The 47823-nt window shown below is 62.5% G+C and carries 43 protein-coding genes; 28 read left to right on the top strand and 15 right to left on the bottom strand.

The window, feature by feature from the left end:
* The first annotated feature begins 273 nt into the window (after positions 1 to 273).
* From ACILRC_RS13515 to ACILRC_RS13495, 5 genes are all read left to right on the top strand, one after another.
* Positions 274 to 1830 (top strand): YifB family Mg chelatase-like AAA ATPase, encoded by a 1557-nt coding sequence (locus ACILRC_RS13515; RefSeq protein WP_395669900.1) that lies wholly within the window; start codon positions 274 to 276, stop codon positions 1828 to 1830.
* A gap of 116 nt (positions 1831 to 1946) precedes the next feature.
* Complete coding sequence (gene recQ, locus ACILRC_RS13510) at positions 1947 to 3815, top strand: DNA helicase RecQ (RefSeq protein WP_395669899.1); 1869 nt, start codon at positions 1947 to 1949, stop codon at positions 3813 to 3815.
* A gap of 110 nt (positions 3816 to 3925) precedes the next feature.
* Entirely contained in the window at positions 3926 to 4066 is a 141-nt protein-coding gene (locus ACILRC_RS13505; protein ID WP_395669898.1) for a hypothetical protein, read from the top strand.
* 98 nt (positions 4067 to 4164) lie between these two features.
* Positions 4165 to 4719 carry a glutathione peroxidase gene (locus ACILRC_RS13500; protein ID WP_395669902.1) on the top strand — a complete coding sequence of 185 codons (555 nt, stop codon included), beginning with the start codon at positions 4165 to 4167 and terminating at the stop codon, positions 4717 to 4719.
* A 171-nt stretch (positions 4720 to 4890) separates the two neighbouring features.
* Entirely contained in the window at positions 4891 to 6804 is a 1914-nt protein-coding gene (locus tag ACILRC_RS13495; RefSeq protein ID WP_395669897.1) for a phosphoenolpyruvate carboxykinase (GTP), read from the top strand.
* Here ACILRC_RS13495 and ACILRC_RS13490 read toward each other — a convergent pair.
* Positions 6793 to 7200 carry a hypothetical protein gene (locus tag ACILRC_RS13490; RefSeq protein ID WP_395669896.1) on the bottom strand — a complete coding sequence of 136 codons (408 nt, stop codon included), beginning with the start codon at positions 7198 to 7200 and terminating at the stop codon, positions 6793 to 6795. The genes ACILRC_RS13495 and ACILRC_RS13490 overlap by 12 nt on opposite strands.
* A gap of 116 nt (positions 7201 to 7316) precedes the next feature.
* On the opposite strand from ACILRC_RS13490, the gene ACILRC_RS13485 reads away from it, so the two are divergent.
* From ACILRC_RS13485 to ACILRC_RS13475, 3 genes are all read left to right on the top strand, one after another.
* A complete protein-coding gene (locus ACILRC_RS13485) occupies positions 7317 to 8294 on the top strand; it encodes a LysR family transcriptional regulator (protein ID WP_395669895.1) in 978 nt (325 codons plus the stop codon).
* A complete protein-coding gene (locus ACILRC_RS13480; RefSeq protein ID WP_395669894.1) occupies positions 8291 to 9115 on the top strand; it encodes a metallophosphoesterase in 825 nt (274 codons plus the stop codon). Before ACILRC_RS13485 ends, ACILRC_RS13480 begins: the two co-directional genes overlap by 4 nt.
* Positions 9116 to 9208: 93 nt before the next feature.
* Positions 9209 to 9631, top strand: coding sequence for a universal stress protein (locus tag ACILRC_RS13475; protein WP_395669893.1), 423 nt, complete (start codon positions 9209 to 9211; stop codon positions 9629 to 9631).
* Positions 9632 to 9653: 22 nt separating this feature from the next.
* Here the strand turns inward: ACILRC_RS13475 and ACILRC_RS13470 are convergent, their stop codons facing one another.
* Positions 9654 to 10271, bottom strand: coding sequence for a TetR/AcrR family transcriptional regulator (locus ACILRC_RS13470; protein ID WP_395669892.1), 618 nt, complete (start codon positions 10269 to 10271; stop codon positions 9654 to 9656).
* Positions 10272 to 10333: 62 nt separating this feature from the next.
* Entirely contained in the window at positions 10334 to 11248 is a 915-nt protein-coding gene (locus ACILRC_RS13465) for a LysR family transcriptional regulator ArgP (protein ID WP_395669891.1), read from the bottom strand.
* An 84-nt stretch (positions 11249 to 11332) separates the two neighbouring features.
* On the opposite strand from ACILRC_RS13465, the gene ACILRC_RS13460 reads away from it, so the two are divergent.
* Complete coding sequence (locus ACILRC_RS13460; RefSeq protein ID WP_395669890.1) at positions 11333 to 12634, top strand: D-amino acid dehydrogenase; 1302 nt, start codon at positions 11333 to 11335, stop codon at positions 12632 to 12634.
* Positions 12635 to 12653: 19 nt separating this feature from the next.
* Here ACILRC_RS13460 and ACILRC_RS13455 read toward each other — a convergent pair whose 3' ends face one another.
* Positions 12654 to 13625 carry a LysR family transcriptional regulator gene (locus tag ACILRC_RS13455; RefSeq protein WP_395669889.1) on the bottom strand — a complete coding sequence of 324 codons (972 nt, stop codon included), beginning with the start codon at positions 13623 to 13625 and terminating at the stop codon, positions 12654 to 12656.
* 193 nt (positions 13626 to 13818) lie between these two features.
* Here ACILRC_RS13455 and ACILRC_RS13450 point away from each other — a divergent pair, with 193 nt between their 5' ends.
* The 5 genes from ACILRC_RS13450 to ACILRC_RS13430 all read left to right on the top strand — a co-directional run bounded on the left by ACILRC_RS13450 (position 13819) and on the right by ACILRC_RS13430 (position 20810).
* Positions 13819 to 15114, top strand: a complete 1296-nt coding sequence (locus ACILRC_RS13450) for an aspartate aminotransferase family protein (RefSeq protein ID WP_395669901.1) — start codon at positions 13819 to 13821, stop codon at positions 15112 to 15114.
* Positions 15115 to 15138: 24 nt separating this feature from the next.
* The gene (locus tag ACILRC_RS13445; protein ID WP_395669888.1) at positions 15139 to 16644 is read left to right on the top strand and encodes a CoA-acylating methylmalonate-semialdehyde dehydrogenase; all 1506 of its coding nucleotides are present in this window, start codon (positions 15139 to 15141) and stop codon (positions 16642 to 16644) included.
* 67 nt (positions 16645 to 16711) lie between these two features.
* Complete coding sequence (locus ACILRC_RS13440) at positions 16712 to 18691, top strand: ATP-binding cassette domain-containing protein (RefSeq protein ID WP_395669887.1); 1980 nt, start codon at positions 16712 to 16714, stop codon at positions 18689 to 18691.
* A gap of 77 nt (positions 18692 to 18768) precedes the next feature.
* Positions 18769 to 20331 (top strand): diguanylate cyclase, encoded by a 1563-nt coding sequence (locus tag ACILRC_RS13435; protein ID WP_395669886.1) that lies wholly within the window; start codon positions 18769 to 18771, stop codon positions 20329 to 20331.
* Positions 20332 to 20504: 173 nt separating this feature from the next.
* A complete protein-coding gene (locus ACILRC_RS13430) occupies positions 20505 to 20810 on the top strand; it encodes a high-potential iron-sulfur protein (RefSeq protein ID WP_395669885.1) in 306 nt (101 codons plus the stop codon).
* A gap of 38 nt (positions 20811 to 20848) precedes the next feature.
* Here the strand turns inward: ACILRC_RS13430 and rsmI are convergent, their stop codons facing one another.
* Positions 20849 to 21793, bottom strand: a complete 945-nt coding sequence (gene rsmI, locus ACILRC_RS13425) for a 16S rRNA (cytidine(1402)-2'-O)-methyltransferase (protein ID WP_395669884.1) — start codon at positions 21791 to 21793, stop codon at positions 20849 to 20851.
* Between the two features lies 1 nt (position 21794).
* On the opposite strand from rsmI, the gene ACILRC_RS13420 reads away from it, so the two are divergent.
* From ACILRC_RS13420 to ACILRC_RS13410, 3 genes are read left to right on the top strand one after another with little or no spacing between them, the layout of a single operon-like run.
* Positions 21795 to 22184, top strand: a complete 390-nt coding sequence (locus ACILRC_RS13420) for a YraN family protein (protein WP_395669883.1) — start codon at positions 21795 to 21797, stop codon at positions 22182 to 22184.
* Positions 22185 to 22221: 37 nt separating this feature from the next.
* Positions 22222 to 22821: a phosphoheptose isomerase gene (locus ACILRC_RS13415; RefSeq protein ID WP_395669882.1), complete on the top strand. Its 600-nt coding sequence runs from the start codon at positions 22222 to 22224 to the stop codon at positions 22819 to 22821.
* Positions 22818 to 23456 carry a BON domain-containing protein gene (locus ACILRC_RS13410; RefSeq protein WP_395669881.1) on the top strand — a complete coding sequence of 213 codons (639 nt, stop codon included), beginning with the start codon at positions 22818 to 22820 and terminating at the stop codon, positions 23454 to 23456. The genes ACILRC_RS13415 and ACILRC_RS13410 overlap by 4 nt, the downstream gene beginning before the upstream one ends.
* A gap of 39 nt (positions 23457 to 23495) precedes the next feature.
* On the opposite strand, the gene ACILRC_RS13405 is transcribed toward ACILRC_RS13410, so the two are convergent.
* From ACILRC_RS13405 to ACILRC_RS13395, 3 genes are read right to left on the bottom strand one after another with little or no spacing between them, the layout of a single operon-like run.
* Positions 23496 to 24422: an NAD(P)-dependent oxidoreductase gene (locus ACILRC_RS13405; protein ID WP_395669880.1), complete on the bottom strand. Its 927-nt coding sequence runs from the start codon at positions 24420 to 24422 to the stop codon at positions 23496 to 23498.
* A gap of 2 nt (positions 24423 to 24424) precedes the next feature.
* Positions 24425 to 25561 (bottom strand): PilT/PilU family type 4a pilus ATPase, encoded by a 1137-nt coding sequence (locus tag ACILRC_RS13400; RefSeq protein WP_395669879.1) that lies wholly within the window; start codon positions 25559 to 25561, stop codon positions 24425 to 24427.
* Between the two features lie 13 nt (positions 25562 to 25574).
* Positions 25575 to 26618, bottom strand: a complete 1044-nt coding sequence (locus ACILRC_RS13395; protein ID WP_395669878.1) for a type IV pilus twitching motility protein PilT — start codon at positions 26616 to 26618, stop codon at positions 25575 to 25577.
* Between the two features lie 43 nt (positions 26619 to 26661).
* On the opposite strand from ACILRC_RS13395, the gene ACILRC_RS13390 reads away from it, so the two are divergent.
* Entirely contained in the window at positions 26662 to 27375 is a 714-nt protein-coding gene (locus tag ACILRC_RS13390; RefSeq protein WP_395669877.1) for a YggS family pyridoxal phosphate-dependent enzyme, read from the top strand.
* On the opposite strand, the gene ACILRC_RS13385 is transcribed toward ACILRC_RS13390, so the two are convergent.
* Positions 27361 to 27846 (bottom strand): Lrp/AsnC ligand binding domain-containing protein, encoded by a 486-nt coding sequence (locus tag ACILRC_RS13385; RefSeq protein ID WP_395669876.1) that lies wholly within the window; start codon positions 27844 to 27846, stop codon positions 27361 to 27363. The two genes, ACILRC_RS13390 and ACILRC_RS13385, sit on opposite strands and share 15 nt — an antisense overlap.
* 2 nt (positions 27847 to 27848) lie before the next feature.
* Positions 27849 to 29792, bottom strand: a complete 1944-nt coding sequence (locus ACILRC_RS13380; protein WP_395669875.1) for a putative bifunctional diguanylate cyclase/phosphodiesterase — start codon at positions 29790 to 29792, stop codon at positions 27849 to 27851.
* A gap of 175 nt (positions 29793 to 29967) precedes the next feature.
* On the opposite strand from ACILRC_RS13380, the gene putA reads away from it, so the two are divergent.
* Positions 29968 to 33081, top strand: a complete 3114-nt coding sequence (gene putA, locus ACILRC_RS13375) for a bifunctional proline dehydrogenase/L-glutamate gamma-semialdehyde dehydrogenase PutA (protein WP_395669874.1) — start codon at positions 29968 to 29970, stop codon at positions 33079 to 33081.
* Between the two features lie 146 nt (positions 33082 to 33227).
* Positions 33228 to 34748, top strand: a complete 1521-nt coding sequence (gene betC, locus ACILRC_RS13370) for a choline-sulfatase (protein ID WP_395669873.1) — start codon at positions 33228 to 33230, stop codon at positions 34746 to 34748.
* A 10-nt stretch (positions 34749 to 34758) separates the two neighbouring features.
* Here betC and ACILRC_RS13365 read toward each other — a convergent pair whose 3' ends face one another.
* On the bottom strand, positions 34759 to 35106 hold the full coding sequence (locus ACILRC_RS13365) for a BON domain-containing protein (protein WP_395669872.1): 348 nt from the start codon (positions 35104 to 35106) through the stop codon (positions 34759 to 34761).
* A 186-nt stretch (positions 35107 to 35292) separates the two neighbouring features.
* On the opposite strand from ACILRC_RS13365, the gene ACILRC_RS13360 reads away from it, so the two are divergent.
* The 5 genes from ACILRC_RS13360 (at position 35293) to ACILRC_RS13340 (ending at position 40835) form a co-directional block, all read left to right on the top strand.
* Positions 35293 to 36861 carry an ABC transporter substrate-binding protein gene (locus ACILRC_RS13360; protein WP_395669871.1) on the top strand — a complete coding sequence of 523 codons (1569 nt, stop codon included), beginning with the start codon at positions 35293 to 35295 and terminating at the stop codon, positions 36859 to 36861.
* A gap of 63 nt (positions 36862 to 36924) precedes the next feature.
* Positions 36925 to 37905, top strand: a complete 981-nt coding sequence (locus ACILRC_RS13355; RefSeq protein ID WP_395669870.1) for an ABC transporter permease — start codon at positions 36925 to 36927, stop codon at positions 37903 to 37905.
* Between the two features lie 9 nt (positions 37906 to 37914).
* On the top strand, positions 37915 to 38826 hold the full coding sequence (locus ACILRC_RS13350) for an ABC transporter permease (RefSeq protein ID WP_395669869.1): 912 nt from the start codon (positions 37915 to 37917) through the stop codon (positions 38824 to 38826).
* Between the two features lie 18 nt (positions 38827 to 38844).
* On the top strand, positions 38845 to 39825 hold the full coding sequence (locus tag ACILRC_RS13345; protein WP_395669868.1) for an ABC transporter ATP-binding protein: 981 nt from the start codon (positions 38845 to 38847) through the stop codon (positions 39823 to 39825).
* Positions 39822 to 40835: an ABC transporter ATP-binding protein gene (locus tag ACILRC_RS13340; protein WP_395669867.1), complete on the top strand. Its 1014-nt coding sequence runs from the start codon at positions 39822 to 39824 to the stop codon at positions 40833 to 40835. The genes ACILRC_RS13345 and ACILRC_RS13340 overlap by 4 nt, the downstream gene beginning before the upstream one ends.
* 19 nt (positions 40836 to 40854) lie before the next feature.
* Here ACILRC_RS13340 and rocF read toward each other — a convergent pair whose 3' ends face one another.
* Both rocF and ACILRC_RS13330 read right to left on the bottom strand, forming a co-directional pair.
* Positions 40855 to 41769, bottom strand: a complete 915-nt coding sequence (gene rocF, locus ACILRC_RS13335) for an arginase (protein ID WP_395669866.1) — start codon at positions 41767 to 41769, stop codon at positions 40855 to 40857.
* A gap of 7 nt (positions 41770 to 41776) precedes the next feature.
* On the bottom strand, positions 41777 to 42784 hold the full coding sequence (locus ACILRC_RS13330; protein WP_395669865.1) for an asparaginase: 1008 nt from the start codon (positions 42782 to 42784) through the stop codon (positions 41777 to 41779).
* A gap of 141 nt (positions 42785 to 42925) precedes the next feature.
* Between ACILRC_RS13330 and ACILRC_RS13325 the strand changes: the two genes are divergently transcribed.
* Positions 42926 to 43765, top strand: a complete 840-nt coding sequence (locus ACILRC_RS13325; RefSeq protein ID WP_395669864.1) for a phytanoyl-CoA dioxygenase family protein — start codon at positions 42926 to 42928, stop codon at positions 43763 to 43765.
* Positions 43766 to 43880: 115 nt separating this feature from the next.
* Complete coding sequence (locus ACILRC_RS13320) at positions 43881 to 45035, top strand: alanine--glyoxylate aminotransferase family protein (protein ID WP_395669863.1); 1155 nt, start codon at positions 43881 to 43883, stop codon at positions 45033 to 45035.
* Positions 45036 to 45363: 328 nt separating this feature from the next.
* On the opposite strand, the gene ACILRC_RS13315 is transcribed toward ACILRC_RS13320, so the two are convergent.
* On the bottom strand, positions 45364 to 46179 hold the full coding sequence (locus tag ACILRC_RS13315) for a DUF2145 domain-containing protein (protein ID WP_395669862.1): 816 nt from the start codon (positions 46177 to 46179) through the stop codon (positions 45364 to 45366).
* A gap of 2 nt (positions 46180 to 46181) precedes the next feature.
* Positions 46182 to 46613, bottom strand: a complete 432-nt coding sequence (locus ACILRC_RS13310) for a hypothetical protein (protein WP_395669861.1) — start codon at positions 46611 to 46613, stop codon at positions 46182 to 46184.
* Between the two features lie 525 nt (positions 46614 to 47138).
* Here ACILRC_RS13310 and ACILRC_RS13305 point away from each other — a divergent pair.
* Complete coding sequence (locus ACILRC_RS13305) at positions 47139 to 47468, top strand: DHCW motif cupin fold protein (protein WP_395669860.1); 330 nt, start codon at positions 47139 to 47141, stop codon at positions 47466 to 47468.
* Positions 47469 to 47823 lie beyond the last annotated feature (355 nt).

Below are 47823 nucleotides of genomic sequence, written 5' to 3'. Positions count from 1 at the left end.
TTGATGATTGCCGTTACGAGTTTCATGTGTTTACCTCAGCTTGATTACAGTAATTTGCAGACATCGGACTGGGCAGTCCGCCTCTCCGCAGCCCGGGAGATAGCGCAATAAAGCAGGGTCCGTGCCAGCCGATGTGTCACGGTGCGGTCAATGGGCCCTTCGCTCGGGCGCAGCGACCCGCTATGGTGCTGTGTTTATTCACAGATACCGCAGGTTGCGCCCCTACTTGGTGCGCTGTTTCCCTTGCGGTGCACTTTTTTGGAGAACACCGCCATGGGCCTTTCTTTGGTGCAAAGTCGCGCTTTGCTGGGCTTGGAGGCGGCCAAGATCACCGTGGAGGTGCATTTGGCCAACGGGCTGCCCAGCTTCACCCTGGTCGGGCTGGCCGATGTGGAGGTCAAAGAGGCGCGCGAGCGGGTGCGCTGCGCCATCCAAAACGCTGGGCTGGAGTTTCCCAACAACAAGCGCATCACCGTCAACCTGGCACCGGCCGACCTGCCCAAAGACTCGGGCCGGTTGGACTTGCCCATCGCACTGGGCATCCTGGCAGCCAGCGGCCAAGTCGACGCCGCCAAGCTGGTGGGCCACGAGTTTGCTGGCGAACTCTCACTCTCGGGCGAACTGCGGCCGGTGCGCGGCGCGCTGGCCATGGCGCTGACCACGCTGCGCACCTCTGAGCCCGCGCCCACGCTGGTGCTGCCACCGGGCAGCGCCGAGGAGGCCGCGCTGGTGCCGAACGCGCGCGTCTACCGCGCCCGCCACCTGCTTGATGTGGTGCACGCCTTTGCACCCGAGGGTGGCGGCGTAGCCGGTGCACCGCAGGACGGGTCCACACCCGGCGACGGTTGGGTGCGGGTGCTTCCCACGCCGCCCAGCGCCCGCGCGGCGCACCCCGACATGGCCGACGTCAAAGGCCAGGCCGGCCCCAAGCGGGCGCTCGAGATTGCAGCTGCCGGTGGACACAGCCTGCTGCTGGTGGGGCCGCCCGGTGCAGGCAAGTCCATGCTGGCGCAACGCTTTGCAGGGCTGTTGCCCCAGATGGACAGCGAAGAGGCCTTGCAATCCGCCGCCATTGCCTCGCTGGCCGGGCGATTCACGCTGGCGCAGTGGGGCCAGCGACCCACGCGCAGCCCGCACCATTCGGCCAGCGCGGTGGCCTTGGTGGGCGGTGGTGTGCCGCCCCGGCCCGGCGAAATCTCTTTGGCCCACAACGGCGTGCTCTTCCTTGATGAGTTCCCCGAGTTCCAGCGCTCCGCCTTGGAGGCACTTCGCGAGCCCTTGGAGAGCGGCACCATCACCATTGCGCGCGCCGCGCAGCGCGCTGAGTTTCCTGCGCGCTTTCAGTTGGTGGCGGCCATGAACCCCTGCCCCTGCGGTTACCTGGGGTCGCCTTCGCAGCGCTGCGCGTGCTCGCCCGAGCAGGTGCGCCGCTACCAGTCCAAGCTCAGCGGGCCTTTGATGGACCGCATTGATGTGCATGTAGAGGTGGCAGCGCTGCCGGCCGATACGCTGTTGCAGGCGCCCCCTGGCGAAGCCACCGAGGTGGTACGCCCACGCTGCACCGAAGCACGCGAGCGCGCGCTGCGCAGACAGGGCTGCAGCAACCAGGCGCTGCAGGGGCAGGCCATCGATGTGCATGTGTGCGCCCAGCCGGATGCGCTGCGCTTTTTGCAATCGGCCGCGCTGCAGCTGGGGTGGTCGGCGCGTTCCACGCACCGCACCCTCAAGATCGCCCGCACCATCGCCGACTTGGCAGGCAGCGAGCGCACCCAGCTGGGGCATGTTGCCGAGGCCATGCAGTACCGGCGGGTGCTGCGCGCTGCGGCCTAAGCGCTGGCCATTACCTGCGGACCTGTCCTGCGCAGTGCCAGCTTGGTATAGCAGCCCGCCCCAACTGCGTACCCTTGTGGCACACCCCGACAATCACGGGACAATCACCCCACTACATGCCGCAAACCGCCACCCTTCCGTCCCCCGCGCTGCTGCTGCGCGAGATCTTTGGTTACGACCAGTTTCGCGGACCGCAAGCGGCCATCGTCGACCATGTCAGCGCTGGAGGCGATGCGCTGGTCTTGATGCCCACGGGCGGCGGCAAAAGCCTGTGCTACCAAATTCCGGCGATCGCGCGCCACCGCGCGGGCTTGGGAATCACCGTGGTGGTCTCGCCCCTGATCGCACTGATGCACGACCAGGTGGGCGCGCTGCACGAGGCCGGGGTGAGCGCGGCTTTTTTGAACTCGACCCTGAGCAGCGACGCTGCCTACCAAGTCGAGCAGCGCCTGTTGCGCGGCGAAATCACACTGCTGTATGCCGCGCCGGAGCGCATCACCGCACCGCGCTTTCTGGCGCAGCTGGACGCACTGTTTTCCCAAGGCAAGCTGGGGCTGTTTGCCATCGACGAAGCGCACTGCGTCAGCCAGTGGGGCCACGACTTTCGTCCGGAGTACCGGGCGTTGACCGTGCTGTACGAGCGATTTCCGGGGGTGCCGCGCATGGCCCTCACCGCCACCGCCGACGACCTGACCCGCGAAGACATTCTGGAGCGCTTGCAGCTGCAAGACGCGCGCGCGTTTGTCAGCAGTTTCGATCGGCCCAACATCCGCTACACCATTGTTGAAAAGCGCGACAGCAGCGCACAGCTTTTGCGCTTTATCGAGCGCGAGCACAGCGGCGAGGCCGGCATCGTCTACTGCCAGTCGCGCCGCAAGGTGGAAGACACTGCGCAGAACCTGGTGGACGCGGGCGTGCGCGCACTGCCCTACCACGCCGGCCTGGACAGCGCAGTGCGGCAGGCCCACCAAGACCGCTTTTTGCGCGAGGACGGCATCGTCATGGTGGCCACCATCGCTTTTGGCATGGGCATCGACAAGCCCGATGTGCGCTTCGTGGCGCACTTGGACATGCCCAAAAACATCGAGGGCTATTACCAAGAAACCGGACGCGCAGGCCGCGACGGTTTGGCCGCACACGCGTGGATGGCCTACGGCCTGCAAGATGTGGTCAACCAGCGCCGCATGATTGACGAGAGCCCAGCGGGGGAGGCCTTCAAGCAAGTCATGCGCGGCAAGCTCGACGCCCTGCTCGGTCTGGCCGAGGCCACCGACTGCCGCCGGGTGCGCCTTCTGGCCTACTTTGGCGAGGACAGCGCGCCCTGCGGCAACTGCGACAACTGCCTGACCCCGCCCCAGATCTGGGACGGCACCGACGCAGCGCGCAAGCTCTTGAGCACCATCTACCGCATTGGGCAATTGAACGGCATGCACTTTGGCGCCGGCCACCTGATGGATGTTCTGCGCGGCAAAGTGACCGACAAAGTCACCCAGTACGGCCACGAAGCGCTCAGCACCTTTGGCATAGGCCGCGACCTGAGCGAGCACCAACTGCGCGGCGTGCTGCGCCAGCTCATTGCGGTTGGCGCAGTGGCGGTCGATGGTGGTGCATTCAACACCTTGCACCTCACACCCTTGTCCCGCTCGGTGCTGCGCGGCGAGCGCTCGGTGGCGCTGCGCCAACCCAGCACTGCCGCAAGCGAACCCCGGGCCAAACGCAACCCGCGCGCCGACGCCGTGGTGAAAGCCCCCATCCAACTCGACAGCGAAGGTTTACTGCGCTACAGCGCGCTCAAAGCCTGGCGCGCCGAGGTGGCGCGCGCCCACAACCTGCCCGCCTACGTGATTTTTCATGACGCCACCCTGGCCGCGATTGCGCAGCGCGCGCCGCAATCCTTGGCCGATTTGCAGGGCATCAGCGGCATCGGCAGCAAAAAACTCGACGCCTACGCCGAAGACGTGCTGCGGGTCGTGTGCTTGGCGTGAGCAACGGGCTGTGCCGCCGTGCGGACACCATGGCCCCAAGCCGTCAACTGCCACCCAGAGGCGATAAACTCGCGTCCAGTCTCTACCAGCCTCAACTCTAGGAAATCTTTATGTCCACGCCCTCTCACGACACGCACGACGCCCCCGCTGACCCGGTGGAAGCGGTGGTTCCCATGATGCCCATCGTGCTGCCCATCGTCGGCGCGGTGTTGATGTTCTTGTTGGCCTTCATCGCCGTCTCCATGGCCTAAGCCGCCGGCGCTAGGCACTTTTGTTAGTTTCCAGCGCCGTGCCGTACCGGGCTTTGCAAGCTTTACGCATCACCGGCGCTGCCACCCTGTTCTGGGCAATGTGGATGCCGGCCAACACGCTGGCAGCACCGGCGCAACCCAGCGCAGCAAGCTGCCCACCCTTGTTGCAGCACACCTTCCCCCGGCTGCAAGATGGCGCGCCACAAAACCTGTGCCAATTCCAAGGCAAGGTACTGCTCATAGTGAACACCGCCAGTTACTGCGGCTTCACCACGCAGTACCAAGGGCTCGAAGCGCTGCACGCCCAGTACGCACCGCGCGGGCTGGTGGTGCTGGGATTTCCCTCCAATGATTTTGGGCAGCAAGAACCCGGCAACAGCAAGCAGATTGCTGACGTCTGCTTCAACACTTACGGCGTGAAGTTCCCAATGTTTGAAAAGTCGGTGGTGGTGGGCAACGCTGCCAGCCCGCTGTACAAAGCGCTGCGCGGCGCCAGCGGCACATCGCCAAAGTGGAACTTCCACAAATACCTAGTGGGCCGCAACGGCCAGGTGCTGGCCAGCTACCCCAGCAATACCGAGCCATTGGCGCCAGCACTGTTGTCCGACGTGCAGCGCGCGCTCAAAACACCCAGACTTGCGGCCATTGATTGACGCATAAAGTCATGCGTCTTTTGCATGGGTTTCCCATGTAACGGCTTGGTAACTCCGGTACCGGTTCCTAGAATAGGCGCCCGCGGTGCAGCTTGCACCCCGGGCGCCGTTGTTTTTTCAAAGCCAGGGCGGTGGGCTTTGAAAAGGCAATTTTCAAACTTGGAGCTTTTCATGAACGCACCCCGTATGCAGGGAATCCAGCCCGCCCCGCCCAGCTTTGTCAAAAATGCGGCCCTGATCGCCTGGGTCGCCGAGATGGCGGCGCTGTGCAAACCGGCAGCCATCCACTGGTGCGACGGCTCCGAAGAGGAGTACCAGCGCCTGTGCCAGCAATTGGTAGACGCCGGTACCTTCACGCGGCTCAACCCGGCCAAGCGGCCCAACAGCTTTTTGGCCTGCTCTGACCCCAGCGATGTGGCCCGCGTCGAAGATCGCACCTTTATTTGCAGCGCCACCAAAGTGGACGCCGGCCCCACCAACCACTGGATGGCACCGGCCGACATGCGCGAGCGCCTGCAGTACGGCACGGCCACACAAAAAGCCTTGTTTGACGGCTGCATGGCCGGGCGCACCATGTACGTGGTGCCCTTCTCCATGGGCCCCCTGGGCTCGCCGATTGCGCACATTGGCGTCGAACTCAGCGACAGCGCCTATGTGGCGGTCAACCAGCGCATCATGACCCGCATGGGCAAGGCGGTGTACGACGTGCTGGGTGTGGGCGGCAGCTTCGTGCCCTGCGTGCACTCGGTGGGGGCGCCGCTGATGCCGGGACAGGCCGACGTCAAATGGCCCTGCAACGCCACCAAATACATCGTGCACTACCCCGAAACCCGGGAGATCTGGTCCTACGGTTCGGGCTACGGCGGCAACGCTCTCTTGGGCAAAAAGTGCTTCGCGCTGCGCATTGCCTCCACCATGGGGCGCGCGGCCGCCCAAAAGAATGACGGCGACGCTGGCTGGTTGGCCGAACACATGCTGATCCTGGGCGTGACCAACCCGCAAGGCAAGAAGTACCACGTGGCGGCGGCGTTCCCCAGTGCCTGCGGCAAAACCAATTTCTCGATGCTGGTGCCGCCCGCCGGATTTGCGGGCTGGAAGGTCACCACCATCGGTGACGACATCGCCTGGCTCAAGCCCGGCCCCGACGGCCGGCTGGTCGCGATCAACCCGGAGGCAGGTTACTTCGGCGTGGCGCCCGGCACCAACTTCCACACCAACCCCAACTGCATGGCCAGCTTGGACCGCAATGTGATCTTCACCAACGTGGCGCTGACCGATGACGGCGATGTGTGGTGGGAGGGCATGGAGAAAGACGGCGGCGGCTTGCCCGCGCACCTGATCGATTGGCAAGGCCGCGACTGGACGCCCGCACTGGCCAAAGAAACCGGCGCCAAAGCCGCGCACCCCAACGCGCGCTTTACCGTGGCTGCCACCAACAACCCTGCACTGGACAGCCAGTGGGATGATGCGAGCGGCGTGCCGATTGACGCCTTCATCTTTGGCGGTCGCCGCTCTACCACCGTGCCCCTGGTCACCGAAGCGCGCGACTGGGTCGAAGGTGTGTACATGGCCGCAACCATGGGCTCCGAGACCACTGCTGCCGCCGTCGGCCAAGCTGGCGTGGTGCGCCGCGACCCCTTTGCCATGCTGCCCTTCATTGGCTACAACATGAGCGACTACTTTGCGCACTGGATTCAAATGGGCAAGGCGTTGGCCAAGAGCGGTGCCACACCGCCGAAAATTTTCACCACCAATTGGTTCCGCAAAGGCGCCGACGGCAGCTTTGTGTGGCCCGGCTACGGCGAGAACATGCGGGTGCTGAAGTGGATGATCGATCGGCTGGAGGGCACGGTGCCCGGCCAAGACAACGGCTTGGGGCTTGCGCCCAAGTTAGAGGAGATGCACTGGGACGGGCTGGACTTCAGCCCTGCGCAGTTCGACACGGTCACCCGCATGGACCAAGCGGCGTGGCAGGAGGAACTGGGGCTGCATGCTGCCCTGTTCGAGCAGCTCGCCTACCACCTGCCCCAGGAGCTGGAAGCTACGCGGCTGCGGCTGGCGCAGCGCTTGAAGTCAATCCACTAGACTGCGTTGAATCGCGGCCTGTAGCTCTGCTGCCAGACGCGGGTCTTGGCGGGCGAATTCCAGCATCTCGCGGTGCTGGCGCCGAAGCTGCGTGGCCTGCCATTGCGCAGCCAGCGCCAAGGAGGCGAGGCTGGCAAGTCGGCGCATCGGGCGCGCCAAAAAAGCCAATACACCAAAGGCTACCGCCCACAAGGCAACCCAGCCCACCAGCAAGTGGCCGTCGGACCAGGTGCTGATGACCTGGTCTGCAACCACCAGCACAGCGGCCAAAGCCGCAGCCAGCAGCAGGCCGGCGAGCGTTTTAGAGCCTTCCACCGGCAGATGGTTGGATGGCATGTAAGCAGGGACGCGGGCAGGTGCGGCGTCCAGGTACTCAACAGTGGCGATTCGGGCCATACAAAACTCCTTGCATCAAAAAAAGCACCCACACCGTGGGCCAATAGGTGCCAGCATAGGGTTAACCCGAACAAATCTCCACTTTATGTTAGTGATGCAATATATTCACAGCATTTATGAGTCGCCGCCCACCCCCCTCCCAGCCCTTCAACCTGCGCACTTTCGACCTCAACTTGCTCAAAGCCTTCGACGCGGTGATGTCTGAGCGCAGCCTGACACGCGCCGCCCAGGAGCTGGCTATCACCCAACCCGCAGCCAGCAACGCGGTGCGGCGCTTGCGTGAGGCCCTGGGCGACGAACTTTTGGTGCGCAAGGGGCGCGGCCTGGAACCCACCGCCCGGGCACTCGAACTTTGGCCCCTGGTGCGCGAGGCTCTGCGAGGACTGCAAGCGGCCTTGGCACCGACGGACTTTGACCCCGCTACCGCCGACAACGCGTTCGTGCTGACCATGGCAGACGCCACCGCCGCTGAGCTGATGCCAGGACTGGTGCACGTGCTGCAGCGCGAGGCTCCCGGCATCACGTTGCGGGCGGTGCCACTGACAACACGTGACCCGCGGCGTTTGCTCGACGCCGGTGAGGCCGACCTGGCCGTCGGGCACTTTCCCTCCGTGTGGGCCGACCTGACCGCCAAGGCCCAGGCGGGAGAGGCTGTGGCTTTTCTGCACCACCGCCTGTTCAGTGGCGACTATGTGTGTGTGATGCGACAAGACCACCCCATCGCACATCTGCCTCTGACGCTTGACCGGTTTTGCAGCGCGCGCCATATGCTGGTGAGTTTTTCAGGGCGGGCATTCGGCTTCATCGACGCAGCGTTGGAACGCATTGACCGAAGTCGGTCGGTGGTGCTCACGGTGAACCAGTTCTTTACCGCTGGGCGGGTGGTGGCCCAATCGGATTTGCTGACCGTGCTGCCACGCCACTTCGTCAGCGTGACCGGGTTCTCGGAACAGTTGGTGCAACGCGAGTTGCCCTTTGCAGTGCCCGCAATCGAAGTCGACGCGCTGTGGCACCAGCGCCAAGACAACGCTAGTGCCCACATCTGGTTGCGCCAGACAGTGCAGGCCGTGGCGTCCGAGGTTTTCCCAGCGTGAACATCCAACTACTCTCTGACCTGCACCTGGAGGCCCACCCACATTGGCGCGCAGAGCCAGCGCTGGGTGCGGATGCGCTGGTGCTTGCGGGTGATGTGGGCTCGTACCAGAAGGGCTCATTGCTGACGGATGACGCATTCGGTTTGGCGCAGTTTTCTCCCCTCGCTGGCTGGCCTACGCCAGTTTTTTTTGTGCCGGGAAACCACGAGTACGACGGCTTGGATTTCGATGCCGCCCACCTGCGGCTGCAGGCCACCTGCCAAGCACTTGGCATCACTTGGTTGGAGCGCGCGGTGGTGCACACGCCTTGGAAAGACAAGCGCGGTGCGCCGGTGCGTTTGGTTGGCACCACCCTGTGGAGCGACTTTGACGGGCTGGCGGCGCTGGAAGATTCCGCAGCGCAGGCTTTGTTGCAGCGGGAGAAAGCCTTTCGCGCTGCCAACCACTACCTCTCAAAAACCGGCACCACGCGTGACGGAGCCCCCTTTTTGGCGGCGCAATGGCGCACGCAAGCGCTACTGTGCCAAGACTGGTTACGGGCCCAACTGGACGCCCCATTTGACGGCAGCACCGTCGTGGTCACCCACTTCGCCCCCAGCCTGCGCAGCGCCGACCCGCGCTATGGCCAAACGCCCGGGACGGCAGCGTTCTGTAACCGCTTGGACCCGCTGTTCGCGCAGGCCGACCTGTGGGTGCACGGGCACTTGCATGCGCCCAGCGACTACGTGCAAGCAGGCTGCCGGGTGGTGGCCAACCCCTTGGGCTACGTCCGAAAAAACGAACAGGCTAGGTTTGCGCCCACCCTGTTGCTATCGGTGTGAGCCCATGTGCCGGGCGTATGATGAAGCGAGGTCCAGCCGCCGACAGCCCTAGGTTTGACGGCCAACGGCTTGAACCCTACTACAAGGATCGCGATGAAAATTCTTCTGGCAATTGACGGCAGCGAGTTCAGCAAGCGCCTGCTGGTTTATGTGTGCAACCACGCAAGCTTGTTTGGCAAAGACCACCAATACACACTGCTCAATGTGCAAACGGCCTTGCCCTCGCGAGCGCGTTCTGCCTTGGGCAAAGAGGTCGTGGAGGGCTATTACGCCGAGGAATCAGGAAAAGTCATTTCCGCAGCCGACAAGTTTTTACTGCGCCATGGCATTGGCTCCAAAGGGCTTGCCAAAGTTGGTCCGGCCGCATCCACGATTGCCAAGGTTGCAAGCCAGGGCCGGTACGACTTACTGGTCATGGGTTCGCACGGCCACGGTGCCTTGGCCACGCTGGTCATGGGCTCAGTGGCCACCCAAGTGGTGGCGCAGTGCAAGGTGCCTGTGTTGCTAGTTCGCTAACCCCGCAGGCACAACCGGTCGGCTAGCGGGCACTGATGCCGTTGAAGCAGGTAGACATCACCACATCCACGATCTGCGCGTCGTCGTACTGGCCGCCCATTTGCAAGAATTCCAGCACCGGATCACACGCTCGCGCGTACAGCGTGTACAAAATGGCAATGGCCGGAAGCTTTTTGTCCAAGGCACCTGCGGCTTGGGCCTGTTCAATCCAAGCACCGAGCACATCGCTGACGGCCACCAAGACCTCAAGATAGTCTGCAGTACCAATCAGGGTGGCGCGCAAGCTGGAGTTCTGGCTGGGCAACGAAGGCATCTCACCTGCCAACTTACGCTCCATAGTCCAACGCACCACCGCGCGCAGGTTGTCCAGCGGCAGCGCATCCACTGGCAGCGTCGCAATAAACGCTTGTGCGCTGCGCATCACTCGCACCATGGCGGCGGCGGCGAGGTCCTCTTTGCTGGGGAAATGTTTGTACAGGCTGGCTTTGGCAATACCAACGCTGGCAGCCACCTCGTCCACCGTCATCGCCTCGAAGCCTTTTTGCGACAACAAGCCGTTGACGGTTCGGATGATCGCGTCCTCCCGCGCCTGCAGCATTTGCTCTTTGAACGACACTTTGACCACGTTGCTGGATTTCATGTCCGAAGTTTAGCCGCTGTCGTCGGTTCGCGAAGCCGTCGATTACTTTGTGACCGGTCAGTTTATTTGTCAGTCCCCAGAGCCAGCTTCGCGCCCTCGGTCAAAGCCCGCGTGAGCTGGTCAATCACCGCCGAGTCCAGGTTCCAACAATGCCAGTACAAGCGCACCGACAAGCTGTGGTGTGGCGTGAGGTTGACCAAGGCTCCGCTGGCCAGCAGGCCCTGCACTTGTAGATACGGCACCACACTGGCGCCCCAGCCGGCCAGAACCGCCCGCACCTGGCCTTCCGAGCTGGGCACAAAGCGCTGGCGCAATGTGACACGACGCAGGCCCAAGGACCGGGCGACGAAATCGGATTGCAAGTCGTCCTTGCGGTTGAACGCAATGAATGGCACCTGGCGGAAGTTGTGCGCTGAGAGCCCCTGTGCGCAGCGCGTCCGCGCATAGTCCTTGGCCGCCACAGCAACATAGCGCATGTCGCCCAAGGGCTGCACTTTGCAGCCCCGCAGCGCCTGCTTGAGACTGGTTACACAACCCAGAACTTGCCCCTCGCGCAACCATTCGTGGGTGAAGTCTTGGTCGTCGGTGATGATTTCAAGCGGCAGGCCAGCATCGACCAATGGTCCCAGAGCGGGCAGTGCCCAGGTGGCGATGCTGTCGGCGTTGATGGCGATCGATATGCGGTCTTCCTCGCGCAGCACGCTAGCGCTGGGGGTGAGGTCCTGTAGATCATTGTCCAGATCGGCGCGCAACAGCCGCATTTGCACCGCGTGCTTGATGAGCAAACGGCCCGCTGCGGTGGGTTTGAGCGGGCGGCTGCGCACCAACAACACCGCTCCCACCTGGGCTTCGAGTGCGCGCAATCGCTGCGACACCGCAGACTGCGTGACCGACAGGCGCACTGCAGCACGCTCGAAGCTGCCCTCTTCGACGATGGCGGCCAGGCATTCCAGTGCATCGGTGTCAAAGGTGCGCATGCATTAATTATTAGTAAATCTAATGATTTCTGAATTTAATTCATTTTGCTGTTCGGCTACTCGCCATTGCACGACACTGTCACCATGAAAATCACCGTACTTGGCGCTGGCATCATTGGCATCAGCACCGCGTGGCACTTGGCACAGCGCGGGCACAGCGTGACCGTGGTGGACCGCCAGAGCGACGCCGCCTTGGAAACCAGTTTTGCCAATGCAGCGCAGATTTCTGTGAGCTACTGCGAGCCCTGGGCCAACAAGGACGCCCCTTGGAAAGCCCTTAAGTGGATGTTCAGCAAAGAAGCACCGCTGCTGTTTCGGCCACAGTTTCCGGTGGGCGCGGGCTGGCCCCAGTACCGCTGGGGGCTGGAGTTCTTGGCCAACTGCAACGATCGCGCGTTCGAGCGCAACGTGCAGCAACTCGTGGCTCTGGGCTCTTACAGCCACACGGCACTCAAAGACATCGTCGCCGCCACCGGCATCGAGTTCAACCGGCTGCAAAAAGGCATCGCGCACTATTACTTGGACCAACAGGCCTTCGACGCCGCGGCCGACTCAGCCGCTCTGATGGCCAAGTACGGCGTCAACCGCCGGGTGGTGAGTACCGCCGAGTTGCTGCGCATCGAGCCCGCGTTCCGGCAGTTTGGCCAGCACATCGTGGGCGGGACTTACACCGAAAGCGACGAGAGCGGCGACGCCCGCGTGTTCACCCAGGCCCTGGCCCAGCGCTGCGCTGCGCTGGGGGTTGGGTTTTTGTGGAACCACGATGTGCTGTCGCTCGACCTCCGCGATGGGTCGGTGGAGTCGGTACGCGTGCGCAACCAGGTGAACGGTAGCACCCAAGCACTGCAGAGCGACGCGTTCGTGGTGGCCATGGGCTCGTATACCGCGCCGTTGCTGCGCAGCGTCGGGCTGAACCTGCCGATCTATCCGGGCAAGGGATACAGCGCCACCTTCAAGATTCTCAAGCCCGAGCTTGCTCCCACCGTGAGTTTTATCGACGACTCGGTGAAATGCGCCATGAGCCGACTCGGCGACGAACTGCGCATTGCCGGCACGATCGAGGTGGGCGGCTACGACACACGGCTCGACACCGCCCTGGCGCGCGCCCGCTGCCACATGCTGGCGCGCCGCGTGGAAACGGTGTTCCCCGGCGTGTGCGACACCCGCTTGGAGGAGCAAGGTGGCAACCCGCGCTTTTGGACCGGCCTGCGCCCGGCCACGCCCACCAATATTCCGTACATCGGCAAGTCCCGCGTGGGCAAGCTGTGGGTCAACGCCGGCCACGGCACGCTGGGCTGGACGCACGGCGCGGGCTCGGGCAAGGCGATCGCGGAATTGCTGTGCGGCCAGCGGCCTGAGATGAACTTCCGGTTCTACGGCTTCTAGCGCGGCTTTTCTAAGGCGGCTAGCGCGCGGCGGTTGCAGCCACGGCGCTTGGCGCGTGCGCAGCCTCTAAACAAGCCTGGAACGCACGGGTCGCGCGAGAAGGTTGCGGCGAACGGCGGGTAATGCCGAAAAAGTCGCATGCGTAATGGAACAGCGCCGGTTGGATGGCTTGCATCTTTCCATCTGCCACAAAGCTTTGGGCGTAGTGGATAGGCAAAAAACCCAGAAAGCGCCCCGACAAAATCAGCGTCGCAATCGACTCCTGGTCGAAGCCGGTGGCTTTGCGCGGCATGCGCCGCTGCTGGCTGATTTCCATATTGGGCGAGTGGTAGCCCAAGCCAGCAAACGCATGGCTGCGCAAGCTGCTCCAGTCCAGCGCCTGCGCCTCGGCTGTGGGCAGTGGCCCATCCGAAAACAGCGGGTGGCCTGTACCGCAATACAGCAGCATGGCCTCATCAAACAGCCGGGTGTACTCCAGCATGTCCGAGCTGCGGTGGCCCGGAATCACACCAATATGAAACTGGCCGTCGAGTACACCGCGCTCGATCCCGTTGAGCGTGGAGACATGCAGGTTCAAAGCAACGTCGGGTGCTCGCTCGGCGAACAGCGCAATCGCTTGCGCGATGTGACACGCAGGGTTGCTGGCGGTTTTGTCAAACACCGCCACATGCAACTGCCCGCCCATGCGCTGGTGGATTTCGTCCACGCCGGCGCGAAACGCGTCGGTAGCCGACAGCAGCTGACCGGCTTGCGCATAGATCTGCTCGCCCTCGGCGGTGAGCGCAAAGCCGGCGCGGCCCCGGCGGCACAGCACCAGCCCCAAACGCGTCTCCAGGTCTTTGATGTGGCGGCTCACCGTGCTGGTGCCGATGTTGAGCTCCAGCTCTGCCGCCGCCATGCCGCCGCAATCGACCACGGTGCGAAACACCCGCAGCAGCCGCAAATCCATGTCGCTGATTTGGCCCAGGACGGCGCGGCCTTTTAGTTTCATAAACCCGCAAGCAGATAGTGATAAACCTCACTATATCGAAGTATCAACAGAGCGCAGAATCGCACTTTGCGCCTGCTAACACCCATCTGCAGTCAACCCCTTGGCCTGGAGACACCCCATGAAGCCCAACGACTCCCACAGCACCCAGCACGCCGTCACCACCACCACGCCCTACCCGCAGGATCCCGCGTGGATGGACGCGCACTGGATGCCCTACACCGGCAACCGCAACTTCAAGGCCAACCCGCGCATGATGGTCAGCGCCCAAGGCGCCTACTACACCGACGCCAGCGGGCGCAAAATTTTTGATGGACTCTCCGGCCTGTGGACCTGCGGACTGGGCCACTGCCGCCCCGAAATCACTGAAGCAGTGTCCAAGCAAATTGGCACCATGGACTACTCGCCTGCGTTCCAGTTCGGCCACCCACTCTCTTTTGAGCTGGCCAACAAAATCAGCGCGCTCATGCCCCAAGGCCTCAACCGGGTGATGTTCACCGGCTCGGGCTCCGAGTCGGCCGACACCGCTTTGAAGATGGCTCGTGCTTACTGGCGCGCCAAAGGCCAGGGCACCAAAACCCGCCTGATCGGCCGCGAAAAGGGCTACCACGGCGTCAACTTCGGCGGCATCTCGGTGGGCGGCATCGGCGCCAACCGCAAGCATTTTGGCCAAGGCGTAGAAGCCGACCACCTGCCCCACACCCAGTTGGCCAGCAATGTGTTTTCCAAAGGCATGCCGCCCAACGGCGCCGAACTGGCTGACGAGTTGCTGCGCCTCATTACCCTGCACGACGCCAGCAACATTGCCGCCGTCATCGTCGAACCCATGTCGGGTTCGGGCGGCGTGGTGGTGCCGCCGGTAGGCTACCTGCCGCGCCTGCGCGAGATCTGCACCGCCCACAATATCCTGCTGATTTTTGATGAGGTGATTACCGGCTTTGGCCGCATGGGCGCTTACACCGGCGCAGCGGCGTTTGGCGTCACGCCCGACATCCTCAACGTGGCAAAGCAGGTCACCAACGGCACGCAGCCTATGGGTGCGGTGATTGCCAAGACCGAGATTTACGACACCTTCATGGCCGCCGGCGGCCCGGAGTACATGCTGGAGTTTCCGCACGGCTACACCTACTCGGCCCACCCGGTGGCCTGCGCTGCCGGGATCGCCGCACTGGACGTGCTGGTGAAAGAACACATGGTCGAACGCGTGGCGGCGCTGGCGCCGCACTTCGAAAACGCGGTGCACAGCCTCAAGGGCACCAAGCACGTGACCGACATCCGCAACTGCGGCTTGGCAGCGGGCTTCACCATCGCAGCGGTCCCCGGCGAACCCGCCAAGCGGCCGTATGAGATCGCGATGAAGTGCCTGGAAAAAGGCTTTTACGTGCGCTACGGCGGCGACACCATCCAGCTCGCGCCGCCCTTCATTGCCGAGAAGGCAGAGATCGACAGCCTGATCAACGCGCTGGGCGAGGCGATCCACGCCACCGCCTAGGCACCCAGCCAGAGACACCGAACCATGACCCAAGTTCCCACCGTTGGCCACCTGATTGGCGGCCAGATCACCACCACCGGCAGCCGCGCGCAAGATGTATTCAACCCCGCCACCGGGAAGGCCGAAAAGCGCGTGCTGCTGGCCGACAAGGCCACGGTAGAGCAGGCCATCGCCAACGCGCAGGCCGCGTTCCCTGCATGGCGCAACACGCCGCCGCTCAAGCGCGCCCGCGTGATGGCCAACCTCAAGGTGCTATTGGAGCAACATGCCGACGAACTCTGCGCCTTGATCACCGCCGAACATGGCAAGGTGCTGGCCGACTCCCTGGGCGAGTTGCAGCGCGGCATTGAAAACGTCGAGTACGCCAGCTACGCACCCGAGTTGCTCAAGGGCGAGCACAGCAAAAACGTGGGGCCGGCGATTGACTCGTGGAGCGAGTTCCAGGCACTGGGTGTGACGGCCGGCATCACCCCGTTCAACTTTCCCGCCATGGTGCCTTTGTGGATGTGGCCCATGGCCGTGGCCTGCGGCAACTGCTTCATTCTCAAGCCCTCAGAACGCGACCCATCGAGCACCTTGCGCATCGCCCAACTTGCGCTGGAAGCGGGCTTGCCACCGGGCGTGCTCAATGTGGTCAACGGCGACAAAGAGGCCGTGGATACCCTGTTGATTGACCCTCGCATCAAGGCAGTGAGCTTTGTCGGCTCCACCCCGATTGCGGAGTACATCTACGCCACCGGCTGCGCCCACGGCAAGCGGGTGCAGGCCCTAGGTGGCGCCAAGAACCACGCGGTGGTCATGCCCGATGCCGATGTGCCCAACGCGGTCAACGCGCTGATGGGCGCAGCATTTGGCTCGTGCGGCGAGCGCTGCATGGCGATTCCGCTGGTGGTAGCCGTGGGCGACGGTACCGCCGAGGCCGTCATTGCCGGTCTGAAAGTGGAGATGGCAAAAATGAAAGTTGGCTCCGGCTTCGATGCCAAGAGCGACATGGGCCCGCTGGTCACCAAACCGCATTTTGAGAAGGTCAAGGGCTATGTGGACCAAGGCGTGGCCGAAGGTGCCACCTTGCTGGTAGATGGCCGTGGCGTCCAGGTCGAAGGCCACGAGGAGGGCTACTTTCTCGGCCCCTGCCTGTTTGACCACGTCAAGCCCGGCATGAAGATTTACCAGGAAGAAATTTTCGGACCGGTGTTGGGCGTGGTGCGCGTCAAAACCCTGCAAGAGGCGATGGACCTGATCGACGCGCACGAGTACGGCAACGGCACCTGCATCTTCACCCGCGACGGCGAGGCGGCGCGCTACTTCACCGACAACATCCAGGTCGGCATGGTGGGCGTGAATGTGCCGCTGCCGGTGCCGGTGGCCTACCACTCGTTTGGTGGCTGGAAGCGTTCGCTGTTTGGCGACCTGCACGCCTACGGCCCGGACGCGGTGCGCTTCTACACCAAGCGCAAAACCATCACCCAGCGCTGGCCCTCGGCCGGAGTGCGCGAAGGTACGGTCTTTAGTTTCCCCAGCTCACGCTGATGCGCCCGCGCAAGGTGGCCTTGCGCCACCCTGCGTGCACCGTGCCACAAGGGATAATCCGACCCCTATGGCACTGATCACCCTTCTCGACGCCCAACTTGCCTTTGGGCACGTTCCCCTGCTGGACCACACGGACTTTTCTTTGGAGGCGAACGAGCGGGTCGGGTTGATTGGGCGCAATGGGGCGGGCAAGTCGTCCATGCTCAAGATCTTGGGCGGCATGGAAAAACCTGACGACGGCAGCTTGCAAGTGCAAAGCGGCACCCGTATTGCCTACGTGGCTCAGGAGCCGGTACTGGACGCCGATGCTTCGGTGTTCACCGCGGTCAGCGTGGGGCTGGCCCGCACCATCGACCTGATCGAAACCTACTGCCAAGGCCAGGGCGACCTCGACGCGATGCAGGCCGAGATCGAATCGGTCGACGGATGGAACTGGGAGCAGCGTGTGCGCGAAACCCTGCAGCGCTTGCACCTCGATCCCGACGCCATAGTGCGCACCTTGTCGGGTGGGACCAAAAAGCGCGTCGCGCTCGCCCAGGCGCTGGTGGCCCAGCCCGAGGTGCTTTTGCTGGACGAGCCCACCAACCACCTCGACCTTGACTCGATTGAGTGGCTCGAGGGCCTGCTCACCGATTTCCGCGGCAGCATCATCACCATCACCCACGACCGCTCATTCCTGGACAACGTGGCCACCCGCATCGTCGAGCTCGATCGCGGCAAGCTGCTCTCCTACCCAGGCAACTTTGCAGCCTACCTGCTGCAAAAAGAAGAGCAGCTGGCGCAAGAGGCGGTCATCAACGCACGCGCCGACAAACTGCTGGCCCAAGAAGAAGTGTGGATCCGCAAAGGGGTGGAAGCCCGCCGCACCCGCGCCCAAGCCCGCATCGTGCGCCTTAACGAGTTGCGCGCCAAACATGCCGCCCGCCGCGAAGTGCTGGGCAGCGTCAACATGGATCTCAACAGCGGCGCAGCCAGCGGCAAGCTGGTGGCGGAGCTAACCCATGTGTCCAAAAGCTTTGGCGATCGGACCATCGTGCGGGACTTTTCCGCCACCATTTTGCGGGGCGACAAAATCGGCCTGCTGGGCCCCAACGGCGCGGGCAAAACGACCTTGCTCAAGCTCATCTTGGGCGAACTCAGAAGCGACCCCGCGCCCGCCCACGCACCGCCACCCGAGCCCGGTCACAGCCCCTGGGGCACGGTGCGCCAGGGCGCCAACATCTCGGTGGCCTACTTCGACCAGATGCGCAACGCGCTGGACCTGGACGCCACGCTGGAAGACTTCATCAGCCCGGGCAGCGAGTGGATCGAGATTGGCAACAAACGCCAGCACGTCAAAAGTTACCTGGGCGACTTCCTGTTTTCGCCCGCCCGCGCCAACTCGCCGGTGCGCTCCCTCTCCGGTGGCGAGCGTAACCGCCTGTTACTGGCGCGGCTTTTTGCGCGACCGGCCAATGTGCTGGTGCTCGACGAGCCCACCAACGATTTGGACATTGACACCCTCGAGTTGCTGGAAGACTTGTTGCAGAACTACGACGGCACCGTGTTCTTGGTCAGCCACGACAGGACGTTTTTGGACAACGTGGTCACCAGCACGATTGCCTTCGAAGGCGACGGCCGCTGGCGCGAGTTCGAAGGCGGCGTGACCGACTGGCTCACCCAAAGCAGCCGCGCCAATGCCATCGCCCAGGCCAAAGGGAGCAAAGGGGCAACGCCGTTTCACTACGGGCGCGACCAGCCCAACCCAGCGCCCAAGCCTGCCACGGCCGCCACTGCGGGTGCGACTCCGGCTGCGAGCAATGCTGGCGCTACCGCACCGCTTAAGGCCCGCAAGCTCAGCTTCAAAGAGCAACGCGAACTCGACAGCCTGCCCGACACCATTGCCACTCTGGAGGCAGAGCAGGCACGCATCGCGCAGGCCCTGGCGGACGGAAGCCTGTTTGCCAAGGACAACGCCCAAGCCCTGACCCTGGCGGCGCGCAACGCAGAGATTGATGATGCGCTGCTGGCGGCGCTGGAGCGCTGGGAAGCACTGGGCGGCGGGTGACGTTGACGACCGCGCGCATTGCGGCTACCGTGCGCCTTCGCCGCTCTGGCGCCTCCTTTTCGTCTAAGTAAACCCCCATGGGACTTCGCCGCAGTATTGCCCTTTCGCTGCTGGGCATCCTTGCCTTGCTGGCAGCGCTGACCTTGGCGGTGCTGCGCTGGGACACCCAGTCCAATGCCACCCGCATGGAGCGGCTCGAAGCAAGCGGCGACCTGCGCCGATTGGTAGCGTCTTTGGACGCCCGTGCCCTGCAAGTGCAGGGCATATTGATGTCTTGGTCCAACTGGACCGCGTTGCACGGCTATCTGATCCAACCGAGCGCTGCCTTTCGCGCCGAGGAACTCACGCCACAAACGGTGGCAGTGGCCGGTGCCGATTGGCTATCGCTGTTTAATGCAGACGGAAAACTGGTGGACATCGTAGAAGTACCGCAGGCTGACGGTTCCCAGCCTGCAACCTTGGAAACGCGGCGCCACGCAGCGGCCTATGCCGCTTACTTCAAAGCCCACCCCGGCGCCCACGGATGCGGAGCGGTGCAAGCCCGCGAGCGTTTGGCATTCGCCTGCTTCAGCCCGGTGCTCAAAAGCGATGGCCGCGGCGAACCCGCTGGAACCGCTGTCTTGGGCAGTTGGATCCATCCCAACACAGTACAACTCGTCTCCGACCAGACCGGTCTGGCCTTCGAGCTGGTGGCCATGCCAGTCGGCTCCACGGACTACAGCGTGCCGGTGATGCCGGTGCCAGCGAGCGGCTTTCGGCCTGAGGCAGTGTCGATGGAGATGTTTAGCGATCGGCTGGAACTGCGCTATCCCATATGGAGCATCTTTGCCAAACCGATTGGCGAGCTGCGCATGCAGTGGCCCAGGCGCGATACCGCCGCGCTCCAAAAGGGCTTGGCCACCACGCAGTGGGTGGTGGTGGCGCTGATAGGCGTGTGTGGGCTCTTGATCGTGGTGCTGCTGGACTCGCTGGTGGTGCGCAGGCTCAACCGCCTGCGCCAGGAGTTGGGGCACATCGTGCAATCGAAGGACTGGAGTGGCGCGCTCACAGTCCATGGGCGCGACGAGATCACCGCCTTGGCGCGCAACATCGACGCGGTGATCGGCATCGTGCGCAACCAAGTGGCCGAACTCAAAAACCTTTCCAACACCGACACGCTCACGGGACTGCCCAACCGGCGCGCCTTCAACCACCGGCTTTCGCACCTGCTCGCGCAACGGGGTCGCAAGGATGTGGCGACGTCATTGCTCTTGGTCGATATCGACTACTTCAAGCGCTACAACGACACCTACGGACACCCAGCAGGCGATGCGGCGCTGCAGCGCTTGGCCGATTGCTTTCGGGCCACGCTGCGCCGGGAGCTGGACATGCCAGCGCGCCTGGGTGGTGAGGAATTCGGCGCTTTGCTGGAGCAAACCGATGCCAGCCAGGCCTTGGCCACCGCCGAAAAACTCCGCACTGCCGTCTTGGACATGGGCCTGGAGCACCGCGCCGGTTTGCCCCTCGAATGCATGACCATCAGTTGCGCCGTGGCAGAAATGCGCGCCGGCGATACCGCCAGCAGCCTTTACCAACGCGCCGACAAGGCCTTGTACCTGGCCAAAGCCGCCGGTCGCAACCGGGTAGTGGTGGCCGAGTAGCACGCGACAAAGGTGGTTTATCCTGGGTTCATAATGGCGAGCGCGTTGGGGCAATTTCCGTACCGACAAACCAAGGGCCACGAATCGCCAACAATGCACATGGGCGGCGGCCAACCGCAGGTTGGAACCACGAGGTGCGCCGCTCCTTTACTTAACCCACAGGACTTACCGTTATGTCAAATCGTCGTGAATTCATTGTTCAAGTCAGCCTGGGCGGCGGCGCGCTGCTCGCAGGTTCAGCCTTCGCACAAGGCACCATGCTTTCGGAGACCGATAAGCAGGCTGTGACTCTGGGTTACAAGGCCGATACAACCAAAGTCGACAAAACAAAGTTTCCCAAGCACACCGTCGACCAAAAGTGCTCCAACTGCGTCCTGTATCAAGGTAAAGCCAGCGACAAGGCGGGCGGCTGCGGCGCATTCCCCGGCAAGCAAGTGGCGGGCAATGGTTGGTGCAGCGCCTGGGCCAAGAAGGCCTAAGCTGGTTGGCTATGTTGCGCCTTCGCGGGCGCAACACCTCACCCGATCGGTGATTCAGGTACCTCAGCGACTGCGCTGCGGGTGAGCTCAAGTGCCTGCGCATACACCGCATTGCGTGGCGCGCCCGTGATGGCAGAAGCCAGCCGCACTGCAGTTTTCAGCGGCAGCTCTTCGAGCAATAAACCCAGCACGCGCACTTCGGTGTGCGTGCTCTTTTGTACCTGCGCGGGGTGCAGCACCAATGTGAATTCACCACGCAAGCGTTTTGCGTCTTCTTGCAGCCACGACATCAAGCCAGAGGCTGGCACGGTGGCAATCTCTTCAAACTGTTTGGTGAGTTCCCTGCCCAGGGTCACTGGCCGCTCACCCAACACCGCCAACGCACCCGCCAAGGCCTCGATGCGGTGGGGCGCCTCCAACACCACAGCCGCGCGCGCCTCCAGCGCCAGCGCGTTGACCGCTTGGGCACGCTCGGTCGCTTTACTCGGCAGAAAACCGACAAACACGAACCCTGCTGATGGCATGCCGTCGGCCACTACACCGCTGACCGATAGCAAGGCTGTCACGCTGCTGGCACCGGGCAGCGGAATCGCGCGCAAGCCCTGAGCGCACACACACGCTGCCAAGCGAGCGCCAGGGTCGCTCACACCAGGCGTACCTGCGTCGCTAACGTAGGCCACACGTTGGCCTTGGCGCAGCCGCTCGATCACGCGGTTCGCCACCTGTTCCTCGTTGTGCTGGTGCAGAGCCAGCAGTTGGCCACCCGTCTTGTGGATGCCATAGGCACGCAGTAGATGCTGGGTGTGGCGGGTGTCCTCACAAGCCACGGTATCTGCCAAATGCAGAACATACAACGCCCGCAGCGTGATGTCGGCCAAGTTACCAATGGGCGTGGCTACCATGTAAAGCGCGCCTTGCGGGTGGCTCTGCCCTTCGGCAGCCTGCGTGGCAGCCGCCAGAGCAGAAGTTAAGGACGCACTCACTATGGGTTTCCTTCCATCAAGACCACCGCCCGAACGCACCACCAAACAAATCGGGGATGCTGCGGAAGACGCTGCCTTGGCACACTTGCAGCGTCAGGGTTTGCGGCTGGTCGCGCGCAATTATCGGACGCCCGGTCGCGGCGGCGGCGAAGTCGACCTGATTGTGCAAACCCCGAATGGAACCATCGTGTTCGTCGAGGTGCGCAGCCGCGCCGATGCGCGCCATGGTGGCGCGGCCGCCAGTGTAGGTTTTGCCAAACAACGCCGCATTGTGTTCGCCGCACGCCACTACCTGATGCGCCAAAGACAGGTGCCCCCATGCCGGTTTGATGTGGTCGTGATTGAACCCGAAGGCATCACCTGGTTGCAAGCCGCGTTCGATGCCCCATGAGCCGTGGGCTTGGGCTAGGCGGTTATCATCCCGCACTATGCTGGAACAACGAATTCACCAACACTTCATCGACAGCGCCGACCTGAAGTACCAGGCGGCAGATGTCCTTTGCAAGCCAATTGCGGCAGCGGTGCAAGCGGTGCTGGCGTGCCTGACTGGGGGCGGTAAGGTGCTGGTGTGTGGCAACGGGGGTTCCGCGGCCGATGCGCAACATTTCTCCGCCGAATTCATAGGCCGTTTTGAACGCGACCGTCCCGAGCTGGCGGCCATCGCACTCACCACCGACACCTCAGCCATCACCGCGATTGCAAACGATTACGATTTCAGCGTCATATTTTCACGCCAGGTGCGCGCACTGGGCCAACCCGGTGACGTGCTAGTAGCGATCTCCACCAGCGGCAATTCAGGCAATGTGCTCGCAGCGATCGAGGCAGCACACGAGCGCGACATGGTCGTCGTCGGCCTGAGCGGTCGCGGCGGCGGCAAGATGAACCACGCACTCAAGGACACCGACGTGCACATCTGTGTGCCGCACGATCGCACTGCGCGGGTCCAGGAAGTGCACATCCTTAGCTTGCACTGCATTTGCGATGCGGTGGATGCCCAACTTTTGGGCGACCAGGAAACCCAGAAATGAAAACCCAAAACCTTGCCCGGCCCCTGGCCTACTTGCTTTTGCTTGGCGCAAGCGTCGCCGGCCTGACTGCCTGCTTTCCACTTGTCATGGGCGGCGCGGTGGTGTCGGGCACCATGGTTGCCACTGACCGGCGCACCTCGGGCACCGTAGTCGAAGACAATGCCATTGAAATCAAAGCCAACCGGCGTATCTCGGTCAACGTCGGTGACCGGGTTCACGTGAATGTCACCAGCTACAACCGCCAGGTCCTGCTCACTGGAGAAGTGCCCAATTTGCAAGACAAGCAACTGGTGGAAAAACTCGTGACCGAAGTCGAGAACGTGCGCAACATCGTCAACGAGCTTACGGTCATGGGCAACTCCACCTTGACCCAGCGCGCCTCCGACACCTTGGTGACCAGCCGCGTTAAGGCGAACCTAGTCGATGCGCGGGACCTGATCGCCAGCGCCTTCAAAGTCACCACCGAGCGCGGCACGGTCTATGTGATGGGGCGCGTCACTCAGCGTGAAGCCAACCGTGCCACCGAAGTCATTACAAGCACCTCGGGTGTACAGCGCTTGGTCCGCGTATTTGAAATCATCAGCGAGGACGAGCTGGCCCGCACTTTGCCAACGCCTGCGCCTGCCAAAAAGTAAGCTGCTCCCGGGTTGCGGGGCAGCATACGCGTAACCCGCTTACTTGAGCCGCTTGATCAGGCTCGACGTATCCCAGCGGTTGCCGCCAAGCTGCTGAACATCGGCGTAAAACTGGTCTACCAAGGCAGTGACTGGTAGCCGCGCGCCGTTGCGCTTGGCTTCGTCAAGTACCAGTCCCAGATCCTTACGCATCCAGTCCACCGCGAATCCGAAATCGAAGCGGTCGGCCACCATGGTTTTGCCACGGTTGTCGAGCTGCCAACTTTGCGCTGCGCCTTTGCCAATGACATCGAGCACCTGCGGCATGTCCAAACCCGCACGCTGGCCAAAAGCGATGGCTTCAGAGAGGCCCTGCACCAAGCCAGCGATGCAGATTTGGTTGACCATTTTGGCAAGCTGGCCCGAGCCACTGTCCCCCAGGAGGGTGAACGCTCTGGAAAATGCCATGCCTACCGGCTGCGCTGCACCGAAGGCCGCCGCTTGGCCACCGCACATGACAGTCAACATGCCGTTTTGTGCACCGGCTTGGCCGCCCGAGACCGGCGCATCTACGAAGTGAAGCCCGGCCTGTTGGGCCAGCGCAAACAGCTCACGCGCCAGCCGCGCCGAGGCGGTGGTGTGGTCCACAAACACCGCGCCAGGCTTCATGCCGGCGAACGCGCCGTCCTCCCCGAGGGTGACGCTGCGCACGTCGTCGTCATTGCCAACGCAGCAAAAGACGATGTCAGCCCCTTGTGCGGCTTCACGCGGCGTCGCTGCATGGCGGTGCGGGCCCAGTGTGCTGACTCGGTCGCCAAACTCGGCGCACCAGGCTTGGGACTTAGCCTGCGTGCGGTTGTAGACGGTAACCCGGTGGCCCGCACCAGCAAGGTGGCCGGCCATGGGATAGCCCATGACACCCAAGCCTAGAAAAGCGACCGAGGTCGGAGTGCAGGCGTCGTAAGTTTTGGAGGGAAGTGAAGACATGGCTAAATGATGGCGAGGTTTTCGGTACCGGCGGCCAGATCGGTGGACCTACCTCGCCGGCTGCTGAGTTTTATTTGCAGCCGCAGATCGTTGACCGAATCTGCATAGCGCAAAGCGTCCTGGTACGTAATCAGATCGTTCTCGTAAAGGTCGAACAGCGACTGGTCGAAGGTCTGCATGCCAGCGTTGCGGCCTTTTTTCATGATCTCCTTGATCTCAGCTACATCGCCCTTGAGGATGAGATCGGCCACCAGCGGGGTGTTTACCATCACCTCCACCGCTGCCACCCGGCCCTTACCGTCTTGCCGGGGCACCAGCCGCTGGGACACCACCGCATTGAGATTGAACGACAGATCGGTCAGCAACTGCTCACGCCGGTCGTCGGGGAAAAAGTGGATGATGCGGTCCAGCGCCTGGTTGGCACTGTTGGCATGCAGTGTGGCCAGGCACAAATGCCCCGTCTCAGAAAACGCGACGGCATTCTCCATCGCTTGTCGGTCGCGTAATTCGCCCATCAAAATCACATCTGGCGCTTGGCGCAGGCTGTTTTTCAAGGCGGCTTCCCAGCTGTCCGTATCCAAGCCCACTTCGCGCTGCGTGATCACGCAGTTCTTATGCGGGTGAATGAACTCCACCGGGTCTTCGATGGTGACGATGTGGCCCCAGGAGTTTTCGTTGCGCCAATCCACCATCGCCGCCAGTGTGGTCGATTTGCCCGAGCCGGTCGAACCCACCATGATGCACAAACCGCGCTGGGCCATTACCACGGGCTTAAGCACCTGCGGCAATCCCATGCCGTCAATCGTAGGCAGCACCGCCGGTATCACCCGCACCACCATGCCAACCTTGCCCTGCTGGATGAACACATTGACCCGAAAGCGCCCGATTCCCGGGGGGGAAATCGCAAAGTTGCCTTCCTTGGTGCGCTCAAACTCGGCAAGCTGCTTGTCACTCATGATGGCGCGCGCCAAGGCCATAGTGTGTGCGGCCGTCAGCGGTTGCGGCGACACCTTGGTGAGCTTGCCGTCGACCTTGATCGCCGGAGGAAACTCGGCGGTGATGAACAGGTCGCTGCCTTCGCGACTGAGCATCAGCCGCAAGAGCTCGTTGATGAATGTGCTTGCTTGGTCGCGTTCCATGGCGCCGTCCTTGCTAGCCGGAGAAGTTTTCCGGCATTTTTGCCTTGCCGCGGGCCTCGGCCGCGCTGATCACATTGCGCTTGACGAGGTCTGCCAAGTTTTGGTCCAACGTTTGCATGCCCTGGCTGTTGCCCGTCTGGATGGTCGAGTACATCTGCGCGATCTTGGCCTCACGGATGAGGTTGCGAATAGCGCTGGTGCCCAGCATGATTTCGTGGGCCGCCACCCGGCCTTGACCGTCTTTGGTTTTGCACAGCGTTTGTGAAATGACCGCTTGCAGGGACTCCGACAGCATGGCGCGCACCATTTCCTTCTCGTCCGCAGGGAACACATCGATGATCCGGTCGATGGTTTTGGCGGCGCTGGAGGTGTGCAGCGTGCCAAACACCAAGTGACCCGTTTCTGCCGCCGTCATGGCCAGGCGGATGGTCTCCAGATCGCGCATCTCGCCCACCAGAATGGCATCGGGGTCCTCGCGCAGAGCCGACTTCAGCGCGGCGGCGAAAGACAAAGTGTGCGGCCCGACCTCGCGCTGGTTGATCAGGCACTTTTTGGACTCGTGCACAAACTCGATCGGGTCTTCCACGGTCAGGATGTGGCCAAACTCGGTTTCGTTGAGGTAGTTCACCATGGCCGCAAGGGTGGTCGACTTGCCCGAGCCGGTCGGTCCAGTCACCAGTACCAGCCCGCGCGGTTTGAGCGCAAGTTCACCAAAGATCTTGGGCGCGTGGAGTTGTTCAAGCGACAAAATTTTGCTGGGAATGGTGCGAAACACCGCGCCGGCACCGCGCTGGTGGTTGAATGCGTTGACCCGAAACCGCGCCAAGCCGTCGATCTCGAAGGAGTAATCCACCTCCAAAAACTCTTCGTAGTGCTTGCGCTGGCTGTCGTTCATGATGTCATACACCATGCTGTGAACCTGTTTGTGGTCCAGCGGATCGACGTTGATGCGGCGTACATCGCCGTGCACCCGGATCATCGGCGGCAACCCGGCCGATAGGTGCAAGTCGGACGCCTTGTTCTTCACACTAAAGGCAAGCAGCTGGGTGATGTCCACGCGAACCTCATTTAAAGCATGTTGTTTGCTACGCTTGGGGATTATGACCACGATTGCACACCACCTTGCGCAGCTGCACCAGCGCGTCCTGCAGGCCTGCGCCCAGAGCGGGCGACCGCCCCACAGCGTGGCGGTGCTGGCGGTCTCCAAAACATTTGGCGCCGACGCGGTGCGCCAAGCCTACGCCGCCGGGCAGACGGCCTTTGGCGAAAACTACATTCAGGAGGCGCTGGACAAAATGACTGCGCTGTCCGACCTGCCCTTGGTGTGGCACTGCATCGGTCCGGTGCAAAGCAACAAGACCCGCCTGGTGGCCGAGCACTTCGACTGGGTGCATTCGGTGGACCGGCTCAAGGTCGCACAGCGACTAAGCCAGCAGCGCCCCGCGTCCCTGCCTGCGCTGCAGGTGTGCATTCAGGTCAACACCGATGGTGGTGCCAACAAGGCTGGCGTCACGGCGGCAGGGCTGGCCGATCTGGCGGCGCAAGTGCGCGCCCTGCCACGCTTGCAGCTGCGCGGCTTGATGAGCATCCCCGAACCCGCCGCCTCGTTTGAAGCCGCCTGTGCGGTGCACCTGCAAACCAAGGCCTTGTGGGACCGCCTCAACGCGCTGGGTTTTGGTTTGGACACGCTGTCGCTTGGCATGTCGGCCGACCTGGAAGCTGCCATCCACAGCGGCAGCACGCTGGTGCGGATAGGTTCTGCAATCTTTGGTACGCGTGGAATCGGGGCTGCAGCGCCATCAGAGCAGCTTTAGGCGGGTGGTGTCTTTGACCTCTTCCATCACCGCGTAGGTTCGGGTTTCGCGCACGCCAGGCAGTTTCCACAGAACGGCACCTGCAAACGCACGGTAGGCATCCATGTCTGCCATGCGGGTTTTGAGCAGGTAATCAAAACCTCCGGCGACCATGTGGCACTCCAAGATTTCTTCGTGCACCTGCACAGCCGCCTTGAAAGCATCAAATACATTGGGCGTGGTGCGGTCCAGCAGCACCTCCACAAACACCAGCATGGCAGCGCGCAGCTTGCGCGGGTTGAGCCGCGCTTCGTAGCCCAGGATGTAGCCTTCTTTGTTCAAACGCTGCACCCGCGCCAACACGGCGGTGGGCGAAAGGGCCACCAGCTCGGCCAGTTTGAGATTGGCGATGCGGCCGTCCTCTTGCAAGATGGCCAGAATTTTCAGATCGATGCGGTCCAGATCGGTACGCTGTGCTGTCAAGGTCGCCATGTTTATGACAGGCGCGGACGCGAGCGCAAGTAGGCATCGAAACTGACCGCATCCATAGGTCGAGCAAACAGGTAGCCTTGCGCGAAATCACAACCTGCTGCGCGCAACAAATCGGCCTGCTCCTGCGTCTCGACGCCTTGGGCTATGACCTGGATCCCCAGTTTGTGGGCCATGGCAATGATGGCCTGCGACAAGGCCAAAGCGTCCGAGTCTGGAGCGATTTTGCGCACAAACCCTTGGTCAATCTTGAGGTAGTCAATGTGGTGCGCCTGCAAGTTGGCCAAGGAGGATGCGCCGCTGCCGAAGTCGTCAATCGACACCTGGATACCATCGCTGCGTATGGCGCGAATCTGCTGCGCAATGCTTTGGCTGGAGTTGAGCAGCAGGCTTTCTGCAATCTCCACCACGATGCTGCGTTCGCCCAAGCCAAGCTCGCGCAACTGTTGGTGCCAAGTGACCTGGTCGCCACCGGGCCGGTAAAACTGCACCGGGGACTTGTTGATGCTTACCTGAAAGTCGCTGTGGTGGGACGCCCGCCAAGCTTGGGCCTGGGCCGCCACGGTAGAAAACACCCACTGGCTGATCTCGGAAATCAGCCCGGTGGACTCAGCCACCGGCACAAACACCGAGGGCTCGACCAAGCCGCGCTCTGGGTGCTGCCAGCGGATGAGCGCCTCGGCCTTGTGCACCGAACCATCCTTGAAACTGTGGATGGGCTGGTAAGCCACCCAGAACTGGTTTTCGCGCAAGGCCGAGCGGATGTCTTGGGTCAACCAAATCCGGCTCTCCGCTTGGTCTTGCAACTCTTGGGTGAAAAAGCTAAACCGGTTGCGTCCCGCGCTTTTCGCGGCATACATCGACTGGTCCGCCCGCTTGACAAGGCCCGCCACATCGGTGGCGTCGTCTGGGTACACAGCGATACCGATGCTGGCACTCACAATCCCGCTACCACCGGTCAACGGGTAGGGTTGGCAAAGTGCTTGCAACACGTTGCCCGCAATCGTCTCGACCGGGCGCAAGTCTTCCAGGTCGCCCAGAATCACCATGAACTCGTCTCCACCGACCCGTGCGACTGTGTCCGCACTGCGCACACAGTCGCGCAACCGCTGCGACGCCATCACCAGCAGGCAGTCCCCTTGGTCATGACCCAGTGTGTCGTTGATCTGCTTGAAGTGGTCCAGGTCCAACATGAGCAGCGCCACTTTGCGATTGTTGCGCTGGGCACGCAGTATTTCAGTTTGCACTCGGTCCGGAAACAACGAGCGGTTGGGTAGATCGGTTAGCGGGTCAAAATGGGCCAGGTGCCGGGTGGCCTCCTCGGCCTCGCGCCGGCTGGTGATGTTGTTACCCACGCCTCGGTAGCCGATGAACCGCTGCTGGGCGTCAAACACCGGTTGACCCGAGATCGCATAGTGCACCAGGCGGCCTTGCCCATCGGGGCGCGAAACCTCGAAGTTACTAAACGCTTCGCGCCGGTCCAAAAGAGCGCGGTGCGCCGCCCAATCGGCAGCTCCCAGGTTGGAACACGGCAGCTCCCAGCGGGTTTTCCCCAGCAGCGCTGCCTCGGTTTGGCCGGTCGTGGACTCGAAGTTGCCCCCAATGTAGGTGAACCGGTAGGCGCTGTCTTGCTCCCACCACCAGTCACAGGCCAGTTCGGTCAATGCACGAAAGTGTTGCTCAGGTGCTAACAGAGCCTGCTGGCGCGCGCCGCGCCGTGCATCCAGCACGCATGCCAGCGCTGCAAGCAGCCCCGCAGCGCCGAGGGCCAGTCCCAACCACAACCAAACCGCATGGGGCCCATCGGCGCTCACGTTCGCTACCAGCAAGGCCAAGCAGAGTGCGCCACCGCCCCAGCAGGCAATCAACAACAAAGCCAGCCGAAGCGGTGGAAAAAAGAAATGGGAAGGGTTCGCTGCAGCGACGCGTTGTGGAGACTGGCTGGACATGGCGAATCCTAAGCGAGGGCAGCGGGTTTGATCAATAGAAGCCCCAGCAGGGCCTTAGACCTAAGGCAAAGGCCCTGCTGTTCTGAGTTAAGTTCTTTAAATCGAAGATTGTTTGGTGATTTATTTATCTAGCCTTAGAAAACAATAAATATTACGCCAACATTGGAGCAACTTGATGCCGGCAACCCAAAGACTCCCGGATCCCTACCGCCCTGAACCTGCCGTGGTGTCGCAGCGCTTGGCTGCGCTGCGCTCTGCCCTGAATTGGGCCGAGGTTGCGCAGACGGCGGCACCCTGGGTGCAGGCGGTGCGTGACCACCCGCCGCCGTTTTGGGCGATGGAGAGTCTGCAAAAGGAATACCCCATCTCCAGTGCTGAGGGGCTGGCGCTGATGCGTCTGGCAGAAGCGCTGTTGCGTATCCCCGACGCTGAAACCGCGGTGGCCTTGACTGCGGACCAACTGGGGCGGGCCGATTTTGAGCGCAGCAGCGACCAGGTTTTAGCCCGCTTGTCGGGCGCCGCCATCGCACTGTCTAAGCACTTTTTACCTGCCACACAAGCCAGTAGCGCGCATCAGTCAGAGCCAGGCCTGATGTCCAAGCTGGGGGCCAAGACGGTGGTAGCCGCCACCTTGCGCGCGGTGCAATTGCTGGGGCGTCAGTTTGTGCTCGGCCAAACCATCGCCGACGCGATGCACCAAGCCCAGACCGCGTGCAGCAAGCACGCTGGGCGTGCTGCCGTGCTGGACCGCGCCGCATCACATGGATCAGCAGCAACCACCAGTGGTGACGCAGGCAGTCTCACCTATTCGTACGACATGCTGGGCGAAGGTGCCCGTACCGACAGCGACGCACTGCGCTACCTTGCGAGCTACACCGATGCCATCCACGCGGTTGCCAGCCGGGCCCGCCGCGTTGCAGCGCCGCAGCACAACGACGGCATCTCCATCAAGCTCAGTGCCCTGCACCCACGCTACGAAGACGCACAAAGCCAGCGCGTCCTGGCCGAACTGGTGCCGCGCGTGTGGACCCTTTGCGAACTGGCCGCCTTGGCCAACATCAACCTCACGATCGACGCTGAGGAGGTCGAGCGACTCGAACTCTCGCTGGAGGTGCTTGATGCCCTGCTGGGCCGCGTGGCCCAGCACCACCCCCAGTGGACAGGCTTGGGTCTGGCGCTGCAGGCTTACCAGACGAGGGCACTCGAACTCGTTGAGGTGGTCACCGCCATGGCACGCAAACACCAGGTTCGGTTGATGTGCCGTCTGGTCAAGGGCGCGTACTGGGACGCTGAAATCAAGCGCGCTCAAGAACTGGGATTGCCCGGCTACCCGGTGTTCACCCACAAGCACCACACCGACGTGTCCTACCTTGCTTGTGCCCAATCGCTGCTGGCCGCGCCCGACGCCATCTACCCGCAGTTCGCGACCCACAACGCCGCCACGGTTGCCGCCATTTTGCAAATGGCCGCACGCACCGGCGGTGCGTTCGAACTGCAACGCCTGCACGGCATGGGTGAGGGCGTGTACCGCGAGGTGCTCAAAAACCCGCTGGTGGCGTGTCGTGTGTATGCGCCAGTCGGTGCGCACCGCGACCTGCTGGCTTACCTGGTGCGCCGCCTACTGGAAAATGGAGCCAACTCGTCGTTTGTGCACCAGCTGGTCGATGCCTCGGTGGACATGCAGTCGCTGCTTATCTCACCCTTGCGCCTGGAGCCGCATTCGGCATTACCGCTGCCAGCGGACCTCTTTGGCACCCACGCTGGAGCGCGCAGAAACAGCGCCGGCTTGGACCTCACGGTGCCCACGCAACGCGATCCGCTGCTTGCGGCCATGCGCAGCGAGCGTGTTCCGGTGGTACCCGAATGCGCGCCAGAACGTATCCCTGAACGCACTGCAGCCGCGTTCGCACTGGCGGCGAGCAGCTTCGCCGCCTGGAGTAGCACGCCGGTCAGCGCGCGTGCCGCCGTGCTGCGCCGCGCCGCCGACACCATGGAGGCGCGGACCCCGCTGTGGTGCGCCCTGCTGGTGCAAGAGGCTTTCAAGACTTGGGGCGATGCGGTATCGGAAGTGCGCGAGGCGGTGGACTTCTTGCGCTACTACGCCAGCGAGGCCGAGCGCATCCAGCAGCCCCAGGCGATGCCGGCAGTGACGGGCGGCTTGTTGGCGCCAGCCACCTACGGTGTGACTGGCGAGAGCAACATACTGACGCTCACTGGGCGCGGTGTGTGGGTGTGCATCAGCCCCTGGAACTTTCCTTTGGCCATCTTTGTGGGCCAGGTGGCCGCAGCCCTAGCCACGGGCAACACGGTGCTGGCCAAACCGGCCGAGCAAACGCCGGGCGTGGCCCAGGCGGCGGTCGATCTGATGCATGCCGCAGGCGTACCACAGGGCGCGTTACAGCTTGTCCACGGTCCGGGCGAGACGGTAGGAGCTGCGCTGGTGGCGCACCCTAAAGTGGCCGGTGTGGTGTTTACCGGCTCCACCCAAGTGGCCAAAGTCATCCAGCGTGCGCTGGCCGCCAAGGATGGCCCCATCGTCCCGCTGATTGCCGAGACCGGCGGCATCAATGCCATGGTCGTGGATTCAAGCGCGCTACCTGAGCAGGTGGTCGACGCAGTGGTCCTGAGTGCCTTCCGTTCTGCTGGACAACGCTGCTCAGCGCTGCGCCTGCTGTGCGTCCATTCGGCCATTGCCGACCACGTCATCGAGATGTTGCGCGGCGCGGCCCGCGAGCTGCGCGTCGGCGACCCCGTCGATTTGGCCACCGATGTGGGCCCAGTGATTGACGCAGACGCGTTTACCAGCATTGGGCTCCACCTGGCCCGCCTCCATGCCAGCGCCAAACCACTGCTGAGCGAGCCCCCAATGGACCGCAGCAGCGCCCGCACCGCCCACCTTATTGCGCCGTCAGCGTTCGAGGTGGCAAGCATCGCCGAGGTCAACGCCGAAGTCTTCGGACCCGTGCTGCAAATCGTTCGCTGGGATGGCGACCCGTTGGCAGTGATTGCGCAAATCAACGCGCTCGGCTATGGGCTGACATTGGGCATCCAGACACGCATTGATTCGCGCGCCCAGGCACTGGCGGCGGCGGCCCATGTGGGCAACATCTATATCAATCGCAACATGATCGGCGCTGTGGTGGGCGTGCAGCCCTTTGGTGGTGAAGGCCTCAGTGGGACTGGCCCCAAGGCGGGTGGGCCGCACTACCTCTACCGCTTCTGCGCAGAAAAAACAGTGACCATCAACACCACGGCTGCAGGCGGCAATGCAGCATTGTTGACCGCATAGGCCTCAGCGGTGCTACGTTGCGCAGGTGGTCATGCGGCACTGTTCGCCACAGGGGCCACGCTGCATCGCTGGTCGGTGGAGCGCCGTGGCTTGAAGTGCCGCACCGCTATGCTGCTGGCTTTGCCAACCCCAACCAAGCATCCGGCATGACCCAGACCACCACCCGCCCCAACATTCTTTTCATCATGGCCGACCAAATGGCTGCGCCGCTGCTCCCCATCTACGACCGCCAATCGGTAGTGCAGATGCCGCACCTGGCGCGCCTGGCCGAGCAGGGCGTGGTGTTCGAATCAGCGTACTGCCCCAGCCCCTTGTGCGCGCCTTCCCGCTACAGCTTGGTGAGCGGGCAGTTGCCCTCCAAGATCGGCGGTTTTGACAATGCCGCCGACTTCGCCGCCGACATCCCCACCTACGCGCACTACCTGCGGGCCCTGGGCTACCGCACCGCGCTGTCGGGCAAGATGCACTTTTGCGGGCCCGACCAGTTGCACGGCTACGAAGACCGCCTGACGGCCGACATCTACCCCGCCGACTACGGCTGGACGGTCAACTGGGACGCGCTGGAAGTGCGCCCGAGTTGGTACCACAACATGTCCTCGGTGCTCCAAGCCGGCCCCAGCGTTCGAACCAACCAGCTCGACCACGACGAAGAAACCGTCTTCAAAGCGCGCCAGTACCTGTACGACCATGTGCGCAACACACCGGGCCAACCGTTTTGCCTGACGGTGTCGATGACACACCCGCACGACCCCTACACCATCCCATCCGAGTTTTTCGACCTGTACCGAGACGAAGACATCCCGATGCCGCGCCACAGTTTCACGCAGGACGCGCAAGACGCGCACTCGCAACGGCTGCTCAAGGTGATTGACTTGTGGGACAAACCTCTGACGGACGACGCCATACGCCGTGCAAGGCGTGCTTACTTTGGCTCCTGCAGTTATGTCGACGCCAAGATCGGCGAGCTGCGCAAAACTCTGATGGATTGCGGCTTGGCAGACAACACCATCATGGTGTTCTCAGGCGACCACGGCGACATGCTGGGCGAGCGTGGCCTTTGGTACAAGATGCACTGGTTCGAGATGGCAGCGCGCGTGCCGCTGGTGGTGCATGCCCCCCAGCAGTTTGCGCCCCGGCGGGTGGCTGGCAATGTGTCCACCATCGACCTGCTGCCCACCTTGGTTGAGTTGGCAGGCGGCCAAGTCGACGCTACGCTGCCGCTGGACGGCCAATCGCTGGTGCCGCACCTGCGAGGCGCAGGAGGCCACGACGAAGCGATTGGCGAATACATGGCCGAGGGCAGCAAAACGCCACTCATCATGCTGCGGCGCGGACCCTGGAAATTCGTTTACGGGCAGGACGACATTTGCATGCTCTTCCACCTGGCATCCGACCCCGACGAACTACACAACCTGGCATCGGACCCGGGCCACCAGGCCACGCTGCAGGCCTTCCTGGCGGAGACCCACACCCGCTGGAACCTGGGCGCCTTGCACCAGCAGGTGCTGGCCAGCCAGCGCCGCCGCCGCTTGGTCTACCGCGCACTCACCCAAGGCAGGCGCACCGCCTGGGATCACCAGCCCTTTGTCGACGCCAGCCAGCAGTACATGCGCAACCACATTGACCTTGACGACCTAGAACGCCGGGCGCGCTTTCCCGTGCCCTGAAGCGGCGCGCTTATTGCACGATAGCGATTTCGTTGTGGACCGCGTGCACTGCAGCAGAGAGGCGCGCGATTCTGACGGCTTCGTCCGCCTGTGCTTGGCTGGTCACCGTTCCGCTCAAACGCACATCGCCTTTGGTGGTTCCCACCGTGATGCGCGCGCCCTTGAGCAGCTCACTTTGCAGCAGCGCCATGTTGACGTGTTCGGTCACATCCACATCGGCAATGTTGCCCACCGCCACCGGTGCTTCGGGGGCGGGTGCGGTGGTGGTCGCTGTAGGCGCGGGCAGTTTGTTGCAACCAGCTGCCGCTACGGCCGCAGCGATTGCAAGGGCGAGCAGGGTGATCTGAGAAATTTTCATGGGCCGCCTTTGTGTGTGCTTGGGCCGCCGCAGGGTGGCCCTGACCGCACTGTGCTTGCCTAGGAAAGCACCGTCCGTGCGCGATCGCACACTGATGGCGCGCGCAGACGCCGGGAAAGCCCTTAGAACCGCCCAAAAACGGGCAAGGCATACTTCACGCCCTTGATACCACCCTTGGGAATTCCTATGAAGCTCAAACTCATTGCACTGTGCGCGGCGCTTTGCCTGCCGACATTTGGACAGGCCAAAACCTTCAAGTGGGCCAGCGCAAGCGACATCGCCACCTGGGATATCCATTCCCAGAACAATGCATTGCAAAATGGCGTGCACGCTGCGGTGTACGAAAGTCTGGTTTATTACAACAGCCGCACCTTCAAGATCGAGCCGGTGCTTGCCACTGCCTGGAACGAAGTGAGCCCCACCCAGCTGCGGGTGACCCTGCGCAACGGCGTGAAGTTCCATGACGGCAGCGCGTTTACCGCGGATGACGCGGTGTTCTCGATCCAGCGCGCGATGGCCAAAACCTCCAACTTCACGCCCTACATCAGCGGCATCGAAAGAGTGGTGAAGGTCAACAACAGCACGATTGACATCATCACCAACGGCCCCAACCCGGTGCTGCTCAACCAAATGACCGAGCTGCGCATGATGAGCAAGGCCTGGGCGGAGAAGAACAAGTCGGTCGACCCCAAGGACATCAAAACGCAGGAAGAAAACTTCGCCCACCGCAACGCCAATGGCACCGGTCCCTTCAAACTCAAAGAGTGGAAGCAAGACCAGCGCTTGGTGCTGGAAAAGAACACCGCCTGGTGGGGCAGCATGGAAGGCAACGCCACCGAAATCGTCTACACCCCCATCAAGGCCGAAGCCACCCGCATTGCAGCCTTGCTGACCGGTGAAGTGGACTTGGTGCTGGACCCCAGCCCGCAAGACTTGCCACGGATTCGCTCCAACAACGCACTCAAGGTGATGGACGGTGTGGAAAACCGCACCATTTTCTTTGGCATGGACCACGGCCGGGCGGAGCTGGTGGGCAGCAACATCAAGGGCAAGAACCCGCTCAAGGATTTGCGGGTGCGCCAAGCGCTGAACAAGGCAGTCGATGCCGAGGCCATCACCCGCGTGACCATGCGTGGCCTGGGCCAACCCACGGCGGCGCTGATCGCACCGCAGGTGGCCGGCTGGAGTGAGTCCCTGCACCGCCGCGAGCCAGTGGACGTGGAAGGCGCCAAGAAGCTGCTGGCAGCTGCGGGTTACCCCGACGGTTTTGAAGTGGACTTTGCCTGCCCCAACAACCGCTACATCAACGATGAAGAAATCTGCCAGGCAGTCACCGCCATGTGGTCGCGCATCGGCATCAAGGCCAAGCTGCGCACCCTACCTTTGGTCACCTACTTCCCGATGATCCAGCGCAACGAAGCCAGCATTTACATGCTGGGCTGGGGTGTTCCCACCTTTGATGCGGTGTACAGCCTGCAATCCCTGGTGCGCAGCGTGGGCACGGGCGGTGACGGCAACTACAACGTCGGCAAATACAGCAACCCCAAGCTGGATGCGATCATCGACCGCGCCAAGACCGAAAGCGATCCCTTCGTACGCCCCCGTCTGCTCACGGAAGCGCTGGAGATGGCCAAGAACGATGTGAGCCACATCGTGCTGCACAACCAGGTGATTCCGTGGGTGATGAAGAAAAACATCGACGTGGTGCACCGTGCTGACAACCGCATCGACTGGCGTTTGGTGAAAGTCAACTAAACACCGCTGCTTGCAACCCAAGGGTCGCTGCCTGGCGCATGCGGCCCTTGTTTTTTAAAACCTATGCTGGCATTCATTGTGCGGCGCCTGGCGCAGGCGGTCTTGGTCATGGTCACCGTGGCCCTGGTGGCGTTCATGCTGTTTCAGTACGTGGGCGACCCGGTCGTTTTCATACTTGGGCAGGACGCCACCGCTGAGCAGGTCAAGGAATTGCGCATGGCCTTGGGGCTGGACCAACCGTTTTTTATCCAGTTCTACCACTTCCTGCTCAATGCACTGCAGGGCGAGTTCGGCATGAGTTTGCGCCAGGGTGTGAAGGTGTCGCAGTTGATCGCAGAGCGCTTTCCCGCCACCTTGGAGCTCTCCCTTATCGCCGCCGCGCTGGCGCTGCTCTTGGGCATTCCGATGGGCGTGTACGCCGCGCTGCGCCGGGGCAGCTTTGTCAGCCAGTTGCTGATGACGGTGTCGCTCTTGGGCGTGTCTTTGCCGACCTTTCTGATCGGCATTTTGCTGATCTTGGTGTTTGCAGTGCACCTGGGTTGGTTTCCCAGTTTTGGTCGGGGTGAGGTGCACGAGTTGGGCGGCTGGAGCACCGGCTTGCTCAGCGCGAAGGGTTGGCACCACATCGTGCTGCCTGCGGTCACGCTGGCGGTGTTTCAGCTCACCTTGATCATGCGCTTGGTGCGCGCCGAGATGCTGGAGGTGCTGCGCACCGACTACATCAAGTTTGCCCGCGCCCGGGGCCTGACCAACCGCGCGGTGCACTTTGGCCATGCGGTCAAGAACACGCTGGTCCCGGTGATGACGATCACCGGCTTGCAGCTGGGCGGCCTGATTGCGTTTGCCATCATCACCGAGACGGTGTTCCAGTGGCCCGGCATGGGCTTGCTGTTCATCCAGGCAGTCACGTTTGCAGACATTCCCGTCATGGCCGCCTACCTGTGCCTGATTGCACTGATTTTTGTAGTGATCAACCTCGTGGTGGACCTGCTGTATTTTGTGGTGGACCCACGCCTGCGCCTGGACACGGCTTCGGGGCACTGAGTTCTGACGATGCAAACCCTGATTCACCGCTGGCTTGACAGCGATATTGGCTACAGCTTTCGCACATCGCCCACCGCGATGGTGGCGGCGCTGATTGCCTTTGTGTGCGTGTTTTGTGCGCTGTTTGCCCCCTGGGTGGCACCGCACAACCCCTTTGACCTCACCACGCTGGAACTCAGCAATGCGCGCCTGCCCCCGGCCTGGAGCGAAGGTGGCAGCGCGCGGTTTTTTCTGGGCACCGACGATCAAGGCCGCGATATCTTGTCGGCCCTGATGTACGGCGCGCGAATTTCGCTGGCGGTCGGCGTGGCCTCGGTGCTGCTGTCGGTGCTGGTCGGCGTGGCGCTGGGGCTGCTGGCAGGCTTTCGCGGCGGTTGGCTCGATGCGGTGCTGATGCGCATGTGCGATGTCATGCTGTCCTTCCCCGCCATTCTTGTGGCCCTGCTGATTGCGGGCGTTGGCCGGGCGCTGTTTCCCAACGCGCATGAGTCTTTGGCGTTTGGGGTGCTGGTGCTGTCCATATCGCTCACCGGCTGGGTGCAGTACGCCCGCACCGTGCGCGGCTCCACGCTGGTGGAGCGCCGCAAGGAATACGTACAAGCCGCGCAGGTGACCGGCGTACCTGCGGGACGCATCATGCGCAAACACGTGCTGCCCAATGTGATGGGGCCGGTGCTGGTGCTGGCCACCATCCAAGTGGCGTCTGCCATCCTCACCGAGGCCACCTTGAGCTTCCTGGGCGTGGGCGCGCCGCCGACGGCACCTTCTTTGGGCACCTTGATTCGGGTGGGCAACGACTACCTGTTTTCCGGCGAGTGGTGGATCACCATCTTCCCCGGGCTGATGCTGGTGCTGATCGCCCTGAGCGTGAATTTGTTGGGCGACTGGTTGCGCGACGCGCTCAACCCCCGGCTGCGTTGAAAGGCGCTCACCCATCCCATGGATCTTTTGCGAGTCAATCATTTGGTGGTCGAGTTTCCCTCTCGGCGCGGCACTTTGCGCGCCCTGGACGACGTGTCGTTTGCCATCGCCCCCGGCGAAATCTTGGGTGTGGTGGGCGAGTCGGGTGCGGGCAAATCGCTTACCGGTGCGGCCATCATCGGCCTGCTGGAGCCACCCGGACGGATCGCCTCGGGCGAGGTGCTGTTGGAGGGCCGCCGCATCGACAACCTGCCCTACGAGCAGCTGCGCAAAATTCGCGGACGCGAGATCGGCGCGATTTTCCAAGACCCGCTAACTTCGCTCAACCCGCTGTATTCGGTGGGCAAGCAATTGATCGAAACCATCACCACCCACTTGCCCGTCACCCACGCGCAAGCGCGTGAGCGCGCCATCGCGCTGCTCAAAGACACCGGCATTGCGGCGGCGGAGCAGCGCATCGACCATTACCCGCACCAGTTTTCTGGCGGCATGCGCCAGCGTGTAGTCATCGCCCTGGCACTGGCCGCAGAGCCCAAGCTGATCGTGGCCGACGAGCCCACCACCGCACTGGACGTGTCCATTCAGGCGCAGATCATCACGCTGCTCAAAACCATCTGCAAAAAGCGTGGCGCAGCGGTCATGCTGATCACCCACGACATGGGCGTGATCGCAGAAACCTGCGACCGGGTCGCGGTCATGTACGCCGGCCGCATTGCCGAAATCGGGCCGGTGCACGACGTGATCAACCGGCCCCAGCACCCCTACACCGCGGGCTTGATGGCCTGCATCCCAGACATGGGCCAAGACCGCGAGAACCTCAACCAGATCGACGGGGCCATGCCCCGGCTGCACGCCATTCCCACCGGATGTGCATTCCATCCGCGCTGCACCCAGCTGGTGGACCAGCGCTGCACCCAAAACCGCCCCAACCTCATGGCAGCAGGCACCACCCAGGCGGCCTGCTGGATCCATGCAGATCGCGCAGGAGGCAAGCCATGAGCACGCCCGACATCCTGGTGCGTGCCACCGATTTGGCCAAGACCTTTGATGTGTCTGCACCCTGGCTCAACCGGGTGCTGGAACGCCAACCTCGGCTGTTGCTGCGCGCAGTGGACGGCGTGGGCTTTGAGATCGAGCGGGGCAAAACGCTGGCCTTGGTGGGCGAGTCCGGTTGCGGAAAAAGCACCGTGGCGCGGCTGCTGGTGGGGCTGTACGAGCCCAGCCGGGGCAGCTTCGAGTTCGATGGCCAAAACGCCCACGCGGCCTACCGTTCTGCCAACGGCAAACAACTGCGCCGGCGCATCCAGATGATTTTCCAGGACCCGTACGCCAGCCTCAATCCGCGCTGGACCGTGGGCGACATCATCGCCGAGCCGCTGCGTGAGCATGGCGTGTTGGACGACAGCCCAGCCATTGAACAGCGCGTGGGTGAGCTGCTGCACTCGGTGGGCCTGAACCCGCAGGACATGGCCAAGTACCCGCACCAGTTTTCGGGCGGCCAGCGCCAGCGCATCTCCATTGCCCGTGCGCTGGCGACCGAGCCGGAGTTTCTGGTTTGCGACGAGCCCACCTCGGCGCTCGATGTGAGCGTGCAGGCGCAGGTGCTCAACATCATGAAAGCACTGCAGCGTGCGCGCGGGCTGACCTACCTCTTCATCAGCCACAACCTGGCGGTGGTGCGCCATGTCAGCGACCAGGTGGGGGTGATGTACCTGGGGCGCCTGGTGGAGCTGGCCGACAAGCACACCCTGTTTGAGCGCCCGCGCCACCCCTACACCCGCATGCTGCTCGATGCCATCCCCAAGATGCACGACACCGGGCGGCCCCGCACCCCCGTGTCGGGCGAGGTGCCCAACCCACTCAACCCGCCCAGCGGCTGCGCCTTCCACCCCCGCTGCCCCCACGCCAACGCGCGCTGCAGCGCCGAGCGGCCAGTGTTGCAACAGATCGGCGGCGTGCGGGTGGCATGCCACGCGGTGGAAGAGGGACGCATCGAGGTGGGCAGCTAGGTGCGCCCCCCACTGCGCCCTACTTGCGCATCAAGGTGCTTTTGCCAAACAGCGACTCGATCAAATCCACTGCGACTTCGGCGGTGCGGTTGCGTTCATCGAGCGCGGGATTGAGTTCCATCACATCGAGCGAGGCCATGCGACCGGTGTCGGCGATCATTTCCATGCACAGCTGGGCCTCCCGGTAGGTGGGGCCGCCGCGCACCGTGGTACCCACGCCGGGCGCGATGTCGGGGTCCAGAAAATCCACATCGAAGCTCACGTGCAAGTGGGTGTCGGCATCCAACCCCGCCAGCGCCAAGTCCATGGCGCTGCGCATGCCCATCTCGTCGATGTAGCGCATGTCAAACACCTCCAGGTCTTGCGCATGCACAAAGCGTTTCTCACCTGCGTCCACGCTGCGGATGCCCACCTGGCGCACCCAACTAGGTTGAATCGCGGGTGTGTGCCCGCCAATGCCAGTGAGCGCAGCCGGACCGTGACCGCACAGGCAGGCCACGGGCATGCCATGGATGTTGCCGCTGGGCGTCAGTGCATTGGTGTTGAAGTCGGCGTGGGCGTCCAGCCAAATCACGCGCAGTTTTTTGCCAGCTTCGCGGCAGTGGCGCGCCACTGCGCTGATGCTGCCAATCGCAAGGCAGTGGTCACCACCCAAGACGATGGGCAGGCGGCCCAGTTGCAATTCGGCGTAGACCGCGTCGTGCAGCGTTTGGTTCCACGCGACCACCTCAGCTAAGTGGCGGTAGCCGTCCTCAGGCGGTTGCCAGGGGTTGGCCGGGCCGTGCAGGTTGCCGCGGTCTTGCACTTCCAGGCCGTGGGCCTGCAAGGTGGTGACGAGTTGGGCCACACGCAGGGCTTCGGGCCCCATGCTGGCGCCGCGCGTGCCGGCACCGATGTCGGTGGGCGCGCCAATCAGGCTGACTTGGTGTTGCATGCTGTGCTCAGGCTCCAGTGAGTTGGAAAACGGGTCGGCGCTCGCCCACCTGCAAGCCGCGCGCATTGCGCAACGTGGCGGCGCGCCAGGGCGCAAGCAGCGCGCGCTGGGCGTCGTCGAGCCAACCCAGTTGGTCGAGTACCTCGACGCTGGCGGCAAACAAAGCGGGCTTGCTGCCATCGATGACTTTGATGGCAAAGGCCTCGCCCCGGCTTTTGCTGCCCACCACCTGCACGCCGTCGGCGCCGACCTTGGTGACCCAATCGCCACGCCCGGCGCGCATGAAGTCAAGGTCGTTGCGGCCGGTGCCGCTAACCATCTCGGGGTGCGTGGTCATGGCCTCTGACAGTTGCGCAAAGCTCTCGCCGAACTCTGCGTCCGCTGCCCCGCTGGCCAAACGCGCGTAGCCATAGGCCAGCTTGCTCAAGGGCATGGCGTAGTTGGGGGCGGAGCAGCCGTCGATGCCCATCTTCAGGTCGTTGGCATCCATGCTGACGGCACGCGCCACATCCTTTCGAATGGCCTGCTGCAAGGGGTGGCTGGGGTCGGTGTAGTCGTCCAGACTCCAGCCGTTTTGCACGCAGTGCGCCAAAAAGCCGGCATGTTTGCCGCTGCAGTTGTTGTGCCGCTCGTCGTAGGCCAAGCCCTCGGGCGGCGACTTGTCCAAGAGCGTGAAGATGCCCGGCACATGGCAACCGCAACGCAGAGCCCGGTAGCCCAACCCGGCTTGGGCCAGCATCTGCTCAGCGGCAGCGACATGCATGTCTTCCCCGTTGTGGCTGGCGCACAGCAGGGCGACTTGCGCGGTACTGAACCCGAATTGCTCAGGCCCGTTAGCCTGGACAAACGGCAGCGCCTGCAAGGCTTTGAGGGTGGAGCGGGTGAAGGTCAGCAGGTGCGGGTCACCCACCTGCGCGGTCACTTGGCCGCGGGTGTTGACCACGGCAACCGCGCCCAGGTGCAGGCATTCGGGCAAGCCGCCGCGGGTGAGTTCGATCAAAGGTTGGAGGTGCACTGCAGGGTCCGCTTAACGGTGGTGGGTGGTCGGGTAGGCCGTGTTTGGGTTGGCAGTGTGGCTGCACGGTAGGGCGGTTGTGGACCGGGCTGCCTATACTGGCGCGGCACCATTTTGGCTTTTTTTTCGAGCGAGTCCGCCATGCTGACCCCAGAACAATTGCAAGGCTTTCACCGCGATGGCTACCTTGTGCTGCCGCATTTCAAATCGGCCCCGGCGATGGCCACCCTGCGCGCGCGCGCCCTGGCCATCGTCGACGCCTTTGACCCCACGGACGGCAGCGCCGTCTTCACGACCAACGACCAGGTGCGCAGCATCGACCGCTACTTCCTGGACTCTGCCAACCAAGTGCGCTGCTTTTTTGAGGAAGAAGCCTTTGCGCCGGACGGCAGCCTCAAGCAGGCCAAGGCGCTGTCGATCAACAAAATCGGCCACGCCATGCACGACCTGGACCCGGTGTTCGACGATTTCTCGCACGGCGTGGCGCTCGACACGGTGGCACGCGGCGTGGGCCTGGCCGAGCCGCGCATCTGGCAGTCGATGTACATCTTCAAGCAGCCCGGCATTGGCGGCGAAGTGGGCTGGCACCAAGACGCCACGTTTTTCGACACCACGCCCACCAGCGTCACCACCTTCTGGTTTGCCCTGGAAGACGCCACCTTGCACAACGGCTGCCTGTGGGTGCAGCCCGGCGACCACCGCACACCGCTGCGCGAGCGCTTTGTGCGCCACGGCGACTCCATCACCATGGAGCCGCTGGATGCCACGCCCTGGCCCGACACCACCAGCGCCGTAGCGCTCGAAGTGCAGGCCGGCACGCTGGTGGTGTTCCATGGCTTGCTGCCGCACTACAGCGCGCCCAACCGGTCGGCCAGCTCGCGCCATGCCTATACGCTGCACGCCACCGACGCCCGCTGCACTTACGCCAGCAGCAACTGGATCCAGCGCGACACGACGCTGCCCGTGCGCGGTTTTGTCTAACAACCTCTGCGGATGGGACACTCGCGCCGCGTTTCACCCGATGCGCCCAGCGCGGCAGCGTGCTAGGCTTTGCGACCCTATCTGTACCCAAAGACCAACGCAACCGGAGAACAACATGCCAGGACTCGTACCCCACATCGACCCCGAAGGACTGCTGGAGTTCTCCGTCGTCTACACCGACCGCGCACTCAACCACATGTCCCAGCGCTTTCAAGGCGTGATGAAAGACATCTCCGGCATCCTCAAGGACGTGTACCACGCACCCAGCGTGGCCTTGGTTCCGGGCAGCGGCACCTTTGGCATGGAGGCGGTGGCACGCCAGTTTGCCACCAGCAAAAAGGCACTGGTCATCCGCAACGGCTGGTTCAGCTACCGCTGGACGCAAATCTTTGACATGGGCCACATCCCCGCCGAATCCACCGTGCTCAAAGCCCGACGCACGGGTACCGACAAACAGTCGCCCTGGGTGCCCTGCCCAATTGCGGAAGTGGTGGAGACCATCCGCAGCAAGCGCCCCGACGTGGTGTTTGCACCGCATGTAGAAACCTCGGCCGGCATGATCTTGCCCGACGACTACCTGCGCGCCGTGGCCGACGCGGTGCACGAAGTGGGTGGCCTGTTTGTGCTGGACTGCATTGCCTCGGGCGCGCTGTGGGTCAACATGGAAGCCACCGGCGTGGACGTACTGGTGAGCGCACCGCAAAAAGGCTGGAGCGGCTCGCCCTGCTGCGCGATGGTGATGCTGAGTGCACGTGCCCGCGCCGCCATCGACGGCACCACCAGCTCCAGCTTTGCCTGCGACCTCAAGAAGTGGCTGCAGATCATGGAGACCTACGAAAAAGGCGGCCACGCTTACCACACCACCATGCCCACCGATGCGCTGACCCGACTGCGCGAGGTGATGCTGGAGACCCAAAAATACGGCTTCGAGAAGGTGCGCCAAGAACAGATTGCGCTGGGCAACGCGGTGCGCCAACTGTTTGAGCGCCGTGGTATCCGCAGCGTGGCCGCTGACGGCTTCAAGGCCTCGGGCGTGGTGGTCAGCTACACCGGAGATGCGGATGTCCAAAGCAGCAAAAAATTCCTCGCCCTGGGCCTGCAAACCGCCGCGGGCGTGCCGCTACAGTGCGACGAACCCGCCGACTTCATGACCTTCCGCGTCGGCCTCTTTGGCCTGGAAAAACTGCACAACGCCCAGCGCAGCGTGGCCCACCTGGCTACGGCGCTCGATGCTTTGGGAATTACGGAACCGCAAGCGGTGGCGGCTTGATGGCGTAGCGACAAGGCGTGGCGGCCACAACAGGTCGCCAGCGTTCGAGGTTTGCATTAGCTGGCGCAAACACTGCAGTGGACCGGGAATCTGACTTTGCAAGGACTCGCGGTAGACGAACCATGCGTGTGATGGTGCTTGGAGGGTATGGGAGTTTTGGGGCACGCATCTGCCGTGCGTTGGCCGACGACCGTCACATCGAATTGATTGTTGCCGGTCGCGACAGTGCGCGATCTGCGGCGTTTGCAAGTGGCTTGCCGGGCTGCGCCCAGGGCGTCTCGCTGGAAATGGGTGCTTCGGAGTTTGTGGTGCAGGCAGCGAAAGAGGCTTACTTAATCACTTCGAAGCTGCTGCCTGGATCCACCTTGCGAGCATAGACCACCATCGACTCCACGGTGGCGGTATCAATCAAATCCGCAAATCGGCGCTCATTGGGATGATCGTCAAACGCTACGTTGGCTTTGAACACACGCGCGCCAAGTCGGGTCATGGCACCTAGCTTCAAGGTGGTGGGCTCGTAGTTGGTGAGTTTGAGCCACTGCTGGGCTTGCTTGCGGTTGGCAACGGGCGTAACCATGGCGGCTTGCTGTGACAGTGCTTGTGCCAATAACTCCAGTGCCCATTGGTTTGAGTTTTGGTACTTATCGGAAAACGGATAAGCCAACATGTTGTAGAGCGGCTGGTGCATGTTTAATACAGCACTCTCGCTATCAACAATTGCCAGCAGTTTGGCTTGCAGTGCTGGTGATGGAACGATCAGCATTGCCTCATAGGCGTGAAGATCATCTAGAAAAAAGTTGGCAAGGCCTTCGTTCCATATTGCGGATTGGTTGCTGTTGCATGCATTCAATAAATGCACGATTCGCCATTGGCCGCTAGCAGCATCCTTGCGCACAAACGCAATGTGCGAGTACCGCAGACCGTATTTGGACAAATCTTGTCCCACCCGTGCCACCAGTCCGACTTGAGGCTGCGTGGCCTCTAATTTTTGGTGCAGCTTGTAGGCCGCTTGGAACGCCTGTTGAATCGACTCGGGCTGGGGCGGCTTGTCGGAACATGCCGTGCCTGCCACAGCGTCATGCAGGCCTACCGACAACAAAACGGCGACTATGAATGCGCGCCCCCAAAGCAAAGTGCCATGCATTCTTACTTCACCTCAGAGTGATGCAGCAGCGCTTCTCCAATGGCGTTGGGAATAAACGCCAGCAGTTTTCCGGACGCTATCACGGCATATCCCGTGGATTCGGCCACCACACGAACGCTGGTACCAACCGCAACCGATGCGCCTTGCACTGCTTTGCCAGATGCTTTGATGACGTACTGACTGCCGGTTGCTACATTTTTGAGCGTCAGCGTGACAAGCTCGACCGAGGCAACCACCAGACCACCCACGACAAAAGAACCACCAACTCCCAAAGCCGCCGATGCCTCCAAGGGCCTACCCTCCAGTGACAGGACAGGTGAGGCCACGATACTCGCAGCGCCCATGCTGATCGCCTTACTGCCATCGTTGCTCTGCGCATATGCACTGGTTGAAATTGCAAGCGCAAGCATCAGCAATTGGGTTAGTTTTTTCATGCATGACTCCGAGAGGTGTTGTCCGCTGGTTCGGTCGCAGCAAGCATAAACGACAACCTAGGCCTTGCATGCCGCTTCGCAGATTGATATACATCGTAGACGACGGAAACATCCAAATCCAAATCCAAACCCATGAATGCCTCACCTTGGGATGATTCATCTCCTGTGCCTGCGGCGTTTCTATCCCGCCGCGCAGTGCCACTCCATCTGCCTTTCACAGGGGACGCGCTCGCGCCGTTGGTCCAGAATCCGAGTGAACTGCAGAGCTGGGGTTCTGGGTTTCACAGCGCTTTGATACCTGTACATTTATGCGGCCTGTTGATCAGTAAGCCAAGCTGCAAGCCATTTTGCGGAGGGAGACATGACCAACTTATGGAACGGCGCCCAACTTATAGAGCAGGTTTTGCTCTGTACATTGCGTAGGCCTCACAAAACACTTGGGCAGCGACTTCGCCAGATAAGATCAGAACAGCGGCTTGACAACGCCGGGAATGCCGCCTTGAACCACGAACAAGGAAACAGCACATGAAGATGGAAGGGATCCCCTTCGGGACGACCGACTGGTCAACTATCACACGGACAGAGCACAAGGGTGAGTCCGGAATGGCTTACTGGCGAACTCAAGACTTCGCAGGGATTAGGGTCAGAATGGTCGAGTACACGCCCGGATATGTGTCCGATCACTGGTGCAGTAAAGGCCACGTCCTACTTTGCCTTGATGGCGAGCTGGAAACTGAACTGGAAGACGGCCGGAAGTTCACCTTGAAGGCAGGCATGAGCTACCAAGTGGCGGACGCAGCTGAAGCTCACAGATCCAGGACAGTTTCGGGTGCAAAGCTATTCATCGTCGACTGAGTGAGGCCTAACCCCTCTAGTGGGACTTCCTGTTTCGTCAAGCAGCTTTGGTGATGGTTTTCTTTCTTGAGCCTTGCCTACAGCCTTGAAGACGAGCCGCTGCCCGGGCTCCATTCGCTCGGCGTGACATTACTGTCGCAGAAGGGTTATCGAGTTGACCGAACATGGGCTCTGAACTGGATAGGGGCGTTTGCGTGCGGTGGTAACTGAATCAGACAGACGGCATTTTGAACCGCCCCGGGTTTCGTGGAGGCCCGTTGGGTTAAGTCAGACCGGTATTGGGTTCTGACTGGCTAGTTGCCGATAGTAATTTTCTTCAGCCTCGGCAGGGGGAATGTAGCCGATGGACTCCAGC

It is taken from the genome of Rhodoferax sp., from assembly GCF_044236835.1.
In the GTDB taxonomy this organism is placed as follows: Bacteria; Pseudomonadota; Gammaproteobacteria; order Burkholderiales; family Burkholderiaceae_C; genus Allorhodoferax.
The sequence above is the reverse complement of the archived record's forward strand: the minus strand, read 5'-3'. Positions and strand labels throughout refer to the sequence as shown.

Bases quoted from the DNA above. Each gene is read 5' to 3' on its own strand.
- ACILRC_RS13515 (WP_395669900.1), top strand. From the start codon at position 274: ATGGGCCTTTCTTTGGTGCAAAGTCGCGCTTTGCTGGGCTTGGAGGCG.
- recQ (WP_395669899.1), top strand. From the start codon at position 1,947: ATGCCGCAAACCGCCACCCTTCCGTCCCCCGCGCTGCTGCTGCGCGAG.
- ACILRC_RS13505 (WP_395669898.1), top strand. From the start codon at position 3,926: ATGTCCACGCCCTCTCACGACACGCACGACGCCCCCGCTGACCCGGTG.
- ACILRC_RS13500 (WP_395669902.1), top strand. From the start codon at position 4,165: ATGTGGATGCCGGCCAACACGCTGGCAGCACCGGCGCAACCCAGCGCA.
- ACILRC_RS13495 (WP_395669897.1), top strand. From the start codon at position 4,891: ATGAACGCACCCCGTATGCAGGGAATCCAGCCCGCCCCGCCCAGCTTT.
- ACILRC_RS13490 (WP_395669896.1), bottom strand. From the start codon at position 7,200: ATGGCCCGAATCGCCACTGTTGAGTACCTGGACGCCGCACCTGCCCGC.
- ACILRC_RS13485 (WP_395669895.1), top strand. From the start codon at position 7,317: ATGAGTCGCCGCCCACCCCCCTCCCAGCCCTTCAACCTGCGCACTTTC.
- ACILRC_RS13475 (WP_395669893.1), top strand. From the start codon at position 9,209: ATGAAAATTCTTCTGGCAATTGACGGCAGCGAGTTCAGCAAGCGCCTG.
- ACILRC_RS13470 (WP_395669892.1), bottom strand. From the start codon at position 10,271: ATGAAATCCAGCAACGTGGTCAAAGTGTCGTTCAAAGAGCAAATGCTG.
- ACILRC_RS13465 (WP_395669891.1), bottom strand. From the start codon at position 11,248: ATGCGCACCTTTGACACCGATGCACTGGAATGCCTGGCCGCCATCGTC.
- ACILRC_RS13460 (WP_395669890.1), top strand. From the start codon at position 11,333: ATGAAAATCACCGTACTTGGCGCTGGCATCATTGGCATCAGCACCGCG.
- ACILRC_RS13455 (WP_395669889.1), bottom strand. From the start codon at position 13,625: ATGAAACTAAAAGGCCGCGCCGTCCTGGGCCAAATCAGCGACATGGAT.
- ACILRC_RS13450 (WP_395669901.1), top strand. From the start codon at position 13,819: ATGGACGCGCACTGGATGCCCTACACCGGCAACCGCAACTTCAAGGCC.
- ACILRC_RS13445 (WP_395669888.1), top strand. From the start codon at position 15,139: ATGACCCAAGTTCCCACCGTTGGCCACCTGATTGGCGGCCAGATCACC.
- ACILRC_RS13440 (WP_395669887.1), top strand. From the start codon at position 16,712: ATGGCACTGATCACCCTTCTCGACGCCCAACTTGCCTTTGGGCACGTT.
- ACILRC_RS13435 (WP_395669886.1), top strand. From the start codon at position 18,769: ATGGGACTTCGCCGCAGTATTGCCCTTTCGCTGCTGGGCATCCTTGCC.
- ACILRC_RS13430 (WP_395669885.1), top strand. From the start codon at position 20,505: ATGTCAAATCGTCGTGAATTCATTGTTCAAGTCAGCCTGGGCGGCGGC.
- ACILRC_RS13420 (WP_395669883.1), top strand. From the start codon at position 21,795: ATGGGTTTCCTTCCATCAAGACCACCGCCCGAACGCACCACCAAACAA.
- ACILRC_RS13415 (WP_395669882.1), top strand. From the start codon at position 22,222: ATGCTGGAACAACGAATTCACCAACACTTCATCGACAGCGCCGACCTG.
- ACILRC_RS13410 (WP_395669881.1), top strand. From the start codon at position 22,818: ATGAAAACCCAAAACCTTGCCCGGCCCCTGGCCTACTTGCTTTTGCTT.
- ACILRC_RS13405 (WP_395669880.1), bottom strand. From the start codon at position 24,422: ATGTCTTCACTTCCCTCCAAAACTTACGACGCCTGCACTCCGACCTCG.
- ACILRC_RS13400 (WP_395669879.1), bottom strand. From the start codon at position 25,561: ATGGAACGCGACCAAGCAAGCACATTCATCAACGAGCTCTTGCGGCTG.
- ACILRC_RS13390 (WP_395669877.1), top strand. From the start codon at position 26,662: ATGACCACGATTGCACACCACCTTGCGCAGCTGCACCAGCGCGTCCTG.
- ACILRC_RS13385 (WP_395669876.1), bottom strand. From the start codon at position 27,846: ATGGCGACCTTGACAGCACAGCGTACCGATCTGGACCGCATCGATCTG.
- ACILRC_RS13380 (WP_395669875.1), bottom strand. From the start codon at position 29,792: ATGTCCAGCCAGTCTCCACAACGCGTCGCTGCAGCGAACCCTTCCCAT.
- putA (WP_395669874.1), top strand. From the start codon at position 29,968: ATGCCGGCAACCCAAAGACTCCCGGATCCCTACCGCCCTGAACCTGCC.
- betC (WP_395669873.1), top strand. From the start codon at position 33,228: ATGACCCAGACCACCACCCGCCCCAACATTCTTTTCATCATGGCCGAC.
- ACILRC_RS13365 (WP_395669872.1), bottom strand. From the start codon at position 35,106: ATGAAAATTTCTCAGATCACCCTGCTCGCCCTTGCAATCGCTGCGGCC.
- ACILRC_RS13360 (WP_395669871.1), top strand. From the start codon at position 35,293: ATGAAGCTCAAACTCATTGCACTGTGCGCGGCGCTTTGCCTGCCGACA.
- ACILRC_RS13355 (WP_395669870.1), top strand. From the start codon at position 36,925: ATGCTGGCATTCATTGTGCGGCGCCTGGCGCAGGCGGTCTTGGTCATG.
- ACILRC_RS13350 (WP_395669869.1), top strand. From the start codon at position 37,915: ATGCAAACCCTGATTCACCGCTGGCTTGACAGCGATATTGGCTACAGC.
- ACILRC_RS13345 (WP_395669868.1), top strand. From the start codon at position 38,845: ATGGATCTTTTGCGAGTCAATCATTTGGTGGTCGAGTTTCCCTCTCGG.
- ACILRC_RS13340 (WP_395669867.1), top strand. From the start codon at position 39,822: ATGAGCACGCCCGACATCCTGGTGCGTGCCACCGATTTGGCCAAGACC.
- rocF (WP_395669866.1), bottom strand. From the start codon at position 41,769: ATGCAACACCAAGTCAGCCTGATTGGCGCGCCCACCGACATCGGTGCC.
- ACILRC_RS13325 (WP_395669864.1), top strand. From the start codon at position 42,926: ATGCTGACCCCAGAACAATTGCAAGGCTTTCACCGCGATGGCTACCTT.
- ACILRC_RS13320 (WP_395669863.1), top strand. From the start codon at position 43,881: ATGCCAGGACTCGTACCCCACATCGACCCCGAAGGACTGCTGGAGTTC.
- ACILRC_RS13315 (WP_395669862.1), bottom strand. From the start codon at position 46,179: ATGCATGGCACTTTGCTTTGGGGGCGCGCATTCATAGTCGCCGTTTTG.
- ACILRC_RS13310 (WP_395669861.1), bottom strand. From the start codon at position 46,613: ATGAAAAAACTAACCCAATTGCTGATGCTTGCGCTTGCAATTTCAACC.
- ACILRC_RS13305 (WP_395669860.1), top strand. From the start codon at position 47,139: ATGAAGATGGAAGGGATCCCCTTCGGGACGACCGACTGGTCAACTATC.